This window comes from Nocardia sp. NPDC049707 (assembly GCF_040674855.1).
Classification (GTDB): Bacteria; Actinomycetota; Actinomycetes; order Mycobacteriales; family Mycobacteriaceae; genus Nocardia.
In genome coordinates, this window is sequence record NZ_JBFANN010000001.1 from 1 (window position 1) to 57671 (window position 57671).

At 65.9% G+C, this 57671-nt stretch carries 50 protein-coding genes, 1 tRNA gene, 2 pseudogenes and 1 riboswitch (1 of these 54 running past the window's edge); of the genes and pseudogenes, 44 read left to right on the plus strand and 9 right to left on the minus strand.

The window, feature by feature from the left end; genetic code table 11:
• Positions 1–966 precede the first annotated feature (966 nt).
• The 6 genes from AB0J29_RS00005 (at position 967) to recN (ending at position 6871) form a co-directional block, all read left to right on the plus strand.
• Positions 967–1842 carry a hypothetical protein gene (locus AB0J29_RS00005; protein ID WP_364777835.1) on the plus strand — a complete coding sequence of 292 codons (876 nt, stop codon included), beginning with the start codon at positions 967–969 and terminating at the stop codon, positions 1840–1842.
• Positions 1843–2056: 214 nt separating this feature from the next.
• On the plus strand, positions 2057–2953 hold the full coding sequence (locus AB0J29_RS00010) for an HAD-IIA family hydrolase (protein WP_364776820.1): 897 nt from the start codon (positions 2057–2059) through the stop codon (positions 2951–2953).
• Between the two features lie 13 nt (positions 2954–2966).
• A complete protein-coding gene (locus tag AB0J29_RS00015; protein ID WP_364776822.1) occupies positions 2967–3269 on the plus strand; it encodes a hypothetical protein in 303 nt (100 codons plus the stop codon).
• Between the two features lies 1 nt (position 3270).
• The gene (locus tag AB0J29_RS00020; RefSeq protein WP_364776824.1) at positions 3271–4092 is read left to right on the plus strand and encodes a TlyA family RNA methyltransferase; all 822 of its coding nucleotides are present in this window, start codon (positions 3271–3273) and stop codon (positions 4090–4092) included.
• On the plus strand, positions 4089–5108 hold the full coding sequence (locus AB0J29_RS00025; RefSeq protein ID WP_364776826.1) for an NAD kinase: 1020 nt from the start codon (positions 4089–4091) through the stop codon (positions 5106–5108). Before AB0J29_RS00020 ends, AB0J29_RS00025 begins: the two co-directional genes overlap by 4 nt.
• Positions 5102–6871, plus strand: coding sequence for a DNA repair protein RecN (recN, locus tag AB0J29_RS00030; RefSeq protein ID WP_364776828.1), 1770 nt, complete (start codon positions 5102–5104; stop codon positions 6869–6871). Before AB0J29_RS00025 ends, recN begins: the two co-directional genes overlap by 7 nt.
• 2 nt (positions 6872–6873) lie before the next feature.
• On the opposite strand, the gene AB0J29_RS00035 is transcribed toward recN, so the two are convergent.
• Positions 6874–7293 carry an SRPBCC family protein gene (locus AB0J29_RS00035; protein WP_364776830.1) on the minus strand — a complete coding sequence of 140 codons (420 nt, stop codon included), beginning with the start codon at positions 7291–7293 and terminating at the stop codon, positions 6874–6876.
• 161 nt (positions 7294–7454) lie between these two features.
• Between AB0J29_RS00035 and steA the strand changes: the two genes are divergently transcribed.
• From steA to AB0J29_RS00110, 15 genes are all read left to right on the plus strand, one after another.
• The gene (steA, locus tag AB0J29_RS00040; RefSeq protein WP_364776832.1) at positions 7455–8666 is read left to right on the plus strand and encodes a putative cytokinetic ring protein SteA; all 1212 of its coding nucleotides are present in this window, start codon (positions 7455–7457) and stop codon (positions 8664–8666) included.
• Positions 8663–9610, plus strand: a complete 948-nt coding sequence (locus tag AB0J29_RS00045; protein WP_364776834.1) for a copper transporter — start codon at positions 8663–8665, stop codon at positions 9608–9610. Before steA ends, AB0J29_RS00045 begins: the two co-directional genes overlap by 4 nt.
• A 120-nt stretch (positions 9611–9730) precedes the next feature.
• Positions 9731–11452: a CTP synthase gene (locus tag AB0J29_RS00050; protein ID WP_364776836.1), complete on the plus strand. Its 1722-nt coding sequence runs from the start codon at positions 9731–9733 to the stop codon at positions 11450–11452.
• A complete protein-coding gene (locus AB0J29_RS00055; RefSeq protein WP_364776838.1) occupies positions 11453–12112 on the plus strand; it encodes an NUDIX hydrolase in 660 nt (219 codons plus the stop codon).
• 12 nt (positions 12113–12124) lie between these two features.
• The gene (gene xerD, locus AB0J29_RS00060; protein WP_364776840.1) at positions 12125–13075 is read left to right on the plus strand and encodes a site-specific tyrosine recombinase XerD; all 951 of its coding nucleotides are present in this window, start codon (positions 12125–12127) and stop codon (positions 13073–13075) included.
• Between the two features lie 197 nt (positions 13076–13272).
• Positions 13273–13737, plus strand: coding sequence for a cupin domain-containing protein (locus tag AB0J29_RS00065; protein WP_364776842.1), 465 nt, complete (start codon positions 13273–13275; stop codon positions 13735–13737).
• A 226-nt stretch (positions 13738–13963) separates the two neighbouring features.
• A complete protein-coding gene (locus AB0J29_RS00070) occupies positions 13964–14908 on the plus strand; it encodes a ParA family protein (protein ID WP_364508456.1) in 945 nt (314 codons plus the stop codon).
• Between the two features lie 182 nt (positions 14909–15090).
• Complete coding sequence (locus tag AB0J29_RS00075) at positions 15091–15897, plus strand: segregation/condensation protein A (protein ID WP_364777838.1); 807 nt, start codon at positions 15091–15093, stop codon at positions 15895–15897.
• 218 nt (positions 15898–16115) lie between these two features.
• Positions 16116–16808: an SMC-Scp complex subunit ScpB gene (scpB, locus tag AB0J29_RS00080; RefSeq protein ID WP_364777841.1), complete on the plus strand. Its 693-nt coding sequence runs from the start codon at positions 16116–16118 to the stop codon at positions 16806–16808.
• Between the two features lie 603 nt (positions 16809–17411).
• Entirely contained in the window at positions 17412–18293 is an 882-nt protein-coding gene (locus AB0J29_RS00085) for a pseudouridine synthase (protein WP_364776844.1), read from the plus strand.
• A 32-nt stretch (positions 18294–18325) separates the two neighbouring features.
• A complete protein-coding gene (gene cmk / locus AB0J29_RS00090; RefSeq protein WP_364777844.1) occupies positions 18326–19036 on the plus strand; it encodes a (d)CMP kinase in 711 nt (236 codons plus the stop codon).
• Positions 19037–19100: 64 nt separating this feature from the next.
• The gene (gene der / locus AB0J29_RS00095; protein WP_364776846.1) at positions 19101–20516 is read left to right on the plus strand and encodes a ribosome biogenesis GTPase Der; all 1416 of its coding nucleotides are present in this window, start codon (positions 19101–19103) and stop codon (positions 20514–20516) included.
• A gap of 4 nt (positions 20517–20520) precedes the next feature.
• A complete protein-coding gene (locus tag AB0J29_RS00100; RefSeq protein WP_364776848.1) occupies positions 20521–20712 on the plus strand; it encodes a hypothetical protein in 192 nt (63 codons plus the stop codon).
• Between the two features lie 310 nt (positions 20713–21022).
• Positions 21023–21316, plus strand: coding sequence for a metalloregulator ArsR/SmtB family transcription factor (locus AB0J29_RS00105; RefSeq protein WP_364776850.1), 294 nt, complete (start codon positions 21023–21025; stop codon positions 21314–21316).
• A 16-nt stretch (positions 21317–21332) separates the two neighbouring features.
• Entirely contained in the window at positions 21333–22334 is a 1002-nt protein-coding gene (locus AB0J29_RS00110; protein WP_364776852.1) for an LLM class flavin-dependent oxidoreductase, read from the plus strand.
• Here the strand turns inward: AB0J29_RS00110 and AB0J29_RS00115 are convergent.
• Entirely contained in the window at positions 22331–22852 is a 522-nt protein-coding gene (locus AB0J29_RS00115; RefSeq protein WP_364776854.1) for a hypothetical protein, read from the minus strand. The two genes, AB0J29_RS00110 and AB0J29_RS00115, sit on opposite strands and share 4 nt — an antisense overlap.
• Positions 22853–22963: 111 nt before the next feature.
• On the opposite strand from AB0J29_RS00115, the gene AB0J29_RS00120 reads away from it, so the two are divergent.
• Together AB0J29_RS00120 and AB0J29_RS00125 are read left to right on the plus strand one after the other, a co-directional pair.
• Positions 22964–23716 carry an acyl-ACP thioesterase domain-containing protein gene (locus AB0J29_RS00120; protein WP_364776856.1) on the plus strand — a complete coding sequence of 251 codons (753 nt, stop codon included), beginning with the start codon at positions 22964–22966 and terminating at the stop codon, positions 23714–23716.
• A 92-nt stretch (positions 23717–23808) separates the two neighbouring features.
• Positions 23809–23882, plus strand: a tRNA-Pro gene (locus AB0J29_RS00125).
• Positions 23883–23983: 101 nt separating this feature from the next.
• Here AB0J29_RS00125 and AB0J29_RS00130 read toward each other — a convergent pair.
• Complete coding sequence (locus tag AB0J29_RS00130; protein WP_364776858.1) at positions 23984–24193, minus strand: hypothetical protein; 210 nt, start codon at positions 24191–24193, stop codon at positions 23984–23986.
• 152 nt (positions 24194–24345) lie between these two features.
• Between AB0J29_RS00130 and AB0J29_RS00135 the strand changes: the two genes are divergently transcribed.
• Complete coding sequence (locus AB0J29_RS00135) at positions 24346–24585, plus strand: hypothetical protein (RefSeq protein WP_364777847.1); 240 nt, start codon at positions 24346–24348, stop codon at positions 24583–24585.
• Between the two features lie 173 nt (positions 24586–24758).
• Here AB0J29_RS00135 and AB0J29_RS00140 read toward each other — a convergent pair whose 3' ends face one another.
• Positions 24759–25241 (minus strand): hypothetical protein, encoded by a 483-nt coding sequence (locus AB0J29_RS00140; RefSeq protein WP_364776860.1) that lies wholly within the window; start codon positions 25239–25241, stop codon positions 24759–24761.
• 728 nt (positions 25242–25969) lie between these two features.
• Between AB0J29_RS00140 and AB0J29_RS00145 the strand changes: the two genes are divergently transcribed.
• The gene (locus tag AB0J29_RS00145) at positions 25970–26959 is read left to right on the plus strand and encodes a hypothetical protein (RefSeq protein ID WP_364776862.1); all 990 of its coding nucleotides are present in this window, start codon (positions 25970–25972) and stop codon (positions 26957–26959) included.
• A 17-nt stretch (positions 26960–26976) separates the two neighbouring features.
• Here the strand turns inward: AB0J29_RS00145 and AB0J29_RS00150 are convergent.
• A pseudogene (locus tag AB0J29_RS00150) lies at positions 26977–27081 on the minus strand (AAA family ATPase); the annotation flags it as partial.
• A 45-nt stretch (positions 27082–27126) separates the two neighbouring features.
• Entirely contained in the window at positions 27127–28734 is a 1608-nt protein-coding gene (locus AB0J29_RS00155; RefSeq protein ID WP_364776864.1) for a GMC family oxidoreductase N-terminal domain-containing protein, read from the minus strand.
• Between the two features lie 99 nt (positions 28735–28833).
• On the opposite strand from AB0J29_RS00155, the gene AB0J29_RS00160 reads away from it, so the two are divergent.
• The 3 genes from AB0J29_RS00160 (at position 28834) to AB0J29_RS00170 (ending at position 30847) form a co-directional block, all read left to right on the plus strand.
• The gene (locus tag AB0J29_RS00160) at positions 28834–29349 is read left to right on the plus strand and encodes a MarR family winged helix-turn-helix transcriptional regulator (RefSeq protein ID WP_364776866.1); all 516 of its coding nucleotides are present in this window, start codon (positions 28834–28836) and stop codon (positions 29347–29349) included.
• A gap of 453 nt (positions 29350–29802) precedes the next feature.
• Entirely contained in the window at positions 29803–30513 is a 711-nt protein-coding gene (locus AB0J29_RS00165) for a DUF3558 family protein (protein ID WP_364776868.1), read from the plus strand.
• A gap of 28 nt (positions 30514–30541) precedes the next feature.
• Positions 30542–30847: a hypothetical protein gene (locus AB0J29_RS00170; RefSeq protein ID WP_364776870.1), complete on the plus strand. Its 306-nt coding sequence runs from the start codon at positions 30542–30544 to the stop codon at positions 30845–30847.
• Positions 30848–31127: 280 nt separating this feature from the next.
• Here the strand turns inward: AB0J29_RS00170 and AB0J29_RS00175 are convergent, their stop codons facing one another.
• A complete protein-coding gene (locus AB0J29_RS00175) occupies positions 31128–31649 on the minus strand; it encodes a hypothetical protein (protein WP_364776872.1) in 522 nt (173 codons plus the stop codon).
• Between the two features lie 727 nt (positions 31650–32376).
• A complete protein-coding gene (locus AB0J29_RS00180; RefSeq protein WP_364776874.1) occupies positions 32377–33213 on the minus strand; it encodes a hypothetical protein in 837 nt (278 codons plus the stop codon).
• A gap of 1295 nt (positions 33214–34508) precedes the next feature.
• Between AB0J29_RS00180 and AB0J29_RS00185 the strand changes: the two genes are divergently transcribed.
• The 5 genes from AB0J29_RS00185 to AB0J29_RS00205 all read left to right on the plus strand — a co-directional run bounded on the left by AB0J29_RS00185 (position 34509) and on the right by AB0J29_RS00205 (position 42861).
• The gene (locus tag AB0J29_RS00185; protein ID WP_364776876.1) at positions 34509–36140 is read left to right on the plus strand and encodes a GMC family oxidoreductase; all 1632 of its coding nucleotides are present in this window, start codon (positions 34509–34511) and stop codon (positions 36138–36140) included.
• Between the two features lie 7 nt (positions 36141–36147).
• Entirely contained in the window at positions 36148–36543 is a 396-nt protein-coding gene (locus AB0J29_RS00190) for a hypothetical protein (RefSeq protein WP_364776878.1), read from the plus strand.
• Between the two features lie 65 nt (positions 36544–36608).
• Positions 36609–38033: a cytosine permease gene (locus AB0J29_RS00195; RefSeq protein WP_364776880.1), complete on the plus strand. Its 1425-nt coding sequence runs from the start codon at positions 36609–36611 to the stop codon at positions 38031–38033.
• An 80-nt stretch (positions 38034–38113) separates the two neighbouring features.
• The gene (locus tag AB0J29_RS00200; protein WP_364776882.1) at positions 38114–39616 is read left to right on the plus strand and encodes an aldehyde dehydrogenase family protein; all 1503 of its coding nucleotides are present in this window, start codon (positions 38114–38116) and stop codon (positions 39614–39616) included.
• Between the two features lie 182 nt (positions 39617–39798).
• Entirely contained in the window at positions 39799–42861 is a 3063-nt protein-coding gene (locus AB0J29_RS00205) for a protein kinase (protein ID WP_364776885.1), read from the plus strand.
• A gap of 239 nt (positions 42862–43100) precedes the next feature.
• On the opposite strand, the gene speB is transcribed toward AB0J29_RS00205, so the two are convergent.
• Positions 43101–44108 (minus strand): agmatinase, encoded by a 1008-nt coding sequence (gene speB / locus AB0J29_RS00210; RefSeq protein WP_364776887.1) that lies wholly within the window; start codon positions 44106–44108, stop codon positions 43101–43103.
• 170 nt (positions 44109–44278) lie between these two features.
• Between speB and AB0J29_RS00215 the strand changes: the two genes are divergently transcribed.
• From AB0J29_RS00215 to AB0J29_RS00265, 11 genes and pseudogenes are all read left to right on the plus strand, one after another.
• Positions 44279–44458 (plus strand): helix-turn-helix domain-containing protein, encoded by a 180-nt coding sequence (locus AB0J29_RS00215; RefSeq protein ID WP_364777850.1) that lies wholly within the window; start codon positions 44279–44281, stop codon positions 44456–44458.
• 318 nt (positions 44459–44776) lie between these two features.
• Positions 44777–44884: riboswitch (glycine riboswitch) on the plus strand.
• A gap of 124 nt (positions 44885–45008) precedes the next feature.
• Positions 45009–47978: an aminomethyl-transferring glycine dehydrogenase gene (gcvP, locus tag AB0J29_RS00220; protein ID WP_364776889.1), complete on the plus strand. Its 2970-nt coding sequence runs from the start codon at positions 45009–45011 to the stop codon at positions 47976–47978.
• Positions 47979–48043: 65 nt separating this feature from the next.
• Positions 48044–49171, plus strand: a complete 1128-nt coding sequence (gene gcvT, locus AB0J29_RS00225) for a glycine cleavage system aminomethyltransferase GcvT (protein ID WP_364777853.1) — start codon at positions 48044–48046, stop codon at positions 49169–49171.
• A 118-nt stretch (positions 49172–49289) separates the two neighbouring features.
• Positions 49290–49694: a glycine cleavage system protein GcvH gene (gene gcvH / locus AB0J29_RS00230; RefSeq protein WP_364776891.1), complete on the plus strand. Its 405-nt coding sequence runs from the start codon at positions 49290–49292 to the stop codon at positions 49692–49694.
• Between the two features lie 144 nt (positions 49695–49838).
• The gene (glyA, locus tag AB0J29_RS00235; protein ID WP_364776893.1) at positions 49839–51107 is read left to right on the plus strand and encodes a serine hydroxymethyltransferase; all 1269 of its coding nucleotides are present in this window, start codon (positions 49839–49841) and stop codon (positions 51105–51107) included.
• A 79-nt stretch (positions 51108–51186) separates the two neighbouring features.
• Complete coding sequence (locus AB0J29_RS00240) at positions 51187–52569, plus strand: L-serine ammonia-lyase (protein WP_364776895.1); 1383 nt, start codon at positions 51187–51189, stop codon at positions 52567–52569.
• Between the two features lie 205 nt (positions 52570–52774).
• On the plus strand, positions 52775–53272 hold the full coding sequence (locus AB0J29_RS00245) for a MarR family transcriptional regulator (protein WP_364776897.1): 498 nt from the start codon (positions 52775–52777) through the stop codon (positions 53270–53272).
• 37 nt (positions 53273–53309) lie between these two features.
• A pseudogene (locus AB0J29_RS00250) lies at positions 53310–54803 on the plus strand (MDR family MFS transporter); the annotation flags it as partial.
• Between the two features lie 186 nt (positions 54804–54989).
• Positions 54990–55856 (plus strand): carboxypeptidase-like regulatory domain-containing protein, encoded by an 867-nt coding sequence (locus AB0J29_RS00255; RefSeq protein WP_364777856.1) that lies wholly within the window; start codon positions 54990–54992, stop codon positions 55854–55856.
• Positions 55856–56677 carry a YceI family protein gene (locus AB0J29_RS00260; protein ID WP_364776899.1) on the plus strand — a complete coding sequence of 274 codons (822 nt, stop codon included), beginning with the start codon at positions 55856–55858 and terminating at the stop codon, positions 56675–56677. The genes AB0J29_RS00255 and AB0J29_RS00260 overlap by 1 nt, the downstream gene beginning before the upstream one ends.
• Before the next feature lie 44 nt (positions 56678–56721).
• Positions 56722–57671: the 5' portion of an AMP-binding protein gene (locus tag AB0J29_RS00265; RefSeq protein WP_364776901.1), read on the plus strand. 601 nt of this gene lie beyond the right edge of the window; only the first 950 of its 1551 coding nucleotides appear in the window; its start codon is at positions 56722–56724; the stop codon falls past the right edge of the window.

Below are 57671 nucleotides of genomic sequence, written 5' to 3' on the forward strand. Positions count from 1 at the left end.
GGGTGTGGGAGAGTAGGACACCGCCGGAACATCCTTCACGATAGGGGACCCACAATTTGGGTCCCCTATCGTCGTTTACACACCTATATCTATGCCGTGTTCGGGCCCGACCGCCGACACGTGATTGAATTCAGAGGTTCGACAACCTCTGGCGGAACCTAGAAAGGGGCCACCGTGTCGGAACAGAACGACGGCCGGAAGTCCTTCCGGCAGGACGGTCCCGACCGCGATCGGGGAAGTGCCTCCCGTGGCTCCTCCGACCGGGGTGATTCCGGCGAACGGCGCGGCTTCAAACGCAGCAGCGACTCGACCCGGAGTGGTTCGAATGATCGCAGCGCGAGCGACCGTGGTGGTTTCAAGCGCGGTGGCTCCGGAGAGCGTGGCGGCTACGACCGCGGTGCCGATGATCGCGGTGGTTTCGGTCGCAGCGGTGGACGTGGCGGTTCCGAGCGCAGTGACTCCGGCCGACGGGGCGATTCCGGCGACCGTGGCAGCTTCAATCGTGGCGGTTCGGGCGAACGCGGTGGTTTCAAGCGTTCCGGTGATTCCGGCGAGCGGGGCGGTTTCAACCGTAGTGGCTCCGGCGAACGCGGTGGTTTCGGTCGCAGCGATTCCGGCCGACGTGGGGATTCCGGCGAGCGCAGCGGTTTCGGTCGAGGTGGCCCGGGCGACCGTGGCGGTTTCAATCGTGGTGGTGATTCCGGCGAGCGCCGTGGCTTCAAACGCGGCAATGATTCCGGACAGCGCAGTGACTCCGGTGACCGCAGTGGTTTCGGCCCCAGTGGTGCTGGTGATCGTGGCGGCTCCGGTCGTGGTTCCGGTGAGCGCGGTGGCTTCAGCCGTGGCGGTTCGGGCGAGCGTGGTGGTTTCAACCGCGGCGACTCGGGCGATCGCGATCGGTTCAGCCGCGGTGGCGGTGAGCGCGGTGGTTTCAAGCGCGGTGGCGACTCGGATCAGCGCAGTGACGTGAACGAACGCGGCGGGTTCAAGCGCCGTGATGACGCCGGTCGGCGCGGCGGTTTCGACCGTGGCGGCGAATCCGGTGGTCGTGGCGACTCGGATCAGCGCGGTGGCTGGAGCCGTGGCGACGACGTGCAGGATCGCCGTCGTGGCGGCGAAGGTGCACGTGCCGGGGGTGGCTCGGCAGATCGACGCGCACCGCGTCCCGAAGAGCCGGATCTGCCCGATGACGTCCAGGCCGCCGACCTCGAAACCGAGGTGCGCCGTGATCTGCTGAGCCTGGACAAGGGCAATGCCGAAACCGTAGCCCGGCATCTCGTGATGGCGGCCCGGCTCATCGACGACGACCCGCGTCTCGCCTTGGCCCATGCACGGGCCGCCCGCCAACGTGCTGGCCGCATCGCTGTGGTCCGTGAAACCGCGGGTGTCACCGCCTACCACGCGGGTGAATGGGCTGAAGCCCTTTCCGAATTGCGCACGGCCCGCCGGATGTCCGGCGGTTCCGGTCTGCTCGCCGTCATGGCCGACTGCGAACGCGGCCTCGGCCGCCCCGAACGTGCCATCGAACTCGGCCGCAGCGACGAGGCCCGCGCCCTGCGCGGTGACGAGGCCACCGAACTCCGCATCGTGGTCGCCGGCGCCCGCATGGACCTCGGCCAATACGATCAGGCCGTTGTCACCCTGCAAACCTCGGAACTCGACCGCTCCCGCACCGGTTCCGCCGCCGCCCGCCTTTTCTACGCCTACGCCGACGCCCTGGTCGCCGCGGGCCGCACGGCCGAGGGCCTCACCTGGTTCCTCAATGCCGCCGCGGCCGACCTCGACGGTGAAACCGATGCCGAGGAACGCGCCGAAGAACTGACCGGCGACACCGACTTGTAGGGTTCTGCGGCCGTGACCCGCCATCGACGACCTCGTCGCGTGTGGTGACTGGAACGGGCTTCCTGCGCCTCAACATGAAACGAAGGTGCGGCCGAGTGTGTTGGGCCGTGCCGGCACAGGCTGTGCACCGCCTGGTGTTCATTTTCGTGTCGACGGGCTGGCGTAGGGTTCGGGAACGGCAAGGTGTCGGTCGGCGACATGAAGTGAGAGTGGTGTGAAGCGGCTACGAGAGCGATATGCAGCTCTGCTGCTTGATCTGGACGGCACGCTGTATCGCGGGCCAGAGGTGATCGAGGGCGCGCCGGAGGCGCTGGCGGATTCCGTTATGGCACAGCGGCTTGTGTATGTCACGAATAATGCGAGCCGTGGTCCGGACGTGGTTGCGCGGCATTTGGCCGAGCTCGGATTCGCGGCGGAAGCCGATGATGTGGTGACCAGTGCGCAGGCGGCGGCACGCGTGTTGGCGCAGCGGCTCGATTCCGGGGCCACGGTGTTGATCGTCGGCACCGATGACCTGGCCAAGGAGGTCGAGGCGGTCGGGCTGATTGCGATCCGGCGCTTCAACGGCGCCGCGCCCGATGCTGTCGTACAAGGACATTCACCCGAAACCGCCTGGCCGGATCTGGCCGAGGCGGCCTATGCGTTGAGCGCCGACGCACTGTGGGTCGCCGCCAATACCGATAGGACGCTGCCGAACGAGCGCGGTCTCGCGCCCGGCAACGGCGCCATGGTCGCCGCACTGCGTGCCGCCTCTGGCAGAGAGCCGGTGGTAGCGGGCAAACCCTATGCGCCACTGCTGGAAGACGCCTTGGTACGCGCCGGAACTCGCAGCGCGCTGGTGGTGGGCGATCGTCTGGACACCGATATCGAGGGCGCCAACCGCGTCGGTCTCGAATCGCTGCTGGTGCTGACCGGTGTGAGCACCCTTGACGAACTACGCGACGCCCCTGCGGACCTGATCCCGACCTATGCCTCGGAGTCATTGGACGCACTGAATCACCCGCCAGCCGAGGGCGAGGCGACCGACCTCGCCGACGACTTGGCGGAACGCTTACGGCGTAACCCGGGACGAGCCGTAAGGGTGCGCGCGTCCAGTTCGGAAATCCGATAGCGTTGATCCCACGATGACTACTCCGATGCCCCGCCCCAACGGCCCCGGCTCGAACGGACCCCGCCCCGGGCCACCGCTGCCCGGCCAGCATCTGCCGGGCGGACCGGGACGCCTGGAGCCTGCCGATCCGATGCGAATCCGTGCCGAGGTCGATGGCTTGCTCGCCGAACTCGACGCGCGTCCGGCGTGGACCGGCCTGGCGGCGGCGCCGCCGACGGACTCCGATTCCGGCACCGATATCACGCGGCGCGCCCGCATCCTGGAGCAGGCACATGAGGTGCTTGTGCAGGCACTGGCCACGGTGGACAAGATCTGAGGTGGCCAGGCGCGCGCGGGTGGACGCCGAACTGGTTCGCCGCGGATTGGCGCGATCGCGTGAACATGCGGTCGAGCTGATCGGTGCGGGCCGCGTCCTGATTGCTGGAACGGTCGCCGTGAAGCCGGCGACGGCTGTCGAGGCGGGCACGCCGTTGGTCGTGCGCGCGGAGCCCGATGAGGTGTCGTGGGCGTCGCGCGGTGCGCACAAGCTGCTCGGCGCGCTCGAGACATTCGAACCTCAGGGCTTGACCGTCGCAGGTAAGCGCTGCCTGGATGCCGGTGCGTCGACCGGTGGCTTCACCGATGTGCTGCTCTCCAGGCAGGCGCGTGAGGTCGTCGCCGTCGACGTCGGCTACGGCCAGCTGATCTGGCGGCTGCAGAAGGACGACCGGGTGCGCGTTTTCGATCGCACCAATGTCCGCGCCATCACCCCCGAATCCATTGACGGCACCGTCGAACTCGTCGTCGGAGATCTGTCGTTCATCTCGCTGAATCTGGTGCTGCCCGCGCTCGCGGCCTGTGCCGCGCCAGGCGCCGACCTGTTGCCTATGGTCAAACCCCAGTTCGAGGTGGGCAAGGAGCGGGTAGGCTCCGGCGGTGTGGTGCGCGAGCCCGCACTGCGCGCGGAAGTGGTGCGCGATGTCGCGGCGGCCGCCGCTGAATTGGGCTTGCGCACTGTCGGGGTGGTGGCCAGCCCGCTGCCCGGCCCATCGGGCAATGTCGAATACTTTGTGTGGCTCCGTAAGGACGGGCAGTTCGAGTACGACGGCGAGCAGGTCGCGGCCCTCGTCGAACGTGCGGTTGAGGAGGGTCCACAGTGAACGCGCTGACGCCGGCCGGATCCCGAGAGATTCTGCTGGTTTCGCATCCGGGCCGGGCGGAGATCATCGAAACCGCCCATCGCGTCGCGAAGATTTTCGCGGATGCGGGCATCGGGCTGCGCGTGCTCGCGGACGAGGCGTACAGCACGCGATTCGACTGTGAGCCCGACACCTCGGGCCGGACGGCCGTCGCCGAACCGGGCGGATATCCGGCCAGTGTGGTCGAGCACTGCCCGGACGCGGCGGTCGGCTGCGAGATGGTGCTCTCGCTCGGCGGTGACGGCACCTTCCTGCGCGCGGCCGAATTGGCCAGGCCCGCGGGGGTGCCGGTGCTCGGAATCAATCTGGGCCGCATCGGTTTTCTCACCGAGGCCGAGGCCGAACATCTCGACGAGGCATTGGCGAGCGTGGTCCGCGGCGAATACCGTCTCGAGCATCGGATGACCATCGATGTGAGCGTCCAGGTGGACGATGAGGTCATCGAAACCGGTTGGGCGCTCAATGAAGCCAGCATCGAGAACGCCGCGCGCATGGGTGTGCTCGAAGTGGTGTTGGAGGTCGACGGGCGTCCGGTTTCGCAGTTCGGCTGCGACGGCATCCTCATCTCCACACCGACCGGATCGACCGCCTACGCGTTCTCCGCGGGCGGCCCGGTGGTGTGGCCGGAACTCGAAGCGCTGCTGGTGATTCCGAGCAATGCGCACGCCCTGTTCGCGCGGCCGCTGGTGACCAGTCCGGAGTCGAGGATCGCGGTCGAATCCGTAGCGGCGGGCCATGATGCGATAGCCATCCTGGATGGCAGGCGCACCCTGGCATTGCCGAAGGGCGGGCGGCTCGAGGCGGTTCGCGGCGCCGAACCGGTGCGGTGGGTGCGGTTGGATTCCGCACCGTTCGCCGACCGAATGGTGCGCAAATTCCAATTGCCCGTGACAGGCTGGCGTGGCCGACGGCGAACGGAGAGCAGCCGGGGGACGGCAGCCGGCGGAGCCGGCGGGGTGGGTGAGGACGAGTGCTGACAGAGATCAGGATTGACGGGCTTGGCGTCATATCCACGGCTACCGCGCAATTCCATGCGGGTCTCACGGTTCTGACCGGTGAGACTGGTGCCGGTAAGACCATGGTGGTGACCAGCCTGCACCTGCTCAGCGGGGCGCGGGCTGATGCGGGCCGCGTCCGGTTGGGTGCGGCACGGGCTGTGGTCGAGGGGAGGTTCACCGTCGACGAGGTGAATACCACCGCGCAGAAGCAGGTGCAGGGCGTCCTGGAATCGGCTGCGGCCGAACGCGATGACGACGGCAGCATCATCGCGATCCGCACTGTCGGCAGCGACGGACGCTCGCGCGCGCACCTCGGGGGTCGTGGTGTACCCGCCGCTGTCCTCGCCGATTTCACCGCGCCGTTGCTGACCGTGCATGGTCAGAACGATCAGTTGCGGCTGCAGCGTCCGGAGCAGCAGCTGTCGGCGCTGGACCAGTTCGCCGCGGATACGGTCGGTCCGCTGCTGCGAAAGTACCAGGTGCGGCGACGATCCTGGCTCGACGCCCGCAATGAGCTGCTCGAACGTACCGCACACAGTAGGGAACTCGCGCTGGAGGCCGACCGGCTGAAGCATTCGCTGTCCGAAATCGACACCATCGCACCGGAACCCGGCGAAGATGTGCGCATCGTCGACGAGGTGCGCAGGCTCAGCGATCTGGATTCGCTGCGCGAGGCCGCCGCGATCGCGCACGACGCCTTGGCCGGTCCGGCTGATTCGCCGGAAGACGGTTCGGGCGCACTGGAACTGCTCGGCGCCGCGCGGGCCCGCATCGAATCGGCCCACGATCCGGCACTGACCGCGCTCGGGCCGCGACTCGGTGAGGCAATCGCGGTGGTCGTCGATCTCACTACCGAACTCAGTGGCTACCTTTCGAATTTGCCTTCGGATCCAGGCGCTTTGGATTCGCTGCTCACCCGGCAGGCCGAATTGAAATCACTGACCCGTAAGTACGCACCGGATATCGACGGGGTGATCGCGTGGGCTGATGAGGCGCGCACGCGTCTCGGCTCGCTCGACGTCTCCGAAGAGGCGTTGGCCGCGCTGGCGGCTGAGGTGGATATCGCCGCGGAACGCGTTCGGGAAGCGGCACGCAAATTGACTGCGGCGCGCACCAAGTCGGCGGGCAAGCTCGCCTCGGCGGTGAGCACCGAACTCGGTGGGCTCGCAATGGGTAGGGCGAAGCTCGAGGTCGTGGTGCGGCTGGTGCCCGCGAGCCCGCAGGATTCCGCGCCACTGACAGTGGACGGACAGGAATTGCATGCGGGTTCCACTGGTGTCGACGAGGTGGAATTTCGGCTGTCCGCGCATTCCGGCGCGCAGTCATTGCCGTTGAGCAAGAGCGCTTCCGGTGGTGAGCTGTCGCGGGTGATGCTGGCTCTCGAAGTGGTGCTCGCCAGTTCGGATCATGGTGCGACCATGGTGTTCGACGAGGTCGATGCCGGTGTCGGTGGTCGGGCCGCGGTCGAGATCGGGCGTCGGCTGGCCCGGCTCGCCCGCACCCATCAGGTGATCGTGGTGACCCATCTGCCGCAGGTCGCGGCCTTCGCCGACACCCATCTGGTGGTGGACAAGTCCGATGACGGCAAGGGCAAGGTCAACAGCGGCGTCCGGGCATTGACCAAAGATGAGCGCGTCATCGAATTGGCTCGCATGCTGGCCGGTCTCGATGACACCGAAACCGGCCGAGCCCACGCCGAGGAACTCCTCGAAACCGCCCGCGCCGAACGTGCCCTTGCCTGAGGTCAGCGCAGGGCTTTCTGGGCGCCCTTGAGGAACTGGTTGATGAGGTTCTCGAGGCCGAGCTCCACCACCTTGGCCGGGATCGGAAGGCTGGGCTCGGACTCCATCGTGTAGGAGACCAGGGTGCCGTTACCGGCGTCGGTGAACGTGATGGTGCCGACGTGCCGCTTCACCGGAGCACCCTTGATGATCTTGTATTCCATCAGCTCGCCGGGGACCAGCTTGGTGGTCTCCTCGACGATGCCGACGCCGGCTTTGCCGATGAAGTACTGCGCGCCGACGCCCGACGGGGTGGGAGAACCAGGGGTCTTCAGGGTGAAATCGACCGGGATATACGGGTTGATGCCGTCCCGCTCGGTGAAGAACTTGTAGACGACATCGCGCGGTGCCGCGATCACGGCGTCGACGGTGCTGCTGACCATGGTGACTCCTCATTCGGGATATCTGTGACCCGCAGCATACGGGTATTGGTTGAGGTGTTTCTGATGGCGGCGTGGTGTTCGTGGTACCACAGTGGCGAATGTGAAAGTTGATTCGGCGCGCCTCCACCAATGGTTGAGGGTTTGCGGTCAGTATCTGGCCCATGAAGATGCTGGCGTTGTTGTCGAGGAACACCGAAGCGCTGCCCGGGCTGACCGGGATAGCTCGGGTTGACCGCAACACCAGGCGTCTGCTGAAGCGGGTCGGGCCCGGTGATGTCGTCATACTCGATGAAATGGATCTGGATCGGATCACCGCCGATCGGTTGGTCGAGGCAGGCGTGGCCGCGGTGGTGAATACCTCGCCATCGATCTCGGGCCGCTATCCCAATCTGGGGCCGGAAGTGTTGGTCGCCAACGGAATTCTGCTGCTGGATACCGTGAGTTCGGACGCCTTCCGAATCAAGGACGGCACCAAGGTCCGCATCGATGAGGGCGTCGTCTACGCCGACAAGCTGGTCAAGAAGGAGCCCGAGGTCCTGGTCACGGGCATCGAGCTGACCGAATCCGATATCGCCGAGCGGATGATCGAGGCGCGCAACGGCCTCGCTGATCATCTGGAGGCCTTCGCGGGCAATGCCATCGAATTCATTCGCACCGAGAGTGCGCTGCTCATCGACGGTATCGGGGTGCCGGAGCTCGAGCTCGATATGAAGAATCGGCATGTGGTCGTGGTCGCCGATGGCCCGGAGCACGCGGACGATCTCAAGCGACTGAAGCCGTTCATCAAGGAATATGCCCCGATCATGGTCGGCGTCGGCCGCGGCGCGGACACCTTGATGAAAGACGGCTACCGTCCCGATCTGATTGTCGGCGACCCGGATGAAATCACCACCGCCACCTTGAAATCCGGTGCCGAGATGATCCTGCCCGCCGATACCGACGGCCATGCCAAGGGGCTGGAACGCATCCAGGATCTCGGCATCGGCGCGACGACCTTTCCGTCGTCCGGAGCACCGTCCGATCTGGCGCTGCTGCTGGCCCACCACCACGGCGCAGCGCTGATCGTGACCGCCGGTGCTGCCGCCTCGCTGGACGATTTCTTCGACCGCGGCCGCCGCGACAGCAATCCGGCGACCTTCCTCACCCGGCTGAAAATCGGCCCCAAACTCGTGGATGCCAAGGCCGTCGGCACGCTCTATCGAAACCGGGTGACCGGCACCGCCATCGCGATGGTCGTGCTCGCCGCCCTCGTCGCGGTGATCGTGGCCATGCTCGCCTCGAATATGGGGACCGAGGCACTGGATTGGGCCAGCGATACCTGGAACCGGTTCGAGCTATGGGCCCAGGGCCTTTCTGTCGGAGGTAGCCGATGATTTCGATTCGGCAGCACGCCGTTTCGATCGTCGCGATCTTCCTGGCCCTCGCCATCGGCGTGGTGCTCGGGTCGCAGACCGTGGCTGCGGACCTGCTGTCCGGATTGCGCGCGGATAAAACGGATCTGCGCAAACAGCTCGATGTGGCCACCGAGCAGAACCGGCGGCTCAGTGACGAAATGAATGCGGCGGACCGGTTCATCGCCGGATCGGCGGGGCGGATCCTCGGTGGCACGCTCACCGACCGCAGCGTCGTGGTGTTCACGACCCCCGACGCCGAACCCGCCGATGTCGAGGCCGTCGCGAAGGATCTGGAAACCTCCGGCGCGACCGTGACCGGCCGCATAGCACTCACCGACGCCTTCCTCGACGCCGCCGAGGGTGACCGGATGCGCACCGCGGTCACCAATGTCATCCCCGCGGGCGCGCAGCTGCGCACCGGTCAGGTGGATCAGGGCAGTATGGCCGGTGATCTGCTCGGCCTGGTGCTGCTGCTCGATCCGGCGAGCCCGCAAGCGCGCAGCACCCCGCAGGAGCTGAGCCTGGTGCTGGAGACGTTGCGTGGCGGCGGTTTCCTCGCCTACGGCGACACCCCGACGCAGGCCGCGAACCTCGCCGTTGTCGTCACCGGCGACGGCGCGAAGTCCAGTGCGAACAGTCAGGGCAGCAATATCGCCCGATTTGCCGGCGCGCTGCGCGGCCGCGGTGCGGGTGCGGTGCTGGCGGGGCGTTCCGGCGCGGCCGACAATCCGGGCCCGATCTCGATCATTCGGTCCGACGCCGCGCTGGCCACGGCCGTCACCACCGTCGACAATCTCGACCGCGAGATCGGCCGCCTCACCACCGTGCTCGGCTTGAGCGAGCAGCTCAACGGCGGTGCGGGCCGATACGGAACCGGCACCAAGGCGACCTCCCTCACACTCGTCGCGCCGCCCGCGAGCTGATTCGCCCGACCCGCGCTGCGAACATGGTGCAAGGGCCGGATCCGATCGATGGCAGCGACTGGGTGGCAAACGTGCGTGGCGTGTGATCAGACCAGCAATTTCGTGTTACCGTGAAGACCCGTGGGTCATACACGGAATCAGGCGCGAACGGCCACGAAGCACATCTTCGTCAGCGGCGGTGTCGCCTCCTCATTGGGTAAGGGTCTTACCGCCTCCAGCCTCGGTCAGCTGCTGACCGCGCGCGGACTGCGGGTGACCATGCAGAAACTCGACCCGTACTTGAACGTCGATCCGGGCACCATGAATCCGTTCCAGCACGGAGAAGTGTTCGTCACCGAAGACGGCGCGGAGACCGATCTCGACGTCGGCCACTACGAGCGGTTCCTCGATCGGGATCTGTCCCGGGACGCGAATGTGACGACCGGGCAAATCTATTCGTCGGTGATCGCCAAGGAGCGCCGCGGCGAATACCTCGGTGACACGGTGCAGGTCATCCCGCACATCACCGACGAGATCAAGAGTCGCATCTCGGCGATGCAGGGCCCGGATCTGCAGGGACAGGTGCCCGATGTGGTGATCACCGAAATCGGTGGCACCGTCGGCGATATCGAATCGCAGCCCTTCCTGGAGGCGGCCCGCCAGATCCGCCACGATGTGGGCCGAGACAATGTGTTCTTCCTGCACGTATCGCTGGTGCCCTACCTCGCACCCTCGGGTGAGCTCAAGACCAAGCCGACCCAGCATTCGGTGGCCGCGCTGCGCAATATCGGTATTCAGCCCGATGCGCTGATCCTGCGCTGCGATCGCGAAGTGCCGCAGGCGCTCAAGAGCAAGATCGCGCTGATGTGCGACGTCGACGTGGATGCGTGCATCTCCACGCCGGACGCGCCGTCGATCTACGACATTCCCAAGGTGCTGCACCGTGAGGGTCTGGACGCCTATGTGGTGCGCAGGCTCGGGCTACCGTTCCGGGACGTGGACTGGACCGTCTGGGGCGATCTGCTGGATCGAGTGCACCAGCCGCGGGAGACGGTCGAGGTCGCGCTGGTCGGCAAGTACGTCGATCTGCCCGATGCGTATCTGTCGGTAACCGAGGCGTTGCGCGCGGGCGGATTCGCCTCGCGGGCCAAGGTGAACATCCGCTGGGTGCAGTCGGATGAGTGCGAGACCCCGGCGGGTGCGCAGGCCGCGCTGCGCGACGTGGACGCGGTGCTGATTCCGGGCGGATTCGGTATCCGTGGCATCGAGGGCAAGGTCGGTGCCATCAAATATGCGCGGACCAGGGGGCTTCCGCTGCTCGGCCTGTGTCTCGGCCTGCAGTGTGTGGTCATCGAGGCGGCGCGTTCGGTCGGTCTGGCCGAAGCCAATTCAGCCGAATTCGAGCCGGACACACCGCATCCGGTGATTTCCACCATGGCAGATCAGAAGGAGATCGTTGCCGGCGAGGCCGATCTCGGCGGCACCATGCGCCTGGGTGCCTACCCGGCGACGCTGCAGAAGGGGTCGGTGGTCGCGCAGGCCTACGGCACCGAGCAGGTCTCCGAGCGGCACCGGCATCGCTACGAGGTGAACAACGCCTACCGCGACAAGATCGCCACCAGCGGTTTGAAATTCAGCGGTACCTCGCCCGACGGGCATCTGGTCGAATTCGTCGAGTTGCCCGCGGATAAGCATCCGTTCTTCGTGGCCACCCAGGCGCATCCGGAGCTCAAGAGTCGCCCGACCCGGCCGCACCCGTTGTTCGCCGCCCTGATCGCGGCGGCGCTGAGATATAAACTGGCCGAGCGGCTTCCGGTCGATATCCCGGATGAAGAGTTCGCGAACGCAGATCAGGCGTCATAGATGAGTGATAGCGGGGGAGCCCGGCCAGGCAGCCACGATTTCGAGACGGTGGCGAGCAAGACCGTGTACAGCGGCGCCATCCTCGCCTTGCGGCTCGATGAGGTGGCCATGCCGGGCGGACGCGTCGTCGATCGCGAGGTGGTCGAGCATCATGCGGCGGTCGCGGTCGCGGCGATCGATGATGCCGACAATGTGGTGTTGATCAGGCAGTATCGGCATCCGATCGGTCGTCGGCTGCTCGAGTTGCCCGCCGGGTTGCTCGATGTGCCCGGCGAGGATCCACTGGCAGCGGCGAAACGCGAATTGGCCGAGGAGACCGGACTGGCCGCCAGGGAATGGTCGGTGCTGGTGGATGTCGCGCTCTCGCCCGGATTCACCGATGAGGCGCTGCGGGTGTATGCCGCGCGGGGGCTGTACGAGACCGATCGGCCGGATCCGGAATTGGAGGAGGCGGACCTGGAATTGATCCGCATGCCGGTGGACGAGGCCGTGCGGGCCGCGTTGGCCGGCGAGATCGTCAATGCCACGGCGGTCGCTGGTGTGCTCGCGCTCGTGGCCGCCAGGGCGGGCGGGGCGCAGTTGCGTCCGGCCGATGCGCCGTGGCCGGGGCAGCCGACCGCATTACTGCGCCGCAAAGCGCAGCGGCAGTCCGAAGACTGACGGGTCGGGGCGGTGGTCGCGCGGGAGGTGAATGCCTACCTCGATCATCTTGCGGTTGAGCGCGGCGCCGCCCGCAACACCCTCGGTGCGTATCGCCGCGATCTCGATCGGTATCGGGATTTCCTGACCGGGCGCGGGATTACGGCACTGGAGCAGGTCGGTGAATCCGATGTCGCGGAGTTCACAATGGCGTTGCGGGCGGGTGGGGAGACGCACCCGCCGCTGGCAGCCATTTCGGTGGCTCGTGCGCTGATCGCGGTGCGCGGACTGCATCGCTTCGCCGCGGCGGAGGGGATGACGAGTACCGATGTCGCACATGCGGTGAAGCCGCCTACGCCGGGACGCCGGTTGCCGAAAGCGCTGCCGTACGACCAGGTGTTGCGGTTGCTGGAGGCGGCCGGCGGCGCGCCGATCGGCGATGCGAATGGGGCCGGAACCGATGGCGGGCCGCGCGGATTGCGCGATCGGGCGCTGCTCGAGCTGCTGTATTCGACCGGGGCGCGGATTTCGGAGATCGTTGGTCTCGACGTGGACGACCTCGATACCGAGGAACGGGCTGTCGTGCTGCACGGCAAGGGCGGCAAGCAGCGCATGGTTCCGATCGGCAGGCCCGCGCTGGCGGCCGTCGACGCATATCTGGTGCGGGGTAGGCCGGTGCTCGCCGCGAATGGGAAAGGCACTGCGGGCGCGCTGTTCCTGAATGCCCGCGGTGGGCGGTTGTCGCGGCAGAGTGCCTGGCAGGTTCTGCAGACCGCTGCCGAGCGGGCCGGCATCGGCGCCACGGTTTCGCCGCATACGCTGCGGCATTCCTTCGCAACGCATCTGCTCGACGGGGGTGCGGATGTGCGCGTGGTCCAAGAACTTCTGGGGCATGCCTCGGTCACGACCACTCAGATCTACACCTTGGTCACTGTGAACACTCTTCGCGAGGTCTGGGCTACCGCTCACCCGCGCGCCCGCTGATTCCGCTGTGGCGCGGCACGCGCGTTGCCCGATGAATCTGTTTGTGGCGTACCAAACGTGCGCAGGGCCGTATCGGCAGGCGGCGGATTCGGCATGCCGCATGGGAATTCGCGACGGGAAGAAAATAGGACTGCGGTCCGGTTGTGTCGGTATGTCGAGATCGGGTGGTCTCGGCATACCGATATGAGGTGAATTGGATGGCAAAGGCTTTCATCGTTCAGGAGCGTGATGTCGAGGCAGTGTCGCTGCCCGGTGGCGGATCGTTCCGGTTGCTCGAGGACAGCGAGAACACCGACGGGCTGTTCGGGGCGAATCGGCTCGTCTTGCAAGCAGGTGCGAATGGGACCAGGCCGCACCATCACACGAAGTCCACGGAGATCTTCTATGTCCTGGACGGGACTATGGATTTCCTCGTGGACGGCGCACGTCACGCGGTAGCGAAGGGTGGTCTGGTGGTGGTTCCGCCGGGTACCGTGCATGCCTTCGGGGCGTCCGCGGACGGTCCGGCCGAGTTCTTCGCGGTGCTCACTCCGGGTATCGTCCGATTCGAGTACTTCCGGCAGCTCGGTCGTATCGCTCGGGGTGAGGCGGATTGGGACAGCATGGATGAGCTCCACGATCGGTTCGACGTCCATTTCGACGGCGGACCGGATTGGCGTTAGGGGCGTGGACGCCTGCGCAGGTAAACGGGGGTGTCGCGTGTCCGAGCGTGGGTCTTGCGCGGTAAGGCGGTAGCGTCTATCGAGAGCTGGACCGTACGAAAGCGAGGTCGGGGCTGATCGGCCTCGCTACGCTCGGGCAGATGATGCCGGAGGCGGGCGAAGGCAACGGGCAGGAACGTATAAGGAGCAGCGGATCGTGACGACAGCCGGTGCGGCAGAATCGCCGATGAGTGCTGGGGCGCAGCCGCTTACGGGTACCCGGACGGGTCCGTACTCGGAAGCCGCGGCGGAAACGCTGTGGGGCAACGGCGCCGAACCCGTCCCCGAAGACACCTCGCTCGGCCCGACGGGGCGTCCGCTGCGTGCCGTGCCCGACCCGCCGCCGGTCGAGCGGCACGGTGATGCGCTGATCGTCGCGATGTGTAATCAGAAGGGGGGCGTCGGCAAGACCACCTCGACCATCAACCTGGGCGCCGCGCTCGCGGAATTCGGTCGACGGGTGCTGCTGGTGGACCTGGATCCGCAGGGTGCGCTGTCGGCGGGATTGGGTGTGGCCCACCACGATCTCGAGTTGACCGTGCACAACCTGCTCATCGGATCCAAGGTATCGATCGACGAGGTCCTGATGGAGACCCGCGTCGAGAATATGGATCTGCTGCCGAGCAATATCGATCTGTCGGCCGCGGAAATTCAGTTGGTCAACGAGGTCGGCCGGGAGCAGACGCTGGGGCGCGCGCTGCAATCGGTGCGTGATCGCTATGACTACATCCTCATCGACTGTCAGCCCTCGCTCGGCCTGCTCACGGTGAATGCGCTGGCCTGCTCCGATGGTGTGATCATTCCGATGGAGTGCGAGTACTTTTCACTGCGCGGACTCGCCCTGCTCAACGACACCGTGGAGAAGGTGCGGGACCGCCTGAACCCGCGTCTGAGCCTGTACGGCATCGTGGTCACCATGTTCGATGCGCGGCTACTGCATTCGCGACAGGTCATGGCGCGTGTCGTCGAGGTGTTCGGTGAGTTGGTGTACGACACGGCGATCATGCGTACCGTGCGCTTTCCGGACGCGAGCGTCGCGGGTGAACCCATCACCACGTGGGCGCCGAAATCCAGTGGGGCCGAAGCATATCGAGCGATGGCGCGGGAAGTCATCCACCGGTCCGGCCGGTGATCGGCGGTACGGAAGCGCCATCGACGAACACGGAAACGCTCGGCTCGGGGTCTGATGAGTTCGCCGATCGGAGCTCCGACGCCGGGCGTGGGGCGTCGGCTGCGCAGGACTCCGCCGCGGCGCACGATGATCCGCCCGGCAGACCTGACAGCGAGCCGACCGCGCAGACGTCCGGGTTCCAGCTGCGGCTGAGCAACTTTCAGGGGCCGTTCGATCTGCTCTTGAATCTGATCAGTTCGCGCAAGCTCGACGTGACCGAGGTCGCGTTGCATCAGGTGACCGACGAATTCATTGCCTACACAAAGGCTTTGACCGCCAGCATCGGGCAGCAGGGTACGTTGCGCGCGGACAAGATCCTGGATCAGACCACCGAATTCCTGGTCGTCGCGGCGACCCTGCTGGATCTCAAGGCGGCGCGACTGCTGCCCTCCGGTGAGGTGACCGACGCCGAGGATCTCGAGCTGCTCGAGGCGCGCGATCTGCTCTTTGCCCGGTTGTTGCAGTACCGCGCGTTCAAACAGGTCGCCGAATTGCTCGGGGAGTTGGAGGCTGTCGCGTTGCGGCGCTATCCGCGCGCGGTCGGGCTGGAGGAGCGCTACGCCGACCTGTTGCCCGAGGTTAGGCTGGGAGTTGATGCACACGAGTTCGCCGCGATCGCCGCGGCGGCCTTCCGGCCTCGTCCGGTGCCTCGGGTCGGACTCGACCACCTGCACCAGCACGCGTTCTCGGTCGCCGAGCAGGCCGCGCTAGTCCTCGAACAGCTCAAATTGCGCGGACCGGGTGGCTGGACGACCTTCGGCGAACTGGTCGCAGACTGCGAGGTGCCGATCCAGATCGTCGCCCGCTTCCTGGCACTGCTCGAGCTGTACCGGGGCAAGACCATCGAGTTCGACCAGCCCGACCCACTCGGCCCGCTCTCGATCAGCTGGACCGGTGACCCCGAGGACGAGACCGCCGACACCGTGACCATCGAGGAGGACTACGGGTGAGTGAGCGCACCGATGATGCGACACCCCTCGAGCACAACGGCATCGAGTGTGCGGTCATGGGCGAGCATGCGGATGACGTGCCCCTCGCGTCGAGCATCAGTGAAGAGTCGGCGCCGGACGCACACGATGGCGGCATCGGAGATGTCGCCGAAGGGGCTGATATCAGCGAGACACCGCGGCCACGCGGTCGCGGAAGGCTCGTCGACGCCGCAGCGTCCGTGACTGCGGTGAAGTCCGAAAAGGGCGCCGATGCCGGTTCCGATGGCGTAGTGGCGGAGTTCACGCCGGAACCGCTGGATGATGATGAATTCCGGTCGGCGTTGGAGGCGATGTTGCTCGTGGTGGATGCTCCGGCGCCGGTAGAACTGCTGGCCGACGCGTTGCGGGATAAACCGGCGCGGGTGGAGCGGGTGCTGCACGATATGGCGGCGGAAATGTCTGCGCGGGCCAGTGGCATCGATCTTCGTTTCGTGGGTGACGGGTGGCGCTTCTATACTCGCAGCGAGTACGCGCCGTATGTGGAACGGATGCTGCTCGACGGCGCCCGGTCGAAATTGACCAGGGCCGCTTTGGAAACATTGGCGGTGGTGGCATACCGCCAACCGGTGACCCGGACCAGGGTCAGCGCGGTGCGCGGCGTGAACGTCGACGGTGTGATGCGAACCCTGCTGGCTCGCGGATTGATCGCCGAGGCCGGGGTCGACCCGGACACGAACGGCACGCAGTACCGCACGACCGAACTGTTCCTGGAACGGATCGGACTCGCATCACTGTCCGATCTGCCGCCACTGGCGCCCCTGCTGCCGGGCGTCGACCTGATCGACGAGATCAACGAGAGCCTGGACACGGACCCCCGTTACACCAGGCTGAGGAAATCCGCCGAGACCGATTTGGATCTCGGTACCGAATAAGACTGACAGGACAACATGAATACGCCCGCTCGCCGAGATGGCACACCGGATCGTAGGACCAGAAGCGACCAGCCCAGTAGGGGCGGTGCAGGCCGAAACGCACGCGATACGCGTTCGGCGCAACGGGGAGGTACCCAGCGCGGGGCCGCATGGGGCGGCTCCTCGCAGGGGGGGCATCGGGGGAATTCAGAAGGTGACGATCGTGGTTACCGCGGCTCGTCGCGGGGCGATCAGCGCGGCTCCGCGCGTGGCGGTGACTACCGCGGCACCTCACAGGGCGGCGGCGGATACCGTCATTCGTCGCAGGGGGAGAGCGGCTATCGCGGCTCCGCCGACCGTGGCTCCGACCGACGTGGCGCGTCGCAGGGTGGCGGTTATCGCGGTTCGCGCCAGGGCGAGAGTGGTTATCGCGGTTCCTCGCAGGGGGGCTCGGGCTACCGCGGTTCGTCACAGGGCGGCTTCGATCATCGTGGTCCGCGTGGCGACGCCTATCGTGGTGCCGCACAAGGCGGTTCGGCACCACATGCCGCTGGCTCGCGCGGCTATGCGTCGGGAGGCACTGCGCAGCAAGGCAATCCGTCGCGCCGCACGACGTCGGCAGCGATGTCCGCGCCCGTCGGTAAGAAGGCCAAGAATTCGAAGCCGCAGAAGAAGGTCGTCGCCGCCCCGCTACTGAGCAACGCCAAGCCCGCCCGGAAACAGCACGTCGACCAGCCCGCCGAGGGCGGCCACGAGAAGCTGCCGTCGGGTGAGGGCGAGCGACTGCAGAAGGTGCTCGCCAAGGCCGGTGTCGCTTCGCGCCGCGCCGCCGAGGAGATGATCGCCCAGGGCCGGGTCGAGGTCGACGGCGCCATCGTCACCGAGCAGGGCCTGCGGATCGATCCGCAGCATGCCGTGGTCCGCGTGGACGGCACCCGCGTGATGGTGCGCGAGGAGCTGGTCCATATCGCGCTGAACAAGCCCAAGGGCTGGCAGTCCACCATGTCCGACGATCTGGGCCGCCCGTGCGTCGGCGATATCGTCGCCGAACGTATCGCGGCCGGTCAGCGCCTGTTCCACGTCGGCAGGCTGGATGCCGACACCGAGGGGCTGTTGCTGCTCACCAATGACGGCGACCTCGCACATCGGCTCATGCATCCGTCGTTCCAGGTGCCCAAGACTTATCTGGCGACGGTGAACGGTGAGGTCCACAACAAGTCGGTCGGCAAGCGCCTGCGCGACGGCGTCGAACTCGACGACGGTCCGGCCAAGGTCGACAGGTTCCAGGTGCTCGAGCTGGGCGAGGGACGTTCGCTGGTCAAGATCGTATTGCACGAAGGACGCAAGCACATCGTGCGCCGGCTGCTCGACGCAGTCGGCCATCCGGTGACCCGGTTGGTGCGCACCAATATCGGTCCGGTCGCGCTGGGCGACCAGCGGCCCGGCACGCTGCGCGTGATCGGCCGCGATGAAGTCGGCAAACTTTACGAGGCGGTGTCGTTGTGAACGGTGTAGAGATTCCCGTGGATGTCCCTGCGATGGTCGAGGGCAGCACACCGCTGGTCGTTGCCATGGATGGGCCTTCCGGTACCGGCAAGTCCAGTGTGTCGCGGCGACTGGCCACCCGACTCGACGCCAGCTACCTGGACACCGGCGCGATGTACCGCGTCGCGACGCTGCGGGTGCTGCGGGCCGGTGTCGAGCTGACCGATTCGGCAGCGATCGGCGCGGCGGTGAAGGAGCTGCCGCTGACCATCGGCACCGATCCCAGCCGGGAGCTGATCCTGCTCGACGGTGACGACGTCTCCTCTGAGATCCGCGGCAATACCGTCACCAAGGCGGTGTCCGCGGTGTCCGCCGTGGCCGAGGTGCGCGAGCTGCTCGTCGCCCTGCAGCGTGAAATCGCTTTCGCCGCACAGCGAATCGTGGTCGAGGGGCGCGATATCGGCACCGTCGTGCTGCCGGATGCCGACGCCAAGATCTACCTCACCGCCTCCGCCGAGGCCCGCGCGCAGCGGCGTAACCAACAGAACATCGCCGAAGGCCGCGGCGACGACTACGAGGGCGTACTCGCCGACGTGCAGCGTCGCGACACCCTCGACTCCACTCGCACGGTGTCCCCACTGCGTCCGGCCGACGACGCGGTGCAGGTCGATACCAGCGAACTGAATATGGATGAGGTCATCGACGAGCTGTATCGCGTTGTGGTGCGGCAGGTTTCGATCGGCCGGACAGGTAGGACAGTGTGAGCGAGCGAACCGCCGACACAGCAGTGTCACTCGGGCCGGAGCCGAGCACCAGCGAGGCGCAGTCATGAGCGAAGACGTGCTCGCGGGGGATGGCGTCTGGAGTGACGAATCCGATTGGGAGATAGTCGATCTCGACGGTGAGTTCGGCGAGGACGAGCACCTCGCGATGCCGACGGTGGCGGTCGTCGGCCGCCCGAATGTCGGCAAATCGACCCTGGTGAATCGGATCCTCGGTCGTCGTGAAGCCGTTGTCGAGGACATTCCCGGCGTGACCCGCGACCGCATCTCCTACGAGGCGAACTGGGCGGGTCGCCGTTTCCTCGTGCAGGACACCGGCGGCTGGGAGCCCGACGCCAAGGGCCTGCAGCAGTCGGTCGCCCGCCAAGCCGAACTGGCCATGGAGACCGCCGATGCGATCCTGCTCGTGGTCGATGCGGTGGTCGGTGCAACGGCCACCGATGAGGCCGCGGTGAAGAAGCTGCGCCGCTCCAAGATTCCGGTGATCCTGGTCGCCAATAAGGTCGACGACGAACGCGTCGAGTCCGAGGCCGCCGCGCTGTGGTCGCTCGGTCTCGGCGAGCCGCGTATGGTCAGCGCCGCGCACGGCCGCGGCACCGGTGACCTGCTCGACGATGTCCTGGAAGTCCTGCCGGAAACTCCGCGGGAGGGTACCGGTGGTACCGGCCCGCGCCGGGTCTCGCTGGTCGGCAAGCCGAACGTCGGCAAGTCCAGCCTGCTCAACAAGCTCTCTGGTGATGAGCGTTCGGTTGTACACGATGTCGCGGGCACGACCGTCGACCCGGTTGATTCGCTGGTCGAATTGGGCGGCAAGATCTGGAAATTCGTCGATACCGCGGGTCTGCGCCGCAAGGTCTCCCATGCCAGCGGCATGGAGTTCTACGCGTCGCTGCGCACCAAAGCGGCGCTGGAGGCCTCCGAGGTCGCGATCATGCTGATCGATGCCTCCGATCCGATCACCGAACAGGACCTGCGGGTGATCAGCATGGTCGCCGATTCCGGTCGCGCGCTGGTGCTGGCCTTCAACAAGTGGGATCTGGTCGATGAGGATCGTCGCCTGCAACTCGACAAGGAAATCGACCGGGACATGGTCCGGGTGCCGTGGGCACAGCGCGTCAATATCTCCGCGCATACCGGCCGCGCCGTCCAAAAGCTGGTTCCCGCAATGGAAACCGCACTGGAATCCTGGGACAAGCGCATTCCCACCGGTCGGCTGAACAACTGGCTCAAGGAAGTCATCGCCGCGACACCGCCGCCGATGCGCGGTGGCCGGCTGCCGCGCGTCCTGTTCGCCACGCAGGCCACCACCCGGCCGCCGACCTTCGTTCTTTTCACGACGGGGTTCCTGGAGGCGGGTTACCGCCGGTTCCTGGAGCGGCGCCTGCGTGAGGAGTTCGGCTTCGACGGTTCTCCGGTTCGTATCTCGGTTCGCGTGCGCGAGAAACGGGAACGCAAGAAGTAGCTCCGTGGAACGGACGTCGTTGCGTGGCAACGGCGTCCGTTCCCGTCTTCGTTGCGTAGCTGTGCTCGGCCAGCGAACGTGCCGGGCGACCGGTGATATCGGCGACGGTGGCGGTGATTTCGGGGCGGAGTGCGGCCAGCATTTCGGTGAGGTCGTCGAGGACGAAGGAATCGGGGAAGGTTTCGTCGTCGAGTAGGCGTTGTCTGGCTTGGTCGTAGGCGAGTTCGGCCGAGCGCAAGAGACGCCCGAATGCTTCGCCGATGTTCCGGACCTGGTTCGCGCGGGTGAGTACCTCCGGTCCGGTCAGCGTGGGTAGCTCCGGCATGGGCGTTTCGTGAGTGTCCGGGCTGCGCCGGTCGCCACGCTCGAAACCGCTCCGATCATTCCTACTGGGAAACGCGCGGGCTCGCTGTCCAATAGCATCCGCGGCGTGTGCTGCGTCACGATGCCGAGTCGCCGCATCCGGCGTAAGTTCGTTAATTAGCGAAATACCGAAGGAGGTGGATGTGCTCGACGAGTGCAAAGCATTGGCGAATGAGACCCGCTTGCGCATCCTGGCGTGGCTCAAGGATCCGGATGCGAACTTCCCGGTCCGGGGCAATGACACCGCCGAGCTGGGCGTGTGTGTCGGTCTCATCCAGCAGAAGGCCGGGACCTCGGCCTCGACCATATCGGCGCACCTCGCGATCCTGCAGCGCGCCGGATTCCTCAGCGCCACTCGACGCGGCCAGTGGACCTACTACCGCCGCAACGAAGCCCGCATCCGGGCCTTCACCGAAGAACTCCACCGTGTTCTCTGAGCTACGAAGGAAGTTTATGTCCACCGCATTGTCGATCCTCGACTTGGCGTCGATCGCACCCGGCCGCACCGCACGCGACAGCTTCGAAAACAGCGTCGCGCTGGCCAAGGTCGCCGAGCGCAGCGGCTACCGACGCGTCTGGTACGCCGAACACCACAACATGCGCTCGATCGCGTCGAGCGCCACCAGTGTTCTGATCGGTCACGTCGCGGCACAGACGGAGACCATTCGACTCGGGGCGGGCGGCATTATGCTGCCCAACCACTCGCCGCTGGTGATCGCAGAGCAGTTCGGCACCCTGGAGACGCTGTTCCCCGGACGGATCGACCTCGGACTCGGCCGCGCACCCGGCAGTGATCAGAAGACCATGTTCGCGCTGCGCCGCAATCCGGCCTCGGCGGACTCGTTTCCGCAGGATGTACTGGAGCTGCAGGGCTATCTATCGGGCAACTCGCGGGTGCCCGGTGTGCAGGCCGTGCCGCGCGCGGAAAGCATTGTGCCGCTTTATATTCTGGGTTCGTCATTGTTCGGCGCGCAGCTCGCCGCGCAGCTCGGCCTGCCGTATGCCTTCGCATCCCACTTCGCGCCGGACGCGCTGCATCAGGCGGTCGCCGTCTACCGCGACAAGTTCCGGCCGTCGGAGCAACTGGCCGAGCCGTATATCATGGCGGGCCTCAACGTGTTCGCGGCCGAGGATCACGATGCGGCGGTGGCGCAGAAGACGATCGCCTACCGTGCTCGCGCGCGAGCCATGATTCGGCGTGGCGCTGCGGGCACCGACTTCACCGATGCGGAGATCGATGCGTTCCTCGCCTCGCCGAACGGCAGCCAGCTCACTGCGATGACCCGATACACCGCCGTCGGCACACCCGCCGAAGTCCGTTCGTACCTGGCGGATTTCGCGGGTTCCATTGAAGCGGACGAACTCATCGTCGCCCACCACGCCACCGAAATCGATGATCGACTCCGGTCCGTCGAACTCACCGGCGGCCTCATCACCGAGCCGGCAGCTCCCTAGCTCACCGAGCCGCCGACTATCAGGTTTGCGGTCATGGAGCCGTCGGCCTCCTTATTGCCGTAGATGACGACCGCCGCACCGACCGTCACATCCGACACGCTGCGGGCGGCGAGGACAAGTACCTGGGTATTGGGGGTGACATGAACGTTCGTCGTGGCACCCAAAACCCCTTGCACCGCAACGGTTTTGCCATCATTGGCGGTGACCTTTCCGATGGTCAGCCCACGATTGACCTGGACCGCGTTCGCCGGGACGGCCGCCGCCGATCCGCCGGTCGCCGACTCTCGGGGCGGTGGTGAACCCAGCGGCGCGACGAAGAGGTAGACCACTAGCGAAAGCAGGACCGCGAAGCTGGTGCCGATGAGCATGCCGAGGTGGGGATGGTGCTGCCCTCGCCTCGACGGAAGTGTGATGGCGGTGAGTACAACCGGGTCGATGGCCAGCTCCGCGCCGGCGCTGGACTCCTTACTCGGGAGAGCCTTGGGCTGGTTCGACCACGGCGTGGCCGGGGGACTCATAGCTTCAACGTTATTTAACGGAGTGTGCATAGCTATCGCCAATGGCGGGAGCACTTCGATGCGAGCGGGTCGGAGGGCGGCCGAGGGGGCGAGACCTGGCATTATCCGTGCATGGACATTCCCAGCGTGCTGCCGGAACGCCCAACCGTCGGGGCCCCGTTCGAGACCGGCTGGCCGGTCCGCCTCGCCGATACCGACCGGGACCAGCGTCTGCGTCTCGACGCTATCGCCCGCTATCTGCAGGACATCGGCTTCGAACACCTCGAGGCTGTCGAGGACGGTGCTAGCCACCGTGGCTGGGTGGTCCGCCGCACCGTCATCGACGTTCTCGAACCCGTCGAATTCGCGGAACACCTCACCCTGCGCCGCTGGTGCTCGGCGTTGTCCAACCGCTGGTGCAATATGCGCGTGCAGATCTGCGGCAGCAAGGGCGGACTGGTCGAAACCGAAGGATTTCTCATCCATCTCGGTACCGAATCGGGCGTCCCCGCCCGCATGAGCGACCGCTTCATGGCGCCGATGCTCGCCAGCACCACCGAACACCGTCTGCGCTGGAAAGCCGCACTCACCGATCCGCTACCCACCGGCCCCGACGTCGAGGAATTGCCTTTCCCCTTGCGCGTCGCGGATTTCGACTGGCTCGACCACGTCAACAATGCTGTCTACCTCAGCGCCCTGGAAGAACTTCTCACCACCCACGCCGACCTCACTGTCGGGCCCCATCGCACCGTCATCGAGTACGCCAAACCGTTGACCGCAGGCGAGCGGGTCCGCGTCATCGGCCGCCGCACCGGCAACACCCTCGACGCCTGGTTCGCCGTAGGCGACGACCCCCGAGCCGCAGCCCGTGTCACCCCACGCTGACTTCCGCCCCATCAGCCACACCGATAACCAGGCGATTCGGTGTCTGGCCACCCGCTGAGGTAATCTTTTCCAGCGCCCGAAACCGGGCGCATCGGGATGTGGCGCAGCTTGGTAGCGCACCTGACTGGGGGTCAGGTGGTCGCAGGTTCAAATCCTGTCATCCCGACAGAGAAACCCCTTCCGACCTGGGTCGGAAGGGGTTTTCTGTTGCAACACCACTCGTGTGATTCGAGGCTACTCCCACAGAAAAGTCACACTTTGGGCTGCTCACCGGCCTCCGGCCCATCGTTCGAGGACGTCCCTGTTGTCGGGCACGGTCTCGGGGGTGTCGATGTAGTGCTTCTTGGCTACCGCCTCGGTGTTGCCCAGTTGGCGGGCCGCCCGGCCGGGGTCGTCGTATGCGTGGTCGACCTCGGTGCCCGCGCCTCGTCGGAAGGTGCGTGGGCCGGGGATCGCTAACCGGTCCAGGATCTGCACTACCGACGCTCAGCAGACACTGGAAATCGTGTCCTGATCAGCACGCTATCGGCGAATCACGACACCACAGGACAACCCGGACCGGTAGACACCGGGCCGTCCACACGACGGCCCGGGCCCGACCAGCACAAGAAGGCACGCAGCCAGTGAGCATGCCCGACCCGGCCGACTTCCGCATCACCACCAGCGACGCGATCGAACTCGCCGAAATGCTGACGTTCATCGCTGACTGGCTCGCCAGCACCGACCCGATCATCGTCCAGTCGTTCAACGCGTTCGTGGGGTCGGACAGCTACACACTCACGGACTTACGGGCCAGCCTGGACCGGTTCGTCGGCATGCTCGGCAGCGCCACCATCGCGGACCGCTACCTCGACAGCGAACCCTACTGACATGTCCGATCTTTTGTAGTTGAGGCACGGTGGCCGATCCGCCGATCACTGCGGCGGCTGATCTTGCCCCCGGCCCCTGGCCCACCCCGCCGCCGTCGCCACTGTCGTGGTCCTATCGCCCTGTTCTTCGCCGAAACCAACACGTCTACCTCTGGAATCGGGATTCCGGGCCCTTAACGCCATCCCCCGATCGGATGGTCTGGCACTACTGTTTTCTTGCCACCGCTGTCGAAGCAGAACCAATACCAGTCACCGTTGAGGTGATGGAGTTTGCCATCTGCGGGAGCGCCGGTGAGCTGGGCGAACCCGGCTCCGCTCGAGCAGTAGCCCGCTGCGGGGCTGGTCGCGAAGTAGATACCCGAGGCGTCGCGGTGGATGCTCGAGGTCGGGTGGTCCGTATCGTCAACGCGGTAGAGGCCGAGCCGGTGACCTTCGAACGTCCGCGGATCGACACCGTTGCGCACCTGCTGTGCGGCATCATCGAAGCTGTGCGCCGAGAACTGCCACCGCACAGCGATCGGTAGGTCCGCGCTCCATGCAGCCACCGTGCACGCCACCATCAGCGCAGGCGCAAGCAGGGGACTGAGTTCGGGTACCCGAAGCCGCCGGGATACGACTACCCGGGTCAGGTAACCGACCATCCCGAAGAAAAACACAACCGCCGCCGTGATCAAGAACAATTTCCACAACACCGACTCGGCGCCAGCCGGGTGGCTGGCATGCACGAGCAAGCCCAGGCAAGACACAACCGTGCAAGCGAGAAACAAATGCCAGACGAGCCGTGACCGAAGTCGTCGCTTGTCTCGTCGACCGGGGAGATTGTCAGCCCGCGCCGTGCTCATCCCGGAAGCCTAGCCTCGATGGGACATGACACGCCCGAGACCGGACACGCCGAGCGGGGTGATGTCAAAATTCACCGATACACCAGGCCCTGATCGAGCCCAAGTGACGCCAAGATTCACCGATAACTGACGTCGGAATCCGGATCTGGCCCACTTTCCGTGACGAAAGTTGTTGCACCGCAGGTCTTTGTCGTCATCGTTGTGCGGCCGTGAGAAGCACGCGTTTGCGCAGCAGTGGAAGACCGGCCCGGCCGAACATCTGCCTCGTGATCATGGGCAACGCCTATCACGGAAAGTGAGCCAGATCCGAATTCTGGTGTCAGTTGGTCGCGAATCTTGGCAGCGGCTGGAGGATTGAGGCTGGATCTGGATCGCGAATTTCGGCATCACCCGAGGCGGCGTGTCGGCCGTGGCGGTGTGTCGGAGGTGGCGGTGTGTCGGAGGTGAGGTTGTTGGCCAGTGTGGTCTGCTGGCTTCTCAGTGACGGGAATCGCGGTTGGTCTGGCATGCCATGATCGAGTGCATGACGACCCGAAAGGCTGATGGCCGGTAACCGCCATCTCGCGCTTCACGCAACGCTTCCGGAGCGCTACGCCCGATTCGAAGTACTTGCCTCGTCGATCGACTACCGCGGTCGACTGGTGGTTCTACTCGTCGATCCGGCTAGCGGCGGGCCGTCGGCGCAGCATTGGCGTCGTCCCGTGCCGCCCTACGATGCAATCGCCGTAGTCTGCGACAGCGCTGATGTTCACGAGATTGCGTTGCATGGGCTCGATCAACGGTTCACCGAGATAGACACCTTCGGCGACGGGGTCGTCTTGGGTGCCGCACGGGTTCCTCCGGCTCGTGCCGATGATGAGTCGTGCTTGGATCTGGTGCCCGAGGAGCAGCTGAGGTTGACCCTCAACGTGAAGCTCTTCGATGGTGCCGGAAACCAGGTCGGGGCTTTCTATGCTGGTGACGGCATCGAACAACTGCTGACCGACCCCCAAGGGCGGATCTGGATCAGTTACTTCGACGAAGCCAGCTACTGGTCACGCAATCCGGACGGCACGCGCTCCTATCGTTTCCTGGTCGGCCTGGCGCGCTGGGACAACCCCGCCTCCACCCCCTGGCTCGCGCCCGACCACACCGGCGACCGTGTTGTCTGGTGCGACTGTTATGCACTCAACGTGGGTCGAACTCTGGTCTATGCCTGCCCTTATACCGACTTCCCGTTGGTCGAGCTCGATGCGAGCGGGATCCGATCGATCACACCGAATCCGGTCACTCGATGCCACGGCCTGGCGGTGTCGGGTTCCACGCTCGCATTCCTGGATCAGCACCGGCACGGCAACGCGATCGCGTGGCAGATCCGTCGAGCTTGTCGACGGGACACGGTGATCACCGAAACCAGCAGACAGACGCTGGTCCTGCCTGGTGGCCGACCACCGAGGGGTTGGGCTCGGGGGAAGATCGGGCGGGACGCAACTTTGTGGCTCTATGAGGATGGCGACCCTCGACAGTGGTATCGCTATGAGATCGATTGCTGAAATACGCTGGTGCGGGGTCAACCTTGCTTGGTGGCGCGGGTGTGGGCCAGACGGTAGGAGTCGGTACCGGTTTCGATGATGTGGCCTCCGAGGGTGAGCCGGTCGACGATCGCGGCGGTTATCTCAACCTCGCAAGCTGAATCGCGTGGCTGACATGGTCAAGCTGCTCACCGGTGGTTGGTCGCGGCAATGAGGTCGGCTGCTTTGGCGCCGATGAGCACGCTGGGAGCGTGGGTGTGCCCCCGGGTAATGGTCGGCATGACCGAGGCGTCGGCGACGCGAAGCCCGCGTACGCCGCGAACCTCCAGTTCGGGGGTGACCACACTGGTGCGGTCGGTGCCCATTCGGCAGGTGCCCACCGAGTGAAAAAAGCTCTGCCCCTGGCTATAGAGCGCCTTTTCCAGCGCGGCTTCGCTCGTATCGGAAGCATCGAACGGGCGGGCGATCGGCCCCAACAGGCTGGCCAAGGCCGGTGCATCGGCGATTTTGGCGCACATCCGCAGGCCCTCGAGCATCGCGGCGCGGTCGACGGCGCCCGCATCGGACAGGTAACGCGGGTCGATGCTCGGCTTGTCCTTCGGGTCGGCCGAGCGCAGTGAGATCAGCCCACGGCTGTGGGGCTTTTGCAGGATCGGCCCCAGCGCGACCCCGTGCCGGTCGGGCTGGCCGAGCCCCTGGTCGCGAAACGGGCCTGGCGAAAAGATCAGCTCGAGATCAGGGAGATCCAGCTCAGGACGGCTGCGCACGAATCCGTAGGCTTCGCCAGCTGGTGAGGTCAGCATGCCGCGACGCCGAATCAGGTAGTTGGCGATCGACAGCAGCTTGCCGGCGGCGAAAAGGCTGCCGCCGTCCACATCGAAGTTGAGCACCGCGGCGAGGTGATCTTGCAGGTTGTGCCCGACCTGAGGCAAGTGATGGACGAGCTCGATGCCGTGGCGCGCAAGGTGTTCCTTATCGCCGATGCCCGAAAGCATCAGCAGCTGTGGTGAATTCACCGTTCCGGCACAGACGAGCACCTCGCGGCGAGCGCGCACGAACTGGCGTGTGCCGTTGTTCTCGAACTCCACCCCCACCGCTTGCTTGTCTTGGAAGATCACTCGGGTGACGGTGGCGTTGGTGATCAGGGTCAGGTTCTTGCGGCGCAGCGCCGGGCGCAACCAAGCATCCGCGGCGCTCCATCGCGCTCCGCGACGCTGGGTCACCATGGTTTGGCTGAAGCCGTTGGGCTGCGGCAGGTTTGGCCGTTCAATGGCGTGGCCCGTTTGCTGGACCGCCTGAAGCCAGGCCGCGGTGAAACGGTGAGGGCTGCGCTGGCGTGAGATGTGAAGCGGCCCATCGACGCCCTCGTAAGGTTCGCGTGCCCCTTCGACGCTTTCGATCTGCTTGAAGTATTTGACGATTCGGTGGAACGACCACTGTTCGCCCGCGTATTCGGCCCACTCGTCGTAGTCGGCGGCGAAGCCGCGGATCCATAGTGTGGCGTTCATGGACGAGGTGCCGCCGAGAGTTTTGCCGCGGGGCCAATAGATCTTCCGTCCGTTCAGTTCTGGCTGGGGCTCGGTGAGATAGCCCCAGTCGATGGGGCTGCGGAACAGCTGCGTCCATGTCACCGGCGTTCGGATGCGACGATCGGTGTCTTTTCCGCCCGCCTCTAGCACAACGACCTGGTTGCGGGCGTCGGCGCTCAGCCGCTCGGCGAGCACCGAGCCGGCCGAACCAGTACCCACCACGACAAAGTCGGCCAACGCCACCGGGCAGTTCGTAGGTGCATTCATGTCGGTCCTCCGTTCGTGCGACACGCTCCTGTCGGTAATATTTGTCTGTACAAGCAAGCATATAAGGAATTTGTTCTGTCAAGCAAGTACAGTGCCTCTGTGACCGAGATTGCACCACTGACGCCGCAGGAGGAGGTCGCCTGGCGTGCACTGGCCCGAGCGGTGCTCGTGATACCCCGGGTGCTCGACACCGAGCTGCTGGAGTCTCAGGGTCTGAACCTGACCGAATACAACGTTCTGATGAACTTGTCCGAGGCCCCTGATCATTCGCTGCGGATGAGCGAGTTGGCGAACTTCATCTCGATATCCATCAGCGGGTTGACGCGGGCTGTGGAGCGGCTGTCACGCCAAGGGCTCGTTGAGCGGGTTAGGGCTGAGAGCGATGGCCGCGGCCAGGTGGCGGTGCTCACGCCCGCAGGCCTGACGCGGCTGAAGCAGGCGTGGCCGATTCATCTTGCCGGCGTCCGGCGCCACATTATGGACCATCTCGCGAACATGGACCTGGTCGCGTTCGCCGAAGCGATGGCCGAGGTGGCGTCGGCCGATGTGGGTCCACCCGTCCGCCGGACACCACCGAGGCCGAGCGCGCGACCCGCCGACAAGAGTGAAACGTGAGGACGAGCCGGTCCGGTCGTATAGCCAGCACCGCGCAGCTCGGCCCCACGGGTGCGATAAAGGTACGCGGAAGGTCAGCCTGACCCTGCCGGAGGAGCTGGTAGTTCGGGTCGAGAATGCTGTCAAGGCGGGCCAAGCCCGCTCAGTGAGCACATGCATCGCCGCAGTGGCCGGCTCGGGTGAAGCCCGCACGACCGTGAACGACGCAATCGCCCGTCAAATCCCTGCGGGTCAAACCTTCTGAGCCACCCGCGCCTGTCGGGTTGGCACCCCCGGTCACCGGTCCCGATTGCAGCCGCGTGATGGACGGCTCGAAGCGATGCCACCCTGGAGTACCCCGGGCCCGGTGGTCTTTGGCTCGGCCCTTCTCGCCTCCGCTGGGCGGCTGGCTGACGTGTTCGGTGCTGTAAAGAGCGTGTGTAACAACATCTTCCGATGCACGAATATTCATCTATGAGCCGTACGAGAACACGATCGACCAGCGTCGCAACGGTGGCCCTCGGTGCCGCACTGCTGCTCGCCGGATGTAGTTCCACCGCGAACGACAGCGCATCCGCGCCGAGCACCCCGAACAACGCGGTCACCTCGACCGCAGCGGCGCCGACATCGGTTCCGGCACAGGCGACGACCGCCGCGCCCGCACCCGAGACGGCGGCACCGGCATCGGTTCCGGGGCAGGCGACGACCGCCGCGCCCGCACCCGAGACAGCAGCGCCGGGTACCGACACGGATCGGCCCGCCGGCAGCTGGAACCCCTGCGACATCTCCGATTCTGCGCTCGCGGGTGCGGGTTTGGACGTCGCCAGCGCGCAACCGGTTTCGAATCTGAATTCCACCGCCGAGAAGTCTTGCAAGTGGAAGACCACCGACAACGCGCTCGAGTTCTACATCACGGCCTATGGCACGCCGGTGGGTGAGCTGCGCCAGAGCGGCAAGTACCTCGACTTCAGTTCGGTCACGGTGGCTGGCCGTAAATCTCAGCAATTCCGTGCGGCGCAGGACACCCACAAGCGGGGGTGCTACATCGCAGTACCAGCGTCATTCGGTGGTGACATTCTGCTCTTGGCGTCGCGAATCTGGAACCCGAATGGCGGCACCGACGGATTCAACTCCTGCGACGACGCCCAGCGCATCGCCAACTCCCTGGTCAGCCACATCCCCTGACGCTTTACGCTGGGGTGCGCTGGGGACGGTGCCCTACCGTGACGACTCGACCGTGGTCACCGTCCACCGGAGCATGGATTCCTTCCTCATGAGCTGGCGCTTCGGCGGGGACGTGGGAACGAAGATCAGTTCGGCCGAGGCGTGGGTGCGACTGTCCGTGACGGAGACCGGTGCGGAGATCCACTGGTCCACCTCACACTCGATTCTCGCCCGCGACGCGGACGGCATGACCGAGGACATCGAGGTCCGCGCGGGGTCCGAAGCGGAACCCGGGCGCGCCACTACCGCTATGCGCCGGATCATCCACGAGTGGTTCTGGGCCCACTTTTGTTGATCGACCTGGCCCCTATGGAAGGTGTCGATGAGGATTTTGTTTGTTGATCATGGTGGCGTGATCATGCTCGGCTGTGCATTGATCACGACTGTGTGGGGATTCTGTTGCCCCACTTGGCGAGTGTGATGATCGATCGGGTCGACGAGGTTGGTGATGCGGTGCGGATCTGGGCGCATCCGAACGCGTCGCAGGCGATATGTCCCCGCTGAGGCCGCCCACGCCGAACGCCTCGAAAGGGTCCGGAGTCCGGATCACCGACCCGACGTTGCTTGACGCGGCACTAGCGGATCTCCAACTGATAGGTGATCTCGACCCAGAAGCCGCCGGGCTCGTATTCGCCACCGAAGGTGAGGACGTAGTCGCCAGGCGCGAGATCATCGAGACGGCCCCACAGACCCCAAGCTTTGGCCTTGAACCGGCCGGTGTGACCGAAGGGGCCGCCCGCTGCCGCCGTGATCCGGAATGCCTTGTCGTTGGTGACTGCTCGCACGGGCAGTGGGACTCCGTTCAATGCGGCGTGACCGGACGCCGCGGGCGCCACCGGCACCTCGCCACGCGCGAAAAATCCGTCCGGAACCTTCTGGAACATGTTGAAAGCCGGGAAGAAGATCGGCCGGCCGTGCGGAATCGTGCACCGCCGCTCGACTCGCCCACCGAAGGTGCCTGCCAGGAACCAGACATCCGTTGGCTGATCGATCGCGGCGAACTCTCCGGTCTCGTCAACTACCGGATTTTTGGCGTTCGGCACCGACATCGCCCACTGCCACCAACGAGCTGCCAGCTCGACGTCGCTACTCGCCATCTCTCTACCCCATACAACTATCGATGCGAAGAAGAGTGCGAGCCACGCCGGATCGCCCTCTTCCGAAGTGGACTAGGAGGAGGGTATACGAACCGGCCGGTCTGCGCTGCTCCACGCCACCCCGGGTGACGGTTACAGCATCAACCTCTCCGGACACGGCACCAGCCGCTCGTAGCCAACACACACTTTTGCCGCTGGGCGGGCGTTCCGGAACGCGGTATCCGCCAATCAGCAGCGCGACAACCTGTTCCACTTCTGTACGGCCATCGGAGGTTCCACGACTGGCAACGAAGAGGTCCCGCAACGATGTCCGAATCAGTCGGACCATCGAGCAAGTACCTGCCGCGAAGAACTGGCGGAAGCATTCGGCATCCCAGTCGGCCGCGAGATCACACACATCGTCACCCAAGCCAGCGAGCCCGTTGATATTTCGGACACTTCCAGCGCAACGGTACTCGAGGAAACCGTCTCGGATCAGCTGCCGACGCCCACCCACGGCATCTGGTTACGGACTACCCCTGGTGATCTTGTCAAGACAGTCCAGCAGCGGTTCATCACAGGCGAAGGTCGAGTGATCATGGTGTCCAACGTTTCTTATCCGCGAGATCGCTACGACGCGTTCGTATTCCGCATGGCGCTGACTCCAGCGGACCCTGCAAGCGATGCCTAGCCAACCGACACCCGAGCCCCTGACCTGACCACGTCGTACGGTCAGGTCGGGTAAGCCTCAGCGCCGAACCCAACCCTGCGCACGGTCGGCCAGATTCCACCACGAAACGAACTGCGCATCTTCGGATTTCAACTCCCAGCGCGCAGCCAGCCCATCGAAGAACGCGTCATCACCGGTCTTTCCACCCTTCGGCTCTCCGATGTAGACCAGCCGTTCGCCTCCTGCAGCCTCAAACGCGGCAAGCGCGTCCGACGCCATCGTGTTGCCCCATCCGGGTGGCCAGCAGAGGAAGAGAACGTCATCGGAACCGCTGCTTGGACGCGTGGCGAACCGATCGAGATCCCCGACACCGTGCCACACGTCCGACTGTCCCGCTGCCCCGAGAAATGACACGTTCTCCGTCGTGTCCGGTGGTTCGGAGTCGTACGCGTCGACGCTCACACTCTCCTCGGCCAGCTGTGCCGCCCAATACCCGCGCCCGGCTCCCAATTCGACCAGCTTGCCGCCATCGGCGAACTCCGTCAGCCACTCGATCGTCTCCGGCGACGGGATGGCATACGCGTAAACAGCCTGCAAGATTGTCTGCGCGAACCCCAGCCGCACACTGCCATTCACCCGACCGCCATCCACCACGCGACGGCCGTCGTGCTCGGACACCGATGGCCCAACGATCTCCCAGTAGGGATTCGCGCTGACCGATCGGCCGCCGGTCATGTAGTGCACGAACCGCAGATCGAACGCCGCGTCAGCCCGCTCATCACCAGTCCCCGACAACATCGGAGCCGTATCCAAGTACTCCGCCACCTTCGGATACTCCACACGAAGGCGGTCCTCATCACCAAGCAACGCAGCCAACTCGTCCCTACGGTCCGTCGTCAGCGCAAGCTCTGTCATGCCTCGATTCTGTCCCGACACAGCCCAATTGACGAACAGTTCCGCCGATACCGCGACACTTTTGCGCTCCCCGACTTCACGTCGACCTCGATCGTCTAATCGGTTCCTGGCTTCCAGCCGCGCGTCACGCACTATGCGGACCATTGCCGAATTCAGCCATACAGGAACGAGAGCGCCTGCGGCGGCGCAGAGCGCCGCCGCCGCGCTACGACGCGCAGGGCGCTCCCTGAACGGCGGTCGCCCAGCGCGTCTGCGGTTCGGCACCGCACTGCGCCATCCAGGGCTTCGGTCCTGTTCACCTGCAACGGCATCCGCTTTGGCGACGTGGTAGAACGCGGACTGTTCGACTCCGGCCGCTTTCTCGATCACCGGACCGTGCTGGGCACGACGTGAGCCGTACCCGACCTACCTCCCGCAGTCAGGATCGAATCCGCGGGCTCTCTGCGTGCCTCGACGTCTGGATGCAAACGGATTGCCACAGTCAAACACGGTGATGCTGTGGAGCTCTCCGAAGCCGAACGAGAAATCCCCCGACCAGGCGTTACATCGAGGGGATTCGGTGATCCCAGCTGGTTTTGAAACGGCGGCCTTCCGCGTTTTGAGACGGGACTCATAGGACCTGGTGCTGGACTCAGCCTGGCATTGCGTTCGCGATGACGTCGGACAAGATGTTGGAACTCACGAGCGCAGTTGCGGCAGACACCGCACGAAACTTGCGGGAACCGATCATCCTCATCACCTTCCCTTCATTACGACCAGCCCGCGAAGGAGCCGACGGATTCGGAACAAGGCAGAGCATCACGGCCACCACGAAGATGGGCAGTGCCAGACCCGGGGTTACCGGGCTCAATCCAGCCGGAGCAATGCACCTCATCCGCCGGGGGTGCCAACCCGGAACAGGCAGCAGAATCGTTGGCTTGCAGGTTGTTCGAAAGATCCGCCTGCCCGTCCGGTAGCAGCAGCGGAGGTCACTCAGTGTCACCGCGGTATCACAAGTGCGGCGAATAGTGCCGGACACCGCTGTACAGAACCGCCAGATCACCGCAACTGCGGGATGTTCATCACCGAAACCGATTGTGTATTCACCCTGGTGATCTGCCGCCACGACGTCGCCTTACGTGTGCATTTCATCTCATTGTGCGTATGCACAAGACCGGTTCGCCGGTTTGTTGCGGATCGATGCTGGCGAGCGAGGTGTGACGGACGCATCATTGCTCGTGACACCCCCGATCCAGGGAAGGACTCATGGGCACGACCGGCTTCGGCTGGGCCTGAGCTGACCAGGAGCACAGCCGATGAACACACGACACATCGACTACGACACCGCCGATGTCCTCATCGTGGGCGCCGGAGCATCTGGCGGGGTGGCAGCACTCGAGTTGGCCGGCAGCGGCCTCGAGGTCGTGTGTCTGGAGCAGGGAGACTGGCACCTGCCCGAGGACTTCACCGGTGACAAACCGTCGTGGGAGCTCACCCGTCTGAAGCAGTGGAACTCCAGCCCGAATGTGCGCCAGAACCCGGCCGACTATCCGGTCGACGCCACCGAGAGCCCGGTCGAACCGCTGATGTTCAACGGCGTCGGCGGCAGCACGATCATGTTCTCCGGGCACTGGGTTCGCGCGATGCCGTCGGACTTCCGGGTCAAGACACTCGACGGCGTGGCCGAGGACTGGCCGTTCACCTATGAGGATCTGCGACCGTTCTACGACGAGATCACCCACCATATCGGCGCGTCCGGGCTGGAAGGCGACCCCGCCTATCCGGATCCGCACACCTTTCCGCTGCCGCCGCTGCCGATCGGTAAGTACGGTCTGGTCGCGGCCAAAGGGATGGACAAGCTGGGCTGGCACTGGTGGCCGGCACCGAATGCCATCGCGTCGCGCAACTTCAAGAACCGCCCGGCCTGTCTGCGCTACGGCGCGTGTGAATCCGGATGCCCAACCGGAGCCAAGGCCAGCACCGACCTCACACACTGGCGTGACGCGATCGCGCTGGGTGCGGTGCTGATCACCGGTGCCCGGGTCAGGCAGCTCACTGTGAACGACCGAGGCCTTGTTACCGGCGCCGAGTACATCGACCGCGACGGGAACCTGCAACACCAGGCGGCCCGGGTGACCGTGATGGCCGCGAACGGTGTAGGCACACCGCGCCTGCTGTTGAACTCGACCTCGTCGCTCTTCCCCCACGGCCTCGCCAACTCCTCCGGGTTGGTGGGCAAGCGCCTGATGACGCACCCGTACGCCTCGGTATTCGGCGCCTACGACGAAGAGCTCGAAACCTGGCTCGGCCCGGCAGGACAGGCGCTGCAGTCGATGCAGTTCTACGAGACCGACACCGACCGCGGTTTCGTGCGGGGAGCGAAGTGGAACCTGATGCCGACCGGCGGCCCGCTCGCCCGCACCCTGTGGGAGCGGGGCCAGGACTGGCGTGGGGGTTTCGGACCCGCCTTCCACAGCCGCCTCGAGCGCACGTTCGGGCGCTATACCGAATGGGGGATCACCACCGAAGACCTGCCTGACGAGCACAACGCGGTCGTGCTCGACCCAGACGTCACAGATTCCGACGGGATCCCGGCCGCGAAAATCCGCTACACCATCGGTGCGAACAGTGAGCGTATGCTCGAATTCAACGTGGAGCGGGCGATCGAGGCGCATCAGGCCGCCGGGGCTGTCGAAGTCCACCCGATCCCAGTGGTACGCCACAGCGCCTGGCATCTGCTCGGCACGGCCACCATGGGCACCGACCCCGCCACCTCCGTCGTCGATCAGTGGGGTCGGGCACACGACGTACCCAACTTGTTCATCATCGACGGCAGCGTCTTCGTCACCTCCACGGGCGTGAACCCGACGGCGACCATCATGGCGATTGCCCTGCGCTCGATGCGGCACCTCGCCGACACCCGCCACAGCATCCACACCGCTTTCTAAGGACAGCATGATGCTCGATTCCGACCAGCGCCGCACCTTCGCGCTTCTCGCCGACACACTGATTCCCGCATCCGGCTCCATGCCCTCGGCGAGCGCCGCCGGAGTACCCGACGCGTTGCTCGACCAGGTTCTCGGCTACCGGCCTGATATCGCAGAAGCATTCGCCGCCGCCGTTGCCTCGTGCACCGGCAAGGACCCCGAAGTCGCTCTCGATGAGCTTGCCGTGCACCGGCCCGACCAGTTCGAGGCGCTGACGGTGCTGACGGCGGGCGCGTACTTCCTCAGTCCCGCTGTGAAGGCCGCCATGCCCTATGCCGCGGCACCGCGCCCGGCCCGCGACGACATGGATTCCTACGTCGACCTTCTCGCCGACGTTGTCGAGCGCGGCTTCGTCATCCGCTGATCGAGCCCGTCGAGGCCGAAACGACAACCTCCACACCTGCCCCGGGGCCAGCGAAGGGAACAGCAGTGAGTGAAAACGACAGCGGGCGTGAAGAATCTGTCTCCACCATCGAATCGGCCACCATCCAACCGATCCCGGCCGACCGGCGCCACGGGCGCAACCGGGACATGTTCACGATCTGGTTCGGAACCAACATCATGATCCTGGCGGTCGTCACCGGGGCATTGTCGACGACTCTCTTCGGGCAGCCCGCCTGGTCGGCCGCGCTGGCGATCATCGCAGGAAACCTCTTCGGTGCGATCTTCATGGCGCTGCACTCTGCTCAGGGGCCGCGGCTGGGTGTTCCACAGATGGTGCAGACCAAGGGCCAATTCGGTTCGCTGGGATCGATTCTGATCGTCGGAGTCGTCGTCTGCATGTACCTCGGGTTCTTCATCTCGATTCTTGTCTTCGGCGGGCAGTCCCTCACGTCAGCCCTACCCTTCCTGAGCGGTAAGGCCGGCATCGTGGTGCTCGCGGCGATCAGCGTCTGCGCCGTCATCTGGGGTTACACCCTGATCCATGCCTACGCGCGCATCATGACGTTGGCGTCGGGGCTGGTTCTGCTGATGGCGTTCGTCTGGGCGTTCATTGTCCACCCGGTGCCCACTCACTTCTTCAGCACGGGCACCGCGACGCTGGCCGGCTTCCTGAGTACCTTCGGGGCGTGTGCGGTGTGGCAGATCGCCTATGCCCCATACGTTTCTGACTATTCGCGCTACCTGCCGGCAAAGACGGGCGCGCGGCCGGCATTCTGGATGAGCTACTGGGGCACCAGCATCGGCTCGATCCTGCCGATGTTCCTCGGGGCAGGCGTCGGATTGCTGCTCCCCCACACCGACCCGGTCGTCGCCCTGACCCAGGCCACCGCCGGGATCAGCGTCGTGGTGGTTGTGGTCTTCAGCATCGGAGTCGCCGCGACGAACGCGATGAACCTGTACTGCGGCACGCTGTGCACGATTACGATTGCGCAGACGATCTTTCCGCGCTTCAATCCACGCGGCCGCGAACGTGCTCTGGTCGCCACCGGACTGTGCGTGCTGGCCTCGAGTATCGCGCTCACCGGGGGCAGCGACTTCGTCGCCACCTACAAGAACTTCCTGGTGCTGCTGCTGGGTGCGCTGGTCCCGTGGACCGCCGTGAATCTGGTGGACTACTACCTGGTCCGGCATGGGAACTACGTCGTCGAAGACTTCTACAAGCGCGACGGCGGTCGCTACGGCCGGGTCAACTGGCCTGCGGTCAGCTGCTACCTCATCGGTGTCGCGGTACAACTCCCGTTCATGATCATCGGAACCGCCTACATCGGACCGATCGCCACAATGCTTGGCAACACAGATATCTCGTTCATCGTCGGATTGGCTGTCGTTTCACCGCTCTACTACTTCACAGCCACGGCTTTTGCCCGCCGCAACAATCGTTCGATGGCACCGATCACGCAACCGGCTTGAACTACCCACTGTTGAGGGAACGAAACGAAGAACCTATCTACCGGCGCCGAACCGGGCGCAGAAAGTACAGGCGAATGATCATGGCATCAACTGAAATTGGGCGATTCACCGTTCGGCGTCCTGCTCCGGATCAGATCCCGGTCGCTGACGTGCCGCCCGCGGGCCACTTCATCGGCGGATCGTTTGTCCAGAGCTCGTCCACCGAGGTCATCGACATCCTCGATCCGACCACGGAAAAAGTCCTCGGATCCGTCCCGGCAGGAACCGTCCAGGATGTCGATTCGGCCGTGGAGGTGGCCGTCGAGTCTCAGAGATCGTGGGGCTGCACCACACCGAAGGAACGATCCGAGGTGCTCGCTCGGATCGCGGACATCGTAGAAGCCAACCGCGAAGTACTCACAGTGCTCGAGTCCGCGAATACCGGAAAGCCCCGCAGCATCGCCGAGGACGATCTCTCCAACACCATCGACACGTTCCGGTTCATGGCGGGGGCGGGGCGGACGATGACTTCCCTGGCCGGTGGCGACTACGCGCGGGAACACACCTCGGTCATTCTCCGCGAACCGGTTGGCGTGGTCGGGGTGATCACGCCCTGGAACTATCCGCTGCTGATGGCCGCCTGGAAGATCGCCCCCATTCTTGCTGCCGGAAACAGCGTGGTGCTCAAGCCCTCCGAACAGACGCCGCTGTCGATACTGAAGCTGGCCGAGCTCGTCGCCGGACACATCCCCGACGGGATCGTCAATATTGTGACCGGCCTGGGCCCAACAGTGGGACAGCGCCTCGCCGAACACCCCGACATCGCACTTGTCGCGGTGACGGGAAGTGTTCGCAGTGGTCAGGCGGTCGCAGCAGCCGCCGCACGCTCGGTCAAACGCGTCCACCTCGAACTCGGTGGCAAAGCACCCGTCGTCGTCTTCGCCGACGCCGACCTCGGTGCGGCCGCGGCCGGAGTGCGTAACGCCGGATTCTGGAACGCGGGCCAAGACTGCGGCGCAGCCTGCCGGGTGCTGGTGCACGAATCGGTGGCGGAAAAGTTCACCGAACTCCTGGTTCAGGAAGTCGGCAACCTGGTAGTCGGCGCACCGGCCGCCGGGGACGACGTCGAAATCGGTCCTATGGTTTCCCGTCCGCACTTCGAGCGTGTACGGGACTCGCTGGCCGAGGCGACGGCGGCCGGCCTGCACGCGGCCATCGGCGGCGCGGTCCTGGACGGCCCCGGCTACTTCATCGAACCGACCGTGTTCAGCGGGGTGCCGGCCGGGGCGCCGATCACCCACCAGGAAATCTTCGGCCCTGTCGTCACCGTCGAATCGTTCAGCACCACCGACGAGGCGGTTGCGCGGGCCAACGAGACACCGTACGGACTCGCTGCGTCGGTATGGACCCGGGACGCGGGCCTCTCCCTTGGCGTCCCCAAGCGGCTTGACTTCGGCACCGTCTGGGTCAACTCGCACCTCGTGTTCGTATGTGAGGCGCCGTGGGGTGGGTTCAAGGGATCGGGCTACGGGCGCGACCTTTCGCTCTACGCGCTCGACGACTTTTCCCGGACCAAACACGTCATGATCAACCACAGCGCATGAGCCCTGGATACGAGCAGCGAAGCCTGCAGTGACACCAACGAGAGGCCGAGTTCCCGGCCGACGTCGACGGGGTAAAACAGGATTGATGCGGACGCGCCGAGCGCCTGTCCGGGACGCAGCCCGCGAGTAGTCTGGAGACACTCAGCAGCCAGTGACACAGGTGTTCGAGGAGAGAGCGTGCCGTGGCCGATCCGGACCTACCGGCGACTCAGGCGGACCTCGCCGGATTCGATCCGATCGAGGCAGTTGCCGCTGAACTGAACGCGGCCGGATTCGAGGATTCGCATGAGGTCGGCCGCGGCGGCTTCGGCGTCGTGCTGCGGTGCCGGCAGGGTGCCCTCGGCCGAACGGTCGCGGTCAAGGTGCTCTCGGCGTCCCTCGACCGAGAGAATCGAGAACGCTTCCTGCGCGAGGAATACGCGATGGGCACGCTCTCCGGGCACCCGAACATCGTCGCGGTCTACGAGGCGGGGGTCACCGCCGGCGGCCGGCCCTTCATCGTGATGCCGTTCTGCAGCGCAGGCTCGCTGGAGGCGAGAATCCAGCGACAGGGTCCATTGACCTGGTCGGAGGCCCTGCATGTCGGTGTGAAGCTGGCCGGCGCCCTCGAGACGGCCCACGGTGCGGGGATTCTGCACCGGGACGTGAAGCCGGCGAACGTCCTGCTGACCGACTACGGCGAGCCGCAGCTCACCGACTTCGGTATAGCCCGCACCGCCGGTGGGTTCGAGACCACCGCCCGTACTGTGACCGGCACTCTGGCGTTCACCGCCCCCGAGGTGCTCGAGGGCGAGCCGCCGAGCGTCGCGTCCGATGTCTACGCGCTCGGTGCGACACTGTTCTGCCTCGTCTCCGGTCATGCCGCCTTCGAACGACGCAAGGGGGAGGAGGCTGTCGCGCAGTTCCTGCGGATCGCTGCGAATCACATCCCCGACCTGCGCCAGCAGGGAGTGCCCGGGATCGCGTGCGAGCTGATCGAAACCGCGATGGCGCGCGACCCGGTCCAACGCCCGCACACCGCGGCGGAGTTCGGAAACCTGGTGCGCGAGGTCGAGCTGCGCAGCGGCCTGCCGATCGACGAGATGGCCCTGCCCGGCGCGACCGGATCGCGGGACACGTCCGCGCCGAGACCGGCGCGGGAGCGCTCCACGTCCGGCTGGACCGCGCGACCTCCGCGCTTGCCGCTGCAGTTGACCAGCTTTGTCGGAAGGCGGGCCGCGCTCGCTGATGTCGGCGCACTGTTGACGACGGCGCGTCTGGTCACGCTCACCGGCCCGGGCGGGGTCGGGAAGACTCGGCTCGCACTGGAGGCGGCGGCGTCGTCACCGTTGCGCGCGAACACCTGGCTCGTCGAGTTGGGAACCGTGCTCGAACCGGAACTGCTGATCGACAAGATCGCCGACGACCTGCGACTCGGCGACGAACCGACCGGCGCGCGCAACCCGATCCGGGCCCTGGTCGACCGACTCTCGGACGCATGGGGCGATCGCGACGCCCTGATCGTGCTGGACAGCTGCGAGCACCTGGTCGAGTCGTGCGGCCCGCTGGTCGAGGAGTTGCTGCAGTCGATCGGCGGATTGCGCGTGTTGGTGACCAGTCAACGGGTTCTGGGCGTCAGCGGTGAACATGTCTATCCGGTCATGCCGCTCTCGCTGCCCGCTCCGGCCGCCGACGAAGCGGAAGGGGCCGAATCCGAAGCGATCGCCCTGTTCGTCGAGCGCGCGCGGGCGGCCGAACCGGATTTCGCGCTGACCGACGACAACCGGGTCGCGGTGGCCAAGTTGTGCGAGCAGCTCGACGGAATGCCGCTGGCCATCGAGTTGGCGGCCGCCCGGCTGCGCGCGTACGGGCTGGACGAGATGCTGGCGATGCTCGCCGACCGGTTCCGGCTGTTCGCCACCGCCGGCCGGCCTGCGGATCCGCGGCACGGCTCGCTGCAGGCGCTGGTGGAATGGAGCTACGACCTGCTCACCGCCCAGGAACGCGACGTGTGGGCCATGCTGTCGGTGTTCACCGGACGTTTCACCGCTGCGGCTGCGGCGGAGGTCTGCGCGGGTCCCGGATACCAGGAACGGGATGTCCGGTTGATTCTGGCGTCGCTGGTGGACAAGTCGATGTTGTTGTCCGGCACCGTCAATGGTGTCCGTCGCTACCGGCTGCTGGTGACGCTGCGCGACTTCGGTCGCGAGCGCCTGGCAGAGACCGACTTGCGGCAGGCGTGCCTGCAACGATTCGTCGCCCGGTACCGGCGCCTGGCCACGGAGTTCCAGCGTGGGTGGTTCGGCCCCGGTCAGCAAGCGGTGTACGACGCGGTCCACGACGAGCGGGAGAACTTCCGCGCGGCCCTTTCGTACAGCCGCAGCGACGGGCAGCTGTCCCTGGCCGGTATCGAGATCGTGACGTCGCTGCACTTCTATTGGCTGGCCAGTTGCAGCCTGTCGGAGGCGCGGCGCTGGTTGTCAGCGGCGCTCGAGTCCACCTCGATGGACGAGGCGCATCGATCACGGGCACAGTGGAGTTCGTCGGTCGTGGTGATGCTGCTGAGTGACCGGACGACGGCACTCGATTGGGCCACTCGGGCACGCGAGCTCGCGATTGCACGCGGCGATCACGGCGACCAGGGGTACGCCGCAGCCGCGCTCGGATTCGCCGCGATTTGTGGTGGCGAAGTCGAGCTCGCCCGGGTGTACTACGAGGAGGCGATTCAGTGCCAACGTGACGCTGGCGACGCCGAGGGGCTCGCGGTCGCCATTGCCGGGCTGCTCACCAGTCTGCCGCCGGGCGGCGACCCCCAGGTTGCCGAGCTCTGGCGTGAGGCGGAGGCGTTGTGCACGGCGGCCGGCGACAAGTGGACCCTCGCGTACCTCACCTTCGCGCGGGGATACGATGCCGTCCTGGCGGGGGACCTCTCGGGTGCCCTCGACTATCAACGCGAGTGTCTGCGGCTCGCAAGGGGATTCGGCGATCGGATCCTGTGCGCCTGGGTGTTCGAGGTGATGTCCTGGATTGCGGTCCAGCGCGGCGACGCCGAACTGGCCGCGCGGATGCAGGGGGCCGCGGCCGCCAGTTGGGCGTCGGGGGAGACGTCGATGCTCGGCTATGGCGGTATGCGCGAGGGACACGACGAGACCAGCGCCCGTATCCGCGCCGAACTGGGGGAGTCGTTGTCCGATCGGCTGGTGCGTTGGGGCGCTCGGACGTCCCTGCGGGAAAGCATTTCCGTTGCTCTCGGGGAGCGGGTGTGAGGTTCCGCCCGCCCCGATCAGCGGAGGACAACGGTGCGGCGGCCCTGCGCGATGATCCGTCCCTCGTCCAGGTCCGCGGTCACGTAGTGGGCGCTGGCTTCAGCACGTCACGTGGACCCGCGTGAAAAGTGGCCGGCCGCCCGATGGTCGAACAGCCTGTTGTCGATGATGTCGCAGGCAGCCGTGCTCGACCCGGAATCCCGAGACGGCGAAGACGATGCCGGGTGACCCAGCGCAGGCTATCTCGAGAGCGCGGTCTTCTCGAGTGACTCGGCGGCGGAGACGGCGGCCGAACCGGACACCATCAGCGAGACCACGTCGAACACCAGCGTGGCGGCCGCAATGCAGGTGATCTCGGCGTGGTCGTAGGCGGGGGCGACCTCGACGACATCGGCGCCGATGATGTTCAGATTCGTCAGCTGGCGGATCATCCGCAGCAGCTCCCGCGAGGTGAGCCCGCCGGCCTCGGGCGTGCCGGTGCCCGGTGCGAACGCCGGGTCGAGCACGTCGATGTCGATGGAGACGTACACCGGGACGTCACCGACGCGCCGGCGCACGACGTCGACGGCCGTCTCGATGCCCATGACGTCGAGGTCGCCGGCGCGGATGATCCGGAATCCCATGCGCGCGTCGTCGTTGAGGTCCATCTGGTCGTAGATCGGCCCGCGGATGCCCACATGGATCGAGTGGTCTTCGACGAGCAGCCCTTCCTCGAAGGCGCGGCGGAAGATCGTCCCGTGGTTTACCGGCTGGTTGAAGTAGGTGTCCCACGTGTCGAGGTGGGCGTCGAAGTGCAGCAGGGCGACCGGGCCGTGCTTTGCGTGCAGCGCACGAAGATTCGGCAGGGCGATGGTGTGATCGCCACCGATCGAGATGATCCTGCGGTCCCCGCCACGGAGGATCTCGCTGGCATGGTTCTCGATCTGCTTGCAGGCCTCGGTGATGTCGTACGGGGTGACCGTGATGTCGCCGGCGTCGACGACTTGGACCTCTTCGAGCGGCGCGAGACCGAATTCGACGTGGTAGCCGGGGCGCAGTGCCCGGGCGGCCTGACGGACGGCGAGCGGGCCGAACCGGGCGCCGGGCCGGTACGAGGTGCCCGCGTCGAACGGAACTCCGAGGATGGCGATGTCGTAGTCGTCCACCTCGTGGATGTCGGCAATGCGGGCGAAGGTGCCTTTCCCGGCGAAGCGGGGAACCTCGGTGGCGGGAAGTGCACCGATGAGGGTGTCTTTGGGCTGGGGCATGTCGGTTGTCTCCTGTCCGCGAAGCTTGCGACGAATATGGTGGGAGACCGGTACTGGTGGTGCTCCTGGGCTGCGTTGATACTTGGCGCGCAGAGTGCTGACATCCATCAGACTGCCTCGGACCCGTGCCTGTGCGCGAGTAGCAAAGACGCCAAACTCATCGATCTGTTCTGTTCGATCGCACAAAGCAGCGGACTGCACAGCCCATGCACATCCACCGGCAGACGGTGATGTACAGAATCCGGAGGGTGGAGCCGCGCACCGACCGCGACGTGGCGGACACGAATTCAATGGCAGAGCTATGGCTGGCCGTGCGGGCAGCCGAGCTGCTCTCGATTCCCTCCGAGTAGACAGAGGATCCGGCTGCTGTGCGGCGACGCGAAGTCGCCGGTGATATCGGACCCGCACGGTCATGGCCGAGCAGCGCTCGCAGGAAGCGGCGTCAGCAGGGGAGAGGAGGCAGACGCTCGATACCTTTGCGGGACTTGGTATCTGGACGCCGAATGCTCGGTGTGCGCGGTCACAGCTTAGCGATTTCCAGACCGAGGATGCCAAACGCCGATGCGTTTCGGCAAGGGTGATCGGCGGTCGAGTGGTCCCGAGAAGTTGGTGGCGACAAACCTCGGGGGAGTGTGTACCGTTGTGCGAATCACAACTGAAGACGCCGATGACGCGCAGCGGGAGAACCTCCGAGTTTCAGACTTCTGAACTCCGAGGCGCCGTAGGAGCAACTTCCTCCCCGGGAATCTCTCAGGCCCCAGTACCGCAGCGCCGAGGCAACTCTGGAGAACAGGAACGGCCGCAGGCCGGTACTTACCGAAGGTGAAGAGCAACGCCGTAGCCGCGGCAACGCCCAAACTCTCAGGTTTCAGGACAGAGCGGGGAGGTGTCCCTCAGTCGATGTCCGGTGCGGTCCGGACAGAGCGAAACCGGAGTCACCTCTTGTCAGTCGAAACCCGCATTGCCCCCAATGAGGGGCTCTCTACCAGCGGCTTTCCCTCGCGCCACATCGGCCCCGACGCATCCGCAGCACAGCACATGCTCGAGACACTCGGCTACGAGACGCTCGATGAGCTCATCGACGCCGCAGTGCCGGACCAGATCCGCAGCGAGAAGGCCATGGATCTGCCGGCGGCCCGGAGCGAGCCGCAGGTCCTTGCCGACCTGCGCGCCCTCGCCGACCGGAATCAGACCCGTGTCCAGATGATCGGTCTCGGCTACCACGACACCGTCACACCTGCGGTTTTACGGCGAAACCTGCTCGAATCGCCGGCCTGGTACACCGCTTACACGCCCTATCAGCCGGAGATCTCCCAGGGTCGGCTCGAGGCATTGCTGACCTTCCAGACGTTGATCGAGGATCTCACCGCGCTCCCGCTGGCCGGGGCCTCCCTGCTGGACGAGGCCACCGCCGTGATGGAGGCCGTGCTGCTCATGCGGCGGGCGAACAAGTCCAAGTCCGCCACGAACCGGGTGATCGTCGACGCGGACTGCCTACCGCAGACCCTCGCGGTCGTCCAGGGGCGTGCCAGGTCGGTCGGCATCGAGGTGCTGGTCGCGGATCTCTCCAGTGAATTGCCCGACGGCGACGCATTCGGTGTGGTGTTCCAGGCGCCGGGCGCGAGTGGCGTCGTGCGCGACCTGTCGCCGCTGATCGCGGCCGCGGGCGAGCGCGGCGCGCTGACCACGGTGGCCGCTGACCTGCTCTCGTTGACGATCTTGACGCCGCCCGGAGAACAGGGCGCCGATATCGCGGTCGGATCCGCGCAGCGCTTCGGCGTGCCGCTGTTCTTCGGCGGCCCGCACGCCGGCTACCTGGCCGTGCGGACCGGGCTCGAGCGCATGCTCCCGGGCCGCCTGGTCGGGGTCTCCGTCGACGTCGACGGCGCCCCCGCCTACCGGCTCGCGCTGCAGACCCGTGAACAGCACATCCGCCGCGACAAGGCGACCAGCAACATCTGCACCGCGCAGGCACTGCTCGCCAACGTGGCCGCGATGTACGCGGCCTACCACGGGCCGGAGGGGCTGCGCGCCATCGCAACCCGCGTCCACCGCCATGCCGTGACGATTGCCGAGAGCCTGCGGGCGGCCGGCCACCAGATCGTGCACGACCGCTTCTTCGACACTGTGCAGGTCCGGGTGCCGGGTCGGGCAGGGGAGTTCGTCGCCAACGCCGATCGCTTCGGCATCAACTTGCGCTTGGTGGACGACCACCATGTCGGCATCTCCTGCGACGAGTGCACCACCGACGACGTAGTGCGTCGGGTCGTGGCCGCCTTCGGTGCGACGGTGACGGCAACGCCGACCGCGGTCTCCGGGCTGCCGACCGAACTCGACCGCACCTCGAAGTTCTTGCAGCACCCGGTGTTCCACGAGCACCGCTCGGAAACCGCGATGCTGCGGTTCCTTCGGAAGCTCTCGGACAAAGATCTCGCCCTGGACCGCACCATGATCCCGCTGGGGTCGTGCACGATGAAGCTGAACTCCGCGGTGGAGATGGAGCCCATCAGCTGGCCCGGATTCGCCGGCATCCACCCCTACGCGCCCTCCGAGCAGACCGCCGGATACCTGGAGCTGATCGGCGACCTCGAGCGGTGGCTCGGGGAGATCACCGGATACGATCGAGTCTCGTTGCAGCCCAACGCCGGATCTCAGGGCGAGCTGGCCGGACTGTTGGCGATCCGCGGATACCACGAGTCCCGCGGTGAGAGCGGCCGCAACATCTGTCTCATTCCGCAGTCCGCACACGGAACGAACGCCGCCTCGGCGGTCTTGGCCGGGATGCAGGTGGTCGTGGTGGCCACCGCGGCCAACGGCAACATCGACATCGACGATCTGCGCGCCAAGATTGCGGTCCACGAGGGCAAGGTCGCTGCGATCATGCTCACCTACCCCTCCACGCACGGCGTATACGAGAACGACGTGCGCACGGTCTGCGACCTGGTGCACCAGGCCGGCGGTCAGGTGTACATCGACGGCGCGAACCTCAACGCGCTGGTCGGCCTGGCCCAGCCGGGCAAGTTCGGTGGCGACGTCTCACACCTGAACCTGCACAAGACCTTCTGCATCCCGCACGGCGGCGGCGGACCCGGCGTCGGACCGGTCGCGGTGCGCGAGCATCTCGCCCCGTTCCTGCCCGGGGACCCACTCGGCGGCGGCGACGGGGGAGCCCCGGTTTCGGCCGCGAATTACGGCTCGGCCGGCATCCTGCCGATCACCTGGGCGTACCTCGCGCTGATGGGCCCGGACGGCCTGACCAGCGCCACCGAGGCCGCGGTGCTGGCGGCCAACTACCTCGCGAAGTCGCTCGACGCGCACTTCCCGGTGCTGTACAGCGGACCGTCAGGTCTGGTTGCGCACGAGTGCATCCTCGACCTGCGCGCCATCACCAAGGAGACGGGCGTGACCGCCGAGGACGTGGCAAAGCGACTGATCGACTACGGATTCCACGCGCCGACCCTGTCCTTCCCGGTGACCGGCACCCTGATGGTCGAACCGACGGAGTCGGAGGACCTGGCCGAGCTGGACCGGTTCATCCAGGCGATGGTCGCGATCCGGCAGGAGATCGACCTGGTCGGCGACGGGGTGTGGCCGCTCGAGCGCAGCCCGCTGCGTCAGGCGCCGCACACCGCGGAACAGGTCACTGCCGACGAGTGGACGCTGCCCTACCCCCGCCACCTGGCCGCCTTCCCCGTCGCCTCCTTGCGCGCCGCGAAGTACTGGCCACCGGTACGTCGGATCGACGGGGTACACGGGGACCGCAACCTCGTTTGCTCCTGTCCGATGCCCGAGGCATTCGAAACCCCGACCAGCCAAAACGACACCGCCACCGCGGCGAATGCCGACACCCGTGAGGAGGCTTTTGCATGAGCGAGCGTAGCGAGCGAGCATTGCGCACAGCCGAGCGAGCATCCGACACAGCCATTCGCGCAGACATGAGCACCGTTTCGTCCGTCTCGACATCCCCTGCATCTCCGCTGCTCGAAGAGCACGCGAACCTCGAGGCCAGCTTCACCGACTTCGCCGGCTGGCAGATGCCACTCAGGTACGACAGCGAGCTCGCCGAGCACCGGGCCGTGCGCAGCACTGCCGGGCTCTTCGACCTTTCGCACATGGGCGAGATCGCGATCACCGGCCCCGCCGCCGGTGCGCTGCTCGACTATGCGCTGGTCGGCGAACTCTCCAAGATCGGCATCGGGCGGGCCAAGTACTCGCTGCTGTGCAACGCCGACGGCGGAGTGATCGACGACCTGGTCGTCTACCGGCTCGCCGACGAGCACTTCCTGGTCGTGGCCAATGCGTCCAACGCGCCGACCGTGGCACGCGAACTCCTCTCGCGCGCTGAGGGATTCGATGCCGAGGTCGACGACCAGTCGGCGCAGACCGCGCTGATCGCCGTGCAGGGTCCGGCCGCCCAGGACATCGTGCAGGCACTGGTGCCGGACGAGCAGGTCGCAGTCGTGACGGAGCTCCGGTACTACGCGGTCACCCCCGCGTCGGTCGCCGGCATCGACGTGCTGCTCGCCCGCACCGGGTACACCGGCGAGGACGGCTTCGAGCTGTACGTGGTCAACGAGCAGGCGGTGCGCCTGTGGCGGGCACTGCTCGACGCGACCGCGGACCGTGGCGGTGTGCCGGCCGGTCTCGCCTGCCGCGACACCCTGCGGCTCGAGGCGGGCATGGCGCTTTACGGTCACGAGCTGACCCTGGACACCAACCCCTACGAGGCCGGGCTCGGCAAGGTGGTCCGGTTGGGCAAGGAGTTCGTGGGACGCACTGCGCTGCAGGAACTCTCGGCGCGGCCCATCGAGCGGGTGCTGGTGGGACTGAAGGGCACCAGCCGGCGCGCGGCCCGCGCCCACTACACCGTGTACGACGCGGCGGGCGAGACAGCAGTCGGTGTCGTCACCTCTGGTGCGCTCTCGCCGACGCTCGGCTACCCGGTCGCGCTCGCCTTCGTGGACGCGGCTCTGCAGGAGTCCGGGACGGAGCTGACCGTCGATATCCGCGGCAAGAAGGAACCCTTCGTGGTCACTCCCTCGCCCTTCTATCGCCGCTCCTGAAGCCGGAGCGCTCCGCGTTCGAACACGCAGCGCTCGAACATTTCGCGCTCGAACACACAGCGCGCCAACACCGTTGACCTACCCAGTCACCAACGAAAGCACTCGAGAAGGTACCAGCATGTCCTCATCCAATCTGCCTGACGACCGCAGCTACACCGCCGACCACGAGTGGGTGGCCATCGAACCAGGAGCCGACCTCCCCGACCACCCTGTCCGAGTCGGCATCACCTCGATCGCCGTCGACTCGCTCGGCGAGCTGGTCTTCGTGGACCTGCCCGAGGTCGGCGCCACCATAGTCGCCGGCGAGAGTTGCGGTGAGGTCGAGTCCACCAAGACCGTCTCCGAGCTGTACCCGCCGGTCAGCGGCCGTGTGACCCTGGTCAACAGCGCCGTTGTCGACGACCCGAGTCTGGTCACCTCCGACCCCTACGGGGAGGGCTGGCTGTTCGCCGTGCAGCCCGCCGCCGCCGGTGACCTGTTGACCGCCGCCCAGTACGCCGAGCAGAACGGAGTCGTGGCATGAGCGGTCAGGCGCGGAGGTGGCAGCGGAGTGTGACCATGCAGCGCCCCGTTCATGCCAGAGAGGACACGGCATGAGCGGTCAGGCGCGGAGGTGGCAGCGGAGTGTGACCACGCAGCGCCCCGTTCATGCCAGAGAGGACACAGCATGAGCATCCTGGACCGGACCCTCGCGGATTTCGATCCCGAGGTCGCCGCACTCATCGGTAAGGAACTCGAGCGTCAGCGCACTGGGCTCGAGATGATCGCTTCCGAGAACCACGCGCCGATCGCCGTCATGCAGGCGCAGGGTTCGGTGCTGACCAACAAGTACGCCGAGGGCTACCCGGGGCGTCGGTACTACGGCGGGTGCGAGCACGTCGACGGGATCGAGCAACTCGCCATCGACCGAATCAAGGCACTCTTCGGCGCGAAGTTCGCCAACGTGCAGCCACACTCCGGAGCCACGGCGAACGCGTCGGTGATGCACGCGCTGATCAAGCCGGGCGACACCATCTTCGGCCTGTCCCTCGCCGACGGTGGACACCTCACGCACGGCATGCGGCTGAATTTCTCCGGGAAGCTGTACAACGTCGCGGCGTACGGGGTCTCGGACAGCGACTACCTCATCGACATGGACGAGGTGGCCAGGGCGGCACGCGAGCGCAAGCCGCAGCTGATCATCGCCGGCTGGTCGGCCTACCCCCGGCATCTGGACTTCGCCCGCTTTCGCGAGATCGCGGATGAGGTCGGCGCCTACCTGATGGTGGACATGGCCCACTTCGCCGGGCTCGTCGCGGCCGGGCTGCACCCGTCACCGGTCCCGTACGCGCACGTGGTCACCTCGACGACCCACAAGACGCTCGGCGGACCGCGCGGCGGCATCATCCTCACCAACGAGGCCGACATTGCGAAGAAGATCAACTCGGCGGTGTTCCCCGGCCAGCAGGGTGGGCCGCTCGAGCACGTCATCGCAGGCAAGGCGACCGCATTCAAGATGGCCGCCCAGCCCGAGTTCGCCGAGCGGCAGCAGCGCTGCCTCGACGGCGCCAAGATCCTGGCGGAGCGGTTGAATCAACCGGACGTGCAGGGCGCCGGCATCTGCGTGCTGACCGGCGGGACCGACGTGCACCTGGTCCTGGTCGACCTGCGGGACGCGGAGATCGACGGCCAGCAGGCGGAGGATCGGCTCGACGCGATCGGAATTACCGTCAATCGCAACGCGGTGCCGTTCGATCCGCGTCCGCCGATGGTGACCTCGGGCCTGCGAATCGGCACCCCGGCCCTGGCTGCCAGGGGTTTCGACGCCGGGGACTTCGCGAAGGTCGCCGACCTCATCGCCCAGGCTTTGATCGCGGCGCCGGAGGCGGACATGTCGGCGCTGGCGACCGACGTGCGCACACTCGCCGACAAGTACCCCCTGTACCCGGAGCTGTAGAGCATGGCTGCGCCGCCCTTACATCCGTTCCTCGCTGCGCCGCGGCACTCGCTGCGATGATCCGGAAGGACCTCGACTCATGACCGTCAGCGTGTTCGACCTCTTCACGGTCGGCATCGGTCCGTCCAGTTCCCACACCGTCGGCCCGATGCGGGCGGGCGGGAGGTTCGCCGCGGCCCTCGCTTCCCGCGGTGTGCTCGATGCCGTCGCCGGTGTCCGCGTCGACCTCTATGGATCGCTCGCGGCCACCGGCGCCGGCCACGGCACCTTCTCCGCGATCCTGCTCGGGCTGGAGGGGTATCGACCGGAGACCATCGAGACGCGCGAGAAGGACCGTCGCCTCGCGACGTTGCGGCAGACCCGTCGGATCATGCTGGGCGGCGTCCGAGAGATCGATCTCGCCGAAGACGAGATCGTGCTGCATCCGTTGACCGTTCGGGACTTTCATCCGAATGCGATGACTGTCACCGCGACCGACGACGGCGGGCAGGAACTGCTGCGGGAGACCTACTACTCCATCGGCGGCGGCTTCGTGGTCACTGAGTTCGAGGCGGACGCGCCGGCGCAGGCGGACCCGCTGGCGCTCTCGTTCGGTTCCGCGAAGGAGTTGCTGGAGATCACCGAGCACCTCGGGATCTCGATCGGCGACGTGATGCTCGAGCACGAATGTGCGGCCAGGCCCGAGTGCGAGGTGCGCAGCCAGTTGCTGCACATCAGGGACGTGCTGGTGGAGTGTTTCGAGCTGGGTATTTCGCGGGTGGGTTATCTGCCGGGTGGACTGCGCGTCCGGCGTCGGGCCCACGACTGGTACGAACGTCTACGTCACGAGGATCCCCACCGGGACCCCGCCTTTGCCGAGGACTGGGTCAATCTGGTGGCCCTGGCGGTCAACGAGGAGAACGCCTCCGGGGGACGGATCGTCACCGCTCCCACGAACGGTGCGGCCGGGATCATTCCTGCGGTGCTGCACTACGCCACCCACTACACGCCGATGGGCAAGTCCGATCCGGACGGCACGGCTATTCGTTTCCTGCTGGCGGCGGGTGCGGTCGGTTCCCTCTACAAGGAGCGCGCCTCGATTTCGGGCGCCGAGGTCGGGTGCCAGGGTGAGGTTGGGTCCGCCGCCTCGATGGCGGCGGCGGGGCTCGCGGAGATCCTCGGCGGCACGCCGGCGCAGGTGGAAAATGCTGCGGAGATCGCCATGGAGCACAGCCTGGGCCTGACATGCGATCCCATCGGCGGGCTCGTCCAGATTCCGTGCATCGAACGGAACGCGATCTCGGCGGGCAAGGCCATCAATGCGGCCCGAATGGCGTTGCGCGGGGACGGAACTCATCGTGTCAGCCTCGACCAGGTGATCGAGACGATGCGCGCGACCGGGCTGGACATGAGCTCGAAGTACAAGGAGACGTCCATGGGCGGGCTCGCCGTCAACGTCTCGGTCAACGTCGTCGAATGCTGATCGAGGGTAACCGGCAAGAAAAGGAACAGTCAGTCGGAATGATGATCCTCGCCTGATCGGTGATGATCGCCGTTGCAACCGCACCGGCAGAGTCCACGCGCGCCAACCACCGACAGCAATACGCCACCGCCAGATAGTTGCTTAGCGCAAGCAAACTATATATAGTTGCGTAGCACAAGCAACTAATCTCGTGCTGGGAGTGGGTATGGCAGTGTCACCCGATACGGCTCAGAGCCTGATAAAGGAGCTCTATTTCGTGGGCCGGGCGATCCGCGCTGCCCTCTCGCACCCGGAAGAAGGGCACCTGCTTCCGGGGGGCGTCGGCGTGCTGGGCTCCCTCGAGGCCAGGGGGCCGTGCCGGCAGGTGGATCTGGCCGTGGACTTGTGTATCAGCCCATCGACATTGAGCAGGCATGTCGCCGAGCTGGTGAGTTCCGGCGACATTGCCCGCCATGCCGATCCCAGCGACGGCCGGGCCACCCTCATCCAAATCACTGACCAAGGACGCGATCTGTTGCGGCGCATCCGGGTGTCGCGGGCACGGGGATTGCAGGCTGCGCTCGCCGATTGGAGCGAGGACGAAGCCGAGCAGGCCGTCATGGTTGTTCAGAAGCTCAGGAATTCATTGGCCGCAGTTGAGCACCACCCCGCGGTGGGCGAGCGCGAGCCGGTTTCGACAGAGAGTCAGGGAGTCGATGTCTAATTCAGTCGATGCGGGGACGCGGCGCGATCCGGACGCGATGACCCATCGTCAAGTCCTGGAAGCCATGACCGGGCTGTTGGCAGCGCTGTTCACGGCGCTGCTCAGCACCACGATTGTGTCGACCGCGCTACCCACGATCATCGGCGACCTGGAGGGGTCGCAGACCGCATACGCCTGGGTTATCACCACGGCGCTGCTGGCCAACGCCGCGTCCACCCCGATCTGGGGCAAGTTCGCCGATCTGTTCAACAAGAAGCTGTTGGTCCAGTCGGCCATCGTCATCTTCGTCGTCGGTTCGGTGATCGCCGGCGTCGCGGGCAACGTGCCCATGCTGTTGGCGGCACGCGTCATCCAGGGTGTCGGCATGGGCGGGTTGACCGCGCTCGTCGTCGCGATCATCGGCTCCATCGTCGCGCCGCGCGAACGTGGACGGTATTCCGGCTACATGGGTGCCGTGATGGCGGTTTCGATGTCGGGTGGACCCATCCTCGGCGGCGTCATCGTCGACAGTCCGCTCGGCTGGCGCTGGTGCTTCTTCGTGTGTGTGCCCCTGGCCGTGATCGCACTGGTGCTGCTGCAGCGGACCTTGCGGCTGCCCACCGAGCGTAAGGACGGGGTGTCGATCGACTGGCTCGGCGCCACACTGCTCACCGGCGGTGTGTCGATCCTGCTCGTTTGGGTGTCGTTCGTCGGGAAGGCCGGCTACTACGCCTGGCTCTCCAGAGAATCGGCGCTCTACGTCGGCATCGGCGTGCTGTTGCTGATCGCGACCGTGTGGGTCGAGTCCCGCGCCGAGTCGCCGATCATCCCACTGGCGATCGTCACCGAACGAACCACCGGTCTGGCGATCATCGCCTCGATCGCGGTCGGAGTCGGCATGTTCGGTGCGACGACTTTCCTGGGCCAGTACTTCCAGACCGCACGCGGATACTCACCGACTGTGGCGGGTGTGCTGACCATCCCGATGGTCGCGGGCATGCTCGTCGCCTCGGTCGGCTCCGGGCAGCTGATCACCCGGTTCGGCCAGTGGAAGCCCTTCGTGGTCGCAGGCGGCGCGCTGCTGGTGGTCGGATTCACGCTGCTCTCGACAATCGACCACGCGACGAACCTGTGGCTGGTCGGTATGTACATCGCCGTTGTCGGGCTCGGCGTCGGCATGATGATGCAGAACCTGGTGCTGGCCGTGCAGAACACCGTGAGTGTGCACAACATCGGCGCGGCGTCCAGCAGCGTCGCCTTCTTCCGCACGTTTGGCGGCGCGATCGGTGTCTCGGTGCTCGGTTCGGTGCTGGCTACCCGCGTGAGCGAGCTGTCGGCAGAAGGTTTCGCGAGGCTCGGTGTGACCGCTAGGTCCTCCGGCGGCAGCAACCTGAAGATCGATGCCTTGCCGACACCGATAGCCACGATCGTGCGCGCCTCCTACGGTGATGCGACCGGCCGGATCTTCCTCATCGCCGCGGGTTCGACGGTCGTCGCCCTCATTGCGACCATACTGCTGCCGAACCGTCCGCTGCGCCGTACGATCGACATCGATCCGGCCCTCGACCCGACCACGAAAGAGTCTGCGTTGCAGGACAATCCGACCGCCGCGGACGGCATGGCGGCACTGGATGCCGAACTGGCTGCACTCGCGGAGTCGAGCTGGGACGAAACCCAACTCCAGGAACGCACTGAGCGGAAGTTGTCCGAGCCCGAACCGGTGCCGGCCGCGTCGGTCATGGGGCATGCGGCGGTAGAACAGAACGGTCGTGTGTACCGGGTCGATGCGTCGGCACAGACCGGTGTGTCGACTGGCGGCTTGTCCGCATCGGACTTCGACGGTGGGGCGTTGGGCGGTTGTGTCCATCGTGAGGACGGTCGTCCGGTGCCGGGTGCGGTATTGACGTTGATTGATCAGGCCGGCCGCCAGGTCGCGCGGGCGACCAGTGCTGCCGATGGTGGTTATGCGATCACTGCGCGGGAGAGGGGCGGCTATGTGTTGATCGTGTCGGCGATGGGGCACCAGCCGGCGGCGGTCAACGTGTCGGTCGGTCCGCGGCCCCAGCACCTGGATCTGACTTTGGTGGGTTCCGGTGAACTATCGGGCGTGGTCCGGACCGCCGTCCATGGTGTGCCATTGTCGGGTGCGACCGTCACGCTGACCGATGTGCGTGGTGAGGTGGTCGGGGCGGCTGTCACGGGCGGCGACGGCACTTACGTGTGCCACGGTGTGGTGTCGGGTGTGTATACCTTGGTCGCGGTCGCTGAGCATATGCGTCCCAGTGCCACCACATTGACGGTGCCGGACAGTGGTGTGTTGCGTCATGACATCGAGTTGGCCGCGATGGCGGTGCTTGCCGGGACCGCGTGGGCCGACGGCGGCCGGGCGGCGCCGGATGTGCTGGTCAGTGTGCTCGACGCGGCGGGTGAGGTGACCGCGACGGCACGTACCGACGAGAACGGCTGTTACGTCGTGACCGATCTGCTCGAAGGGCAGTACACCGTGGTTGCCCGTGGCTATCCGCCGGTGACCGGGCAGGTCACGGTATCCGGTGGCGAGGTTGCCTACGATGTGCGGCTCGGTTACGAGCCGGGGGATCGTTGATGAGTGGGTTGACCGGTCGTGTGTGCACCGCACAGGGGTGGCCGGTGCCGGATGCGGTGTTGACGGTGACGGATATGAGGGGGCACCAGATCGCCCGCGCGGTCGTCGACGAGACCGGGGCGGTGGGCACCGAGCTGTTGCCTGCAGGTGTTCATATCGCGGTGCTCACCGCCGTCGGGTTCGAGCCGGTGGCGCGGACCGTGCAGATCTCCGCGGTCGGGACGGGTGTGCTCGGTGAGGTGGTGTTGGTGCCGGTCGCGGGGGCGGTGGCATCGCCGCCGCCGGGGCCGTGGACGATCGATCCGGCGCATTCGACGGTGATCGCCACCGTGCGTCATCTCGGTATTGCCAGCATCAAGGCCCGATTCGCGGAGGTGAGTGGGCGGCTCGAAGTTGCTGAGCCGTTCGAGCGGTCCACGGGGTACGCGGAGATCAAGGCGGCGAGTATCGATACCGGTATCTCGATGCGTGACGATCACCTGCGTTCGCCGGAGTTCTTGGATGTCGACAGCTATCCGCTGATCACTTTCACCGGCAGCGGGTTGCGTCGCACCGGTGGTGACACCTGGGTGATGTCGGGTGAGCTGACCCTGCACGGGCAGTGTCGCCCGGTCGATCTCGAGGTGACCTATGGTGGTTTCGGAGCGGATCCGTGGGGTGGTGTGCGTGCTGCGTTCCACGCCGAAACACTATTGCACCGCAACGATTTCGCGATCGATTACAACGCGGTCGTGCGCGCGGGAGTGGCCGCCGTCGGCACCACCGTCAAACTCGACCTCGACGTCGAAGTTGTACAGGGCGAGCAGCTACCCGCAATCTAGGCAACTGCGGCCGAAATATCTTGTACTGGCAAGGATCTTTCACCATGAGCCCATTGACCCGAGACCTGATCGTGCGGGGCGCCCGCCAGCACAGCGAGCGGACAGCAGTGATCTGCGGAGACCGCCGGATGACGTTCCGCGAGGTCGACGAACTCAGCAGTCAGCTGGCACATGCCATGCTTGCGCAAGGATGCGAATACCGTTCACGCGTCGCATTGCTTGTCAACAACAGCATCTACACCGTCCCGACCGACTTCGCATGCGTCAAGGCGGGCATCAACCGCGTCCCGCTCAATTCCCGGCTCTCCGTCGAAGAGCACAGCCGAATGATCGCCGAAACCGGCTGCACCGCCCTGTTCTACGGCCCGGACCTGGCCGATCGCGCGCAGCAATTGGCACAGCGATTCCCGCAGCTGCGATGTGTGGGCCTCGAGTCGTCGTTCGACGACACCCGCACGCTCTTCGATGTCGCGGCCACCATGCCCAACACTCTCCCCGACATCGCCGTCGAGCCGGACGACGTGATCTTGACCCTGTTCACCTCTGGTACCACGGGAGTCCTCAAGGCAGCGCAGCACACCCAGCGCACGTATGCGGGTATCGCACGCAACGTGCTCCTGAACCTCCTCCAGGTTGCGCCCGACGACGTGATGGCGCATTCGGCGTCGCTGATCCACGCCAGCGGGGTGTTCGTCCTCCCGTTCTGGTTGCGCGGTGCCACCACCTTGGTTCTTCCCGGATTCGATCCCGACACCTTCGTCGAGCAGATCGCCACCCACCGGGTCACCTCGACCATCCTGGTACCGACGATGGTCCAGATGCTGTTGCAGCGCACCAGTTTCGACCCCGAGCTCGTCTCGTCGCTGCGATACCTGATCTATGGTGCGTCGCCCATGCCGCTCGTCACGATCAAGGACGCGATGGCAGCCCTGCCGCACGTGCAGTTCCTGCAGTACTACGGGCAGACCGAGGCTCCGCTGTGTCTGACGGTCCT

Coding starts and splice junctions, on each gene's coding strand:
- AB0J29_RS00015 (WP_364776822.1), top strand. CDS start 2,967: ATGACTACTCCGATGCCCCGCCCCAACGGCCCCGGCTCGAACGGACCC.
- AB0J29_RS00035 (WP_364776830.1), bottom strand. CDS start 7,293: ATGGTCAGCAGCACCGTCGACGCCGTGATCGCGGCACCGCGCGATGTC.
- steA (WP_364776832.1), top strand. CDS start 7,455: ATGAAGATGCTGGCGTTGTTGTCGAGGAACACCGAAGCGCTGCCCGGG.
- AB0J29_RS00045 (WP_364776834.1), top strand. CDS start 8,663: ATGATTTCGATTCGGCAGCACGCCGTTTCGATCGTCGCGATCTTCCTG.
- AB0J29_RS00055 (WP_364776838.1), top strand. CDS start 11,453: ATGAGTGATAGCGGGGGAGCCCGGCCAGGCAGCCACGATTTCGAGACG.
- AB0J29_RS00065 (WP_364776842.1), top strand. CDS start 13,273: ATGGCAAAGGCTTTCATCGTTCAGGAGCGTGATGTCGAGGCAGTGTCG.
- AB0J29_RS00070 (WP_364508456.1), top strand. CDS start 13,964: ATGAGTGCTGGGGCGCAGCCGCTTACGGGTACCCGGACGGGTCCGTAC.
- AB0J29_RS00085 (WP_364776844.1), top strand. CDS start 17,412: ATGTCCGCGCCCGTCGGTAAGAAGGCCAAGAATTCGAAGCCGCAGAAG.
- cmk (WP_364777844.1), top strand. CDS start 18,326: ATGGTCGAGGGCAGCACACCGCTGGTCGTTGCCATGGATGGGCCTTCC.
- der (WP_364776846.1), top strand. CDS start 19,101: ATGAGCGAAGACGTGCTCGCGGGGGATGGCGTCTGGAGTGACGAATCC.
- AB0J29_RS00110 (WP_364776852.1), top strand. CDS start 21,333: ATGTCCACCGCATTGTCGATCCTCGACTTGGCGTCGATCGCACCCGGC.
- AB0J29_RS00115 (WP_364776854.1), bottom strand. CDS start 22,852: ATGAGTCCCCCGGCCACGCCGTGGTCGAACCAGCCCAAGGCTCTCCCG.
- AB0J29_RS00120 (WP_364776856.1), top strand. CDS start 22,964: ATGGACATTCCCAGCGTGCTGCCGGAACGCCCAACCGTCGGGGCCCCG.
- AB0J29_RS00135 (WP_364777847.1), top strand. CDS start 24,346: ATGCCCGACCCGGCCGACTTCCGCATCACCACCAGCGACGCGATCGAA.
- AB0J29_RS00145 (WP_364776862.1), top strand. CDS start 25,970: ATGGCCGGTAACCGCCATCTCGCGCTTCACGCAACGCTTCCGGAGCGC.
- AB0J29_RS00155 (WP_364776864.1), bottom strand. CDS start 28,734: ATGAATGCACCTACGAACTGCCCGGTGGCGTTGGCCGACTTTGTCGTG.
- AB0J29_RS00165 (WP_364776868.1), top strand. CDS start 29,803: ATGAGCCGTACGAGAACACGATCGACCAGCGTCGCAACGGTGGCCCTC.
- AB0J29_RS00175 (WP_364776872.1), bottom strand. CDS start 31,649: ATGGCGAGTAGCGACGTCGAGCTGGCAGCTCGTTGGTGGCAGTGGGCG.
- AB0J29_RS00180 (WP_364776874.1), bottom strand. CDS start 33,213: ATGACAGAGCTTGCGCTGACGACGGACCGTAGGGACGAGTTGGCTGCG.
- AB0J29_RS00185 (WP_364776876.1), top strand. CDS start 34,509: ATGAACACACGACACATCGACTACGACACCGCCGATGTCCTCATCGTG.
- AB0J29_RS00190 (WP_364776878.1), top strand. CDS start 36,148: ATGATGCTCGATTCCGACCAGCGCCGCACCTTCGCGCTTCTCGCCGAC.
- AB0J29_RS00200 (WP_364776882.1), top strand. CDS start 38,114: ATGGCATCAACTGAAATTGGGCGATTCACCGTTCGGCGTCCTGCTCCG.
- speB (WP_364776887.1), bottom strand. CDS start 44,108: ATGCCCCAGCCCAAAGACACCCTCATCGGTGCACTTCCCGCCACCGAG.
- gcvP (WP_364776889.1), top strand. CDS start 45,009: ATGTCCGGTGCGGTCCGGACAGAGCGAAACCGGAGTCACCTCTTGTCA.
- gcvT (WP_364777853.1), top strand. CDS start 48,044: ATGAGCACCGTTTCGTCCGTCTCGACATCCCCTGCATCTCCGCTGCTC.
- gcvH (WP_364776891.1), top strand. CDS start 49,290: ATGTCCTCATCCAATCTGCCTGACGACCGCAGCTACACCGCCGACCAC.
- glyA (WP_364776893.1), top strand. CDS start 49,839: ATGAGCATCCTGGACCGGACCCTCGCGGATTTCGATCCCGAGGTCGCC.
- AB0J29_RS00240 (WP_364776895.1), top strand. CDS start 51,187: ATGACCGTCAGCGTGTTCGACCTCTTCACGGTCGGCATCGGTCCGTCC.
- AB0J29_RS00245 (WP_364776897.1), top strand. CDS start 52,775: ATGGCAGTGTCACCCGATACGGCTCAGAGCCTGATAAAGGAGCTCTAT.
- AB0J29_RS00255 (WP_364777856.1), top strand. CDS start 54,990: ATGGGGCATGCGGCGGTAGAACAGAACGGTCGTGTGTACCGGGTCGAT.
- AB0J29_RS00260 (WP_364776899.1), top strand. CDS start 55,856: ATGAGTGGGTTGACCGGTCGTGTGTGCACCGCACAGGGGTGGCCGGTG.